This window comes from Frondihabitans sp. OV104 (assembly GCF_057787745.1).
This window is the reverse complement of record NZ_CM173541.1, coordinates 2,546,465-2,603,427: the sequence shown is the minus strand read 5'-3', so window position 1 is coordinate 2,603,427 and position 56,963 is coordinate 2,546,465. Positions and strand designations below refer to the sequence as shown.

48 protein-coding genes and 1 tRNA gene (2 of these 49 running past the window's edge) are annotated in these 56,963 nt (G+C 71.3%); 28 read left to right on the top strand and 21 right to left on the bottom strand.

Going from position 1 to position 56,963, the window contains the following annotated elements:
* On the bottom strand, window positions 1-775 hold the 5' portion of the coding sequence (locus tag AC3CBB_RS12210; protein WP_488624779.1) for an alpha/beta hydrolase. The gene continues 158 nt to the left of window position 1, outside the view; 775 of the gene's 933 nt are visible here — the first part of the coding sequence; the start codon lies at window positions 773-775; its stop codon lies beyond the left edge, outside the window.
* Between the two features lie 64 nt (window positions 776-839).
* Window positions 840-1,682 (bottom strand): class I SAM-dependent methyltransferase, encoded by an 843-nt coding sequence (locus tag AC3CBB_RS12205; protein ID WP_488624778.1) that lies wholly within the window; start codon window positions 1,680-1,682, stop codon window positions 840-842.
* 216 nt (window positions 1,683-1,898) lie between these two features.
* Between AC3CBB_RS12205 and AC3CBB_RS12200 the strand changes: the two genes are divergently transcribed.
* The 4 genes from AC3CBB_RS12200 to AC3CBB_RS12185 all read left to right on the top strand — a co-directional run bounded on the left by AC3CBB_RS12200 (window position 1,899) and on the right by AC3CBB_RS12185 (window position 6,903).
* On the top strand, window positions 1,899-2,549 hold the full coding sequence (locus AC3CBB_RS12200) for a TetR/AcrR family transcriptional regulator (protein WP_488624777.1): 651 nt from the start codon (window positions 1,899-1,901) through the stop codon (window positions 2,547-2,549).
* Window positions 2,550-2,726: 177 nt separating this feature from the next.
* A complete protein-coding gene (locus AC3CBB_RS12195; protein ID WP_488624776.1) occupies window positions 2,727-4,376 on the top strand; it encodes an ABC-F family ATP-binding cassette domain-containing protein in 1,650 nt (549 codons plus the stop codon).
* A gap of 50 nt (window positions 4,377-4,426) precedes the next feature.
* Window positions 4,427-5,890 carry a cardiolipin synthase gene (cls, locus tag AC3CBB_RS12190; protein ID WP_488624775.1) on the top strand — a complete coding sequence of 488 codons (1,464 nt, stop codon included), beginning with the start codon at window positions 4,427-4,429 and terminating at the stop codon, window positions 5,888-5,890.
* 35 nt (window positions 5,891-5,925) lie between these two features.
* Window positions 5,926-6,903 carry a hypothetical protein gene (locus AC3CBB_RS12185; protein ID WP_488624774.1) on the top strand — a complete coding sequence of 326 codons (978 nt, stop codon included), beginning with the start codon at window positions 5,926-5,928 and terminating at the stop codon, window positions 6,901-6,903.
* A gap of 97 nt (window positions 6,904-7,000) precedes the next feature.
* Here the strand turns inward: AC3CBB_RS12185 and AC3CBB_RS12180 are convergent, their stop codons facing one another.
* Window positions 7,001-7,555 (bottom strand): dihydrofolate reductase family protein, encoded by a 555-nt coding sequence (locus tag AC3CBB_RS12180; RefSeq protein WP_488624773.1) that lies wholly within the window; start codon window positions 7,553-7,555, stop codon window positions 7,001-7,003.
* A gap of 10 nt (window positions 7,556-7,565) precedes the next feature.
* Window positions 7,566-8,750: a glycosyltransferase gene (locus tag AC3CBB_RS12175; protein ID WP_488624772.1), complete on the bottom strand. Its 1,185-nt coding sequence runs from the start codon at window positions 8,748-8,750 to the stop codon at window positions 7,566-7,568.
* A gap of 74 nt (window positions 8,751-8,824) precedes the next feature.
* Here AC3CBB_RS12175 and glgX point away from each other — a divergent pair, with 74 nt between their 5' ends.
* Both glgX and AC3CBB_RS12165 read left to right on the top strand, forming a co-directional pair.
* The gene (glgX, locus tag AC3CBB_RS12170) at window positions 8,825-10,849 is read left to right on the top strand and encodes a glycogen debranching protein GlgX (protein ID WP_488624771.1); all 2,025 of its coding nucleotides are present in this window, start codon (window positions 8,825-8,827) and stop codon (window positions 10,847-10,849) included.
* 98 nt (window positions 10,850-10,947) lie between these two features.
* Window positions 10,948-11,454 (top strand): GNAT family N-acetyltransferase, encoded by a 507-nt coding sequence (locus tag AC3CBB_RS12165; RefSeq protein WP_488624770.1) that lies wholly within the window; start codon window positions 10,948-10,950, stop codon window positions 11,452-11,454.
* A gap of 4 nt (window positions 11,455-11,458) precedes the next feature.
* Here AC3CBB_RS12165 and AC3CBB_RS12160 read toward each other — a convergent pair whose 3' ends face one another.
* The gene (locus tag AC3CBB_RS12160) at window positions 11,459-12,310 is read right to left on the bottom strand and encodes a DUF429 domain-containing protein (RefSeq protein WP_488624769.1); all 852 of its coding nucleotides are present in this window, start codon (window positions 12,308-12,310) and stop codon (window positions 11,459-11,461) included.
* 55 nt (window positions 12,311-12,365) lie between these two features.
* On the opposite strand from AC3CBB_RS12160, the gene AC3CBB_RS12155 reads away from it, so the two are divergent.
* Window positions 12,366-13,451 (top strand): VIT1/CCC1 transporter family protein, encoded by a 1,086-nt coding sequence (locus AC3CBB_RS12155; protein WP_488624768.1) that lies wholly within the window; start codon window positions 12,366-12,368, stop codon window positions 13,449-13,451.
* A gap of 211 nt (window positions 13,452-13,662) precedes the next feature.
* On the opposite strand, the gene AC3CBB_RS12150 is transcribed toward AC3CBB_RS12155, so the two are convergent.
* Window positions 13,663-14,514 carry a phosphatase PAP2 family protein gene (locus AC3CBB_RS12150; RefSeq protein WP_158614183.1) on the bottom strand — a complete coding sequence of 284 codons (852 nt, stop codon included), beginning with the start codon at window positions 14,512-14,514 and terminating at the stop codon, window positions 13,663-13,665.
* 181 nt (window positions 14,515-14,695) lie between these two features.
* On the opposite strand from AC3CBB_RS12150, the gene AC3CBB_RS12145 reads away from it, so the two are divergent.
* Window positions 14,696-14,768, top strand: a tRNA-Arg gene (locus AC3CBB_RS12145).
* A 173-nt stretch (window positions 14,769-14,941) separates the two neighbouring features.
* Here AC3CBB_RS12145 and AC3CBB_RS12140 read toward each other — a convergent pair.
* A complete protein-coding gene (locus tag AC3CBB_RS12140) occupies window positions 14,942-15,967 on the bottom strand; it encodes a LacI family DNA-binding transcriptional regulator (RefSeq protein WP_488624767.1) in 1,026 nt (341 codons plus the stop codon).
* Between the two features lie 163 nt (window positions 15,968-16,130).
* Here AC3CBB_RS12140 and AC3CBB_RS12135 point away from each other — a divergent pair, with 163 nt between their 5' ends.
* The 5 genes from AC3CBB_RS12135 (at window position 16,131) to AC3CBB_RS12115 (ending at window position 22,995) form a co-directional block, all read left to right on the top strand.
* Window positions 16,131-17,384, top strand: coding sequence for a sugar ABC transporter substrate-binding protein (locus tag AC3CBB_RS12135; protein ID WP_233579918.1), 1,254 nt, complete (start codon window positions 16,131-16,133; stop codon window positions 17,382-17,384).
* A 38-nt stretch (window positions 17,385-17,422) separates the two neighbouring features.
* Window positions 17,423-18,400 (top strand): carbohydrate ABC transporter permease, encoded by a 978-nt coding sequence (locus AC3CBB_RS12130; RefSeq protein WP_488624766.1) that lies wholly within the window; start codon window positions 17,423-17,425, stop codon window positions 18,398-18,400.
* Window positions 18,400-19,266 carry a carbohydrate ABC transporter permease gene (locus AC3CBB_RS12125; RefSeq protein ID WP_123505556.1) on the top strand — a complete coding sequence of 289 codons (867 nt, stop codon included), beginning with the start codon at window positions 18,400-18,402 and terminating at the stop codon, window positions 19,264-19,266. The genes AC3CBB_RS12130 and AC3CBB_RS12125 overlap by 1 nt, the downstream gene beginning before the upstream one ends.
* 2 nt (window positions 19,267-19,268) lie before the next feature.
* Window positions 19,269-21,194, top strand: coding sequence for a glycoside hydrolase family 127 protein (locus tag AC3CBB_RS12120; protein ID WP_488624765.1), 1,926 nt, complete (start codon window positions 19,269-19,271; stop codon window positions 21,192-21,194).
* Between the two features lie 79 nt (window positions 21,195-21,273).
* A complete protein-coding gene (locus AC3CBB_RS12115) occupies window positions 21,274-22,995 on the top strand; it encodes a CBM35 domain-containing protein (protein WP_488624764.1) in 1,722 nt (573 codons plus the stop codon).
* 157 nt (window positions 22,996-23,152) lie between these two features.
* Here the strand turns inward: AC3CBB_RS12115 and AC3CBB_RS12110 are convergent, their stop codons facing one another.
* The 3 genes from AC3CBB_RS12110 to AC3CBB_RS12100 are packed head-to-tail and all read right to left on the bottom strand — an operon-like array spanning window position 23,153 to window position 26,183.
* Window positions 23,153-24,574 carry an MSMEG_0567/sll0787 family protein gene (locus AC3CBB_RS12110; RefSeq protein WP_488624763.1) on the bottom strand — a complete coding sequence of 474 codons (1,422 nt, stop codon included), beginning with the start codon at window positions 24,572-24,574 and terminating at the stop codon, window positions 23,153-23,155.
* Between the two features lie 2 nt (window positions 24,575-24,576).
* Window positions 24,577-25,650, bottom strand: coding sequence for an MSMEG_0568 family radical SAM protein (locus AC3CBB_RS12105; protein WP_488624762.1), 1,074 nt, complete (start codon window positions 25,648-25,650; stop codon window positions 24,577-24,579).
* 2 nt (window positions 25,651-25,652) lie between these two features.
* Entirely contained in the window at window positions 25,653-26,183 is a 531-nt protein-coding gene (locus AC3CBB_RS12100; protein WP_488624761.1) for an MSMEG_0572/Sll0783 family nitrogen starvation response protein, read from the bottom strand.
* A 221-nt stretch (window positions 26,184-26,404) separates the two neighbouring features.
* On the opposite strand from AC3CBB_RS12100, the gene AC3CBB_RS12095 reads away from it, so the two are divergent.
* The 9 genes from AC3CBB_RS12095 (at window position 26,405) to AC3CBB_RS12055 (ending at window position 34,948) form a co-directional block, all read left to right on the top strand.
* A complete protein-coding gene (locus tag AC3CBB_RS12095) occupies window positions 26,405-27,277 on the top strand; it encodes a carbon-nitrogen hydrolase family protein (RefSeq protein ID WP_488624760.1) in 873 nt (290 codons plus the stop codon).
* Window positions 27,270-27,560, top strand: a complete 291-nt coding sequence (locus AC3CBB_RS12090) for an MSMEG_0570 family nitrogen starvation response protein (protein WP_488624759.1) — start codon at window positions 27,270-27,272, stop codon at window positions 27,558-27,560. The genes AC3CBB_RS12095 and AC3CBB_RS12090 overlap by 8 nt, the downstream gene beginning before the upstream one ends.
* Complete coding sequence (locus AC3CBB_RS12085) at window positions 27,557-28,831, top strand: MSMEG_0569 family flavin-dependent oxidoreductase (RefSeq protein WP_488624758.1); 1,275 nt, start codon at window positions 27,557-27,559, stop codon at window positions 28,829-28,831. The genes AC3CBB_RS12090 and AC3CBB_RS12085 overlap by 4 nt, the downstream gene beginning before the upstream one ends.
* A 20-nt stretch (window positions 28,832-28,851) precedes the next feature.
* Window positions 28,852-29,712 carry a carbon-nitrogen hydrolase family protein gene (locus AC3CBB_RS12080; protein ID WP_488624757.1) on the top strand — a complete coding sequence of 287 codons (861 nt, stop codon included), beginning with the start codon at window positions 28,852-28,854 and terminating at the stop codon, window positions 29,710-29,712.
* Between the two features lie 27 nt (window positions 29,713-29,739).
* Window positions 29,740-30,882, top strand: coding sequence for an MSMEG_0565 family glycosyltransferase (locus AC3CBB_RS12075; protein ID WP_488624756.1), 1,143 nt, complete (start codon window positions 29,740-29,742; stop codon window positions 30,880-30,882).
* Entirely contained in the window at window positions 30,839-32,287 is a 1,449-nt protein-coding gene (locus tag AC3CBB_RS12070; RefSeq protein WP_488624755.1) for an AMP-binding protein, read from the top strand. Before AC3CBB_RS12075 ends, AC3CBB_RS12070 begins: the two co-directional genes overlap by 44 nt.
* 66 nt (window positions 32,288-32,353) lie before the next feature.
* Window positions 32,354-32,794: a MerR family transcriptional regulator gene (locus tag AC3CBB_RS12065; protein WP_488624754.1), complete on the top strand. Its 441-nt coding sequence runs from the start codon at window positions 32,354-32,356 to the stop codon at window positions 32,792-32,794.
* Window positions 32,791-33,777, top strand: coding sequence for an aldo/keto reductase (locus AC3CBB_RS12060; RefSeq protein ID WP_488624753.1), 987 nt, complete (start codon window positions 32,791-32,793; stop codon window positions 33,775-33,777). Before AC3CBB_RS12065 ends, AC3CBB_RS12060 begins: the two co-directional genes overlap by 4 nt.
* Before the next feature lie 127 nt (window positions 33,778-33,904).
* Entirely contained in the window at window positions 33,905-34,948 is a 1,044-nt protein-coding gene (locus AC3CBB_RS12055) for an NAD(P)-dependent alcohol dehydrogenase (RefSeq protein ID WP_488624752.1), read from the top strand.
* A 29-nt stretch (window positions 34,949-34,977) separates the two neighbouring features.
* Here AC3CBB_RS12055 and AC3CBB_RS12050 read toward each other — a convergent pair whose 3' ends face one another.
* From AC3CBB_RS12050 to AC3CBB_RS12030, 5 genes are all read right to left on the bottom strand, one after another.
* Window positions 34,978-35,670 carry an anti-sigma factor family protein gene (locus AC3CBB_RS12050; protein ID WP_123505547.1) on the bottom strand — a complete coding sequence of 231 codons (693 nt, stop codon included), beginning with the start codon at window positions 35,668-35,670 and terminating at the stop codon, window positions 34,978-34,980.
* Entirely contained in the window at window positions 35,667-36,173 is a 507-nt protein-coding gene (locus AC3CBB_RS12045; RefSeq protein ID WP_488624751.1) for a sigma-70 family RNA polymerase sigma factor, read from the bottom strand. Before AC3CBB_RS12045 ends, AC3CBB_RS12050 begins: the two co-directional genes overlap by 4 nt.
* A 94-nt stretch (window positions 36,174-36,267) precedes the next feature.
* On the bottom strand, window positions 36,268-37,827 hold the full coding sequence (locus AC3CBB_RS12040; protein ID WP_488624750.1) for an FAD-dependent oxidoreductase: 1,560 nt from the start codon (window positions 37,825-37,827) through the stop codon (window positions 36,268-36,270).
* On the bottom strand, window positions 37,824-38,717 hold the full coding sequence (locus AC3CBB_RS12035) for an FAD:protein FMN transferase (protein WP_488624749.1): 894 nt from the start codon (window positions 38,715-38,717) through the stop codon (window positions 37,824-37,826). Before AC3CBB_RS12035 ends, AC3CBB_RS12040 begins: the two co-directional genes overlap by 4 nt.
* The gene (locus tag AC3CBB_RS12030; RefSeq protein ID WP_488624748.1) at window positions 38,704-39,198 is read right to left on the bottom strand and encodes a hypothetical protein; all 495 of its coding nucleotides are present in this window, start codon (window positions 39,196-39,198) and stop codon (window positions 38,704-38,706) included. The genes AC3CBB_RS12035 and AC3CBB_RS12030 overlap by 14 nt, the downstream gene beginning before the upstream one ends.
* Before the next feature lie 171 nt (window positions 39,199-39,369).
* Between AC3CBB_RS12030 and AC3CBB_RS12025 the strand changes: the two genes are divergently transcribed.
* The 3 genes from AC3CBB_RS12025 (at window position 39,370) to AC3CBB_RS12015 (ending at window position 42,926) form a co-directional block, all read left to right on the top strand.
* On the top strand, window positions 39,370-40,017 hold the full coding sequence (locus tag AC3CBB_RS12025; RefSeq protein WP_488624747.1) for a dihydrofolate reductase family protein: 648 nt from the start codon (window positions 39,370-39,372) through the stop codon (window positions 40,015-40,017).
* A gap of 216 nt (window positions 40,018-40,233) precedes the next feature.
* The gene (locus tag AC3CBB_RS12020) at window positions 40,234-42,282 is read left to right on the top strand and encodes a GMC oxidoreductase (protein WP_488624746.1); all 2,049 of its coding nucleotides are present in this window, start codon (window positions 40,234-40,236) and stop codon (window positions 42,280-42,282) included.
* A gap of 77 nt (window positions 42,283-42,359) precedes the next feature.
* Entirely contained in the window at window positions 42,360-42,926 is a 567-nt protein-coding gene (locus AC3CBB_RS12015; protein ID WP_488624745.1) for a TetR/AcrR family transcriptional regulator, read from the top strand.
* A 326-nt stretch (window positions 42,927-43,252) separates the two neighbouring features.
* Here the strand turns inward: AC3CBB_RS12015 and coaBC are convergent, their stop codons facing one another.
* Window positions 43,253-44,530, bottom strand: coding sequence for a bifunctional phosphopantothenoylcysteine decarboxylase/phosphopantothenate--cysteine ligase CoaBC (gene coaBC / locus AC3CBB_RS12010; RefSeq protein WP_488624744.1), 1,278 nt, complete (start codon window positions 44,528-44,530; stop codon window positions 43,253-43,255).
* Between the two features lie 44 nt (window positions 44,531-44,574).
* On the opposite strand from coaBC, the gene AC3CBB_RS12005 reads away from it, so the two are divergent.
* The gene (locus tag AC3CBB_RS12005) at window positions 44,575-45,321 is read left to right on the top strand and encodes an NRDE family protein (protein ID WP_488624743.1); all 747 of its coding nucleotides are present in this window, start codon (window positions 44,575-44,577) and stop codon (window positions 45,319-45,321) included.
* 99 nt (window positions 45,322-45,420) lie between these two features.
* Here the strand turns inward: AC3CBB_RS12005 and AC3CBB_RS12000 are convergent, their stop codons facing one another.
* From AC3CBB_RS12000 to AC3CBB_RS11990, 3 genes are all read right to left on the bottom strand, one after another.
* Window positions 45,421-45,891, bottom strand: coding sequence for a hypothetical protein (locus tag AC3CBB_RS12000; protein WP_148061160.1), 471 nt, complete (start codon window positions 45,889-45,891; stop codon window positions 45,421-45,423).
* 79 nt (window positions 45,892-45,970) lie between these two features.
* Window positions 45,971-46,582, bottom strand: coding sequence for a nucleoside deaminase (locus AC3CBB_RS11995; RefSeq protein WP_488624742.1), 612 nt, complete (start codon window positions 46,580-46,582; stop codon window positions 45,971-45,973).
* Window positions 46,583-46,724: 142 nt separating this feature from the next.
* Window positions 46,725-47,603 carry a GAF domain-containing protein gene (locus AC3CBB_RS11990; protein WP_488624741.1) on the bottom strand — a complete coding sequence of 293 codons (879 nt, stop codon included), beginning with the start codon at window positions 47,601-47,603 and terminating at the stop codon, window positions 46,725-46,727.
* A 644-nt stretch (window positions 47,604-48,247) separates the two neighbouring features.
* Here AC3CBB_RS11990 and AC3CBB_RS11985 point away from each other — a divergent pair.
* Window positions 48,248-49,132: a helix-turn-helix transcriptional regulator gene (locus AC3CBB_RS11985; protein WP_488624740.1), complete on the top strand. Its 885-nt coding sequence runs from the start codon at window positions 48,248-48,250 to the stop codon at window positions 49,130-49,132.
* Window positions 49,133-49,188: 56 nt separating this feature from the next.
* Here the strand turns inward: AC3CBB_RS11985 and AC3CBB_RS11980 are convergent, their stop codons facing one another.
* Together AC3CBB_RS11980 and AC3CBB_RS11975 are read right to left on the bottom strand one after the other, a co-directional pair.
* Window positions 49,189-50,625 (bottom strand): DHA2 family efflux MFS transporter permease subunit, encoded by a 1,437-nt coding sequence (locus tag AC3CBB_RS11980; protein ID WP_488624739.1) that lies wholly within the window; start codon window positions 50,623-50,625, stop codon window positions 49,189-49,191.
* The gene (locus AC3CBB_RS11975; RefSeq protein WP_488624738.1) at window positions 50,622-51,653 is read right to left on the bottom strand and encodes a LacI family DNA-binding transcriptional regulator; all 1,032 of its coding nucleotides are present in this window, start codon (window positions 51,651-51,653) and stop codon (window positions 50,622-50,624) included. The genes AC3CBB_RS11980 and AC3CBB_RS11975 overlap by 4 nt, the downstream gene beginning before the upstream one ends.
* Before the next feature lie 231 nt (window positions 51,654-51,884).
* Here AC3CBB_RS11975 and AC3CBB_RS11970 point away from each other — a divergent pair, with 231 nt between their 5' ends.
* A protein-coding gene (locus tag AC3CBB_RS11970; RefSeq protein WP_488624737.1) for an Ig-like domain-containing protein crosses the window boundary here: on the top strand, window positions 51,885-56,963 show its 5' portion. The gene runs 663 nt beyond the window's last position; only the first 5,079 of its 5,742 coding nucleotides appear in the window; its start codon is at window positions 51,885-51,887; the stop codon falls past the right edge of the window.

Here is a 56,963-nt window from a genome sequence, read left to right as displayed (position 1 = left end):
AGTCGACCCTCACGGCGATCCCGTCGAGGGTCGACTGCCGCCCGAACACCGTGTGCGCGGCGAAGTCGGCGGGCGAGTCGAACGCGATCGACGCAGCCTCGGCGGCCGTGTGCCAGATGGCCGGGCTCTCCGCAGCGACCGCGGCCACGCGCGACGAGCCGAGCTGCGACGCGAGGGCCAGCGCGCCGAAGGCGCCCATCGACCAGCCCAGAAAGCCGATCCGCGCGACGTCGAGCCCCCTCTTCCGAAGCAGCGGCAGGAACTCGCCCACCACCATCGCACCGGCGTCCTCACCGGTCACCCGCCGGTGCCAGTAGGTGTTGCCTCCGTCGATCGAGGCGAGCGCGAACGGCGGCCCGCCGGCCTGGGCGTGCGCGGCGAGGAACCGGTCGAGGCCCAGGTGCGCGCCGCCGAAGGCGGAGGCGTGGGTGCCGCCGTAGCCGTGGAGCACGACGGCCACGGGGAGGGGATCGCCGGGCGCTGAGCCGGGCGGGTACGCGATCGACCAGCCCACGTCGGCCCCGAGGCGGGCCTTCGAGGCGAACGAGCCGCTCACGAGGCTGCCCCCGCCGGCGGAGGGCACGACGCCGGGTGCGCCGTCGAGGTGCAGCAGGCGGTGGAGGGTCGTGCGGCCCGGCAGGAGCCCCTGCTCGACGGCGGCGCCGCCTGCGGCGGTGAGGGCGGCTGCGGTGGCGGCAGTTCCTGCGCCCCAGAGCAGTGATCGTCGAGAGAGGAGTGATCGTCGGGAGAGCAGTGATCGTCGGGAGGTGGTCACGTCGCGAGGCTACTGAGCGGCACCGGCCCGCGGAGTCCGCCGCGGGGACGAGACCCCTGGGTCGCTAGGAGCGTTTGCGCGCGGCGATCGAGAACGCGAGCGGCAGCCGGTCGGCGTGCTCGGGGAGCACGTAGTCGCCGCCCTCCTCGACCATGTGCGGCAGGGCGGCCCAGGGGAGAGTGCGGTGCTCCTGCAGGTCGATCAGCTCGAGGCCCGCGCCGAGCAGCGCGCCGACGATCTCGGCGAGCGAATGGGGCCACTCGTACGTCGTGCGGTGCGCGATCGTGGCGGCAGGATCGCCGATGTAGGTCTGCTCGTCGTCGTACCGCAGCGGCTCAGGCCCCGGGAAGTAGCGGCGCCCGACGACCAGCAGCCCGTCGTCGCGCTCGTCGTCCATCGCGTTCAGGATCGGATGGGCGTCGCGCACGTAGAAGAGGCCGCCGGGCTTCAGCAGGGCGTCGATCGTGCGTGCCCAGGCGCCCAGGTCTTCGAGCCAGCAGAGCACGCCGATGCTGGTGTAGACGACGTCGAAGGTCTCGTGGACGTGCGCGGGAGCGTCGTCGACGGTCGACTCGACGAACGTCGCGCGGTCGTCGAGGCCCGACGCGGCGGCCAGGTCGCGCGCGGCCGCGATCGACGCAGGCGAGAAGTCGATGCCGGTGACCGTGGCGCCGAGCCGCGCCCAGCTGAGCGTGTCGGTGCCGATGTGGCACTGCAGGTGCGCGAGCGCGAGGCCGTCGACGGTGCCGCCGGGCAGGAACGGGGCCATCAGCGGCACGTCCTCCCGCACGACGTCGGAGAGGTAGTCGGGCGACGCCGCGAACCGGTCGACGCGGTACCCCTCCAGGTGCGGTTCGACGCGGTCGTCCCAGTTCGCGCGGTTGGTGTCGGTGTGCTCGGCAGGCATGGCTCCCCCTCGGTCGGTGCCGCCCGGGAGGGCAGCCGACCAGGATGCCAGGTGCGGCGGCGTGGCGCCACCCCCGAGGCGATGCGGGCGCAGGAACTGCCGCCCCGGCCCCCGACGCGACCATTGCGTCCGAGGCCGCTTGGCGTTGTCTGGGCGTTCACGCGCTCAGGAACGATCGGGGAGGCGGCCGAGTTCCTGCGGTCTAGGCTTTCGGGCGTGGACAGCCCCGGAACGCGCAAGGTCGGCCGACCCCGCGATCCGCTGGTCGAGGAGCGCCTCCTGCGCGTCACGCAGGAGCTGATCGCCGAGATCGGGCTCGACGCGCTGACGATGAACCGCGTCGCCGAGCGGGCCGGGGCGAGCAAGGCGACGCTCTTCCGGCGCTGGGACGACAAGCGGTCGCTCGTGCGCGACGCGGTCGCCGCCTTCGACGTCGACACCACGATCCCGAACACGGGGGCGCTCCGCACCGACCTGGAGACCCTGATCCGCACCTGGGTGAGCCCGATCGGCTATCCGCCCGCGGAGTTCCGCCACGTCATCGCGGCGATCTCTCGAGACCCCGACATCTGGCGCGCCTTCGACGCCGCCACCCACGCCGAGCGCACCCGCTCGCTGACCGTCATCGTGAGGCGCGCCGTGTCGCGCGGCGAGGCAGAGCCCCTGCGGTACGACGCCGCATTCGTCACCCGCGCCGTGCACTCGCTCGCCGTCGAGCACGCCGCCCAGCGCGAGCTGCCGCTCGACGAGGCCTTCGTCGCGCGCGCCATCGAGAGCATCGTCGAGCCGATCCTGGGCGTCGGGCGCGACCCCGAGGCCGACGCGCGCGACGTGGCCGCCGGCATCCCCCTGCACGTGCGGCGCTAGCGCGCCGGCGCCCCAGCGCCGCCGCCGGCAGGCCCGGCAGGCCGGTGAGGAGTCGCTCGTTGCTCTAAACCGCCCTGGCGGCGAGCAACCAGCGACTCCTCACCGGCCTGGGGCGGGGCGCGGGGCGCGGGGCGGGGGCGCGGGGCGGGGGGCGCGCCGGGATGGGACGATGGGGGCATGACCGCCACGCTCGTCGCCAAGGGGCTCGCCGGCGGATACGCCGCTCGCACGCTGTTCGACTCTCTCGACCTGACCGTCGCCCCCGGCGACATCATCGGCCTCGTCGGCGTCAACGGCGCGGGCAAGTCCACGCTGCTGCGCCTCCTCGCCGGCGTCGACCAGCCCCTCGCCGGGACGGTGTCGCTCTCGCCGAGGGACGCGTTCGTCGGGTGGCTGCCGCAGGAGCACGAGAGGATCGCCGGCGAGACCGTCGGCGCGTACATCGGCCGGCGGACGGGCTGCGCGACGGCGACGCTCGAGATGGACGCCGCCGCAGCTGCTCTCGCCGACCCCGACGGGGGCGACGCGGCGGCCGACGCCTACTCGACGGCGCTCGACCGATGGCTCGCCTCGGGCGCGGCCGACCTCGACGAGCGGGTGCCCGTCGTGCTGGCCGACCTCGGGCTCGACGACGCCGTCGGGATCGACAGCGAGATGACGGCGCTCTCGGGCGGGCAGGCCGCCCGGGTCGGGCTGGCCGCGCTGCTCCTCAGTCGCTTCGACATCGTGCTGCTCGACGAGCCGACGAACGACCTCGACCTCGACGGGCTCTCGAGGCTGGAGGAGTTCGTCAGCGGTCTGCGCGGCGGCGCGGTGCTCGTCAGTCACGACCGCGAGTTCCTGCGTCGATCGGTCACCGCCGTGCTCGAGCTCGACCTGCCCCAGGCGACGCACCGGCTCTTCGGCGGCGGGTACGACTCGTACCTCGACGAGCGCCAGATCGCCCGCCAGCAGAAGCGCGACGCCTACGACGAGTTCGCCGCGACCAAGGCCGACCTCGTCGGGCGGGCCCGCACGCAGCGCGAGTGGTCGAGCCAGGGCGTGCGCAACGCGATGAAGAAGTCGCCCGACAACGACAAGATCCGCCGCAAGGCCGCCGCCGAGTCGAGCGAGAAGCAGGCGCAGAAGGTCCGGCAGATGGAGTCGCGGATCAGCCGCCTCGACGAGGTCGACGAGCCGCGCAAGGAGTGGCAGCTCGAGTTCACCATCGGCCAGGCGCCGCGCTCGTCGTCGGTCGTGGCGACCCTCTCGGAGGCCGTCGTCGAGCAGGGCGACTTCGCCCTCGGGCCCGTGTCGCTGCAGGTGAACGGCGGCGACCGCATCGGCATCACCGGCCCGAACGGCGCTGGCAAGTCGACGCTGCTCCGCGCTCTTCTCGGGCGGCAGGAACTCGCTGCCGGCTCCGCCTCGCTCGGCGCCACGGTGGCCGTCGGCGAGGTCGACCAGGCCCGCAGCGTCTTCACCGGCCGCCGCGCGCTCGCCGACGTCTTCGAGGCCCTCGTGCCCGAGCTGACGCAGGCCGAGGTCCGCACGCTGCTCGCGAAGTTCGCGCTCAAGGCCGACCACACCGGCCGCGCCGTCGACGAGCTGTCGCCGGGTGAGCGCACCCGTGCCGGGCTCGCCCTGCTCCAGGCGCGCGGCGTGAACGTGCTCGTGCTCGACGAGCCCACCAACCACCTCGACCTCGCCGCCATCGAGCAGCTCGAGCAGGCCCTCGACTCGTACGACGGGACCCTGCTGCTCGTCACCCACGACCGGCGCATGCTCGAGACCGTGCGGCTCGACCGGCAGTGGCGCGTCGAGGCGGGGCGGGTGACCGAGCTCTGACCCGTGTGGCGGCGTTCACGAGGGCCGCAGGCAGGCGCTAGCCTCAGACCATGAGCTGGAAGTCCATCACGGCGACCGTGGCCAAGATCGTCGTCGGCATCAACTTCTTCCTCCGGGTGACATCGGTCATGGCGGTGCCCCGCAACCGGCGCCCGACCACCGCCCTGGCGTGGCTCCTCGCGATCTTCGCCGCGCCGATCCCCGGCGTGATGGCGTTGAACCTGTTCGGCTCGACCCTTCTCCCCAAGGGGCGCCGTGAGAAGCAGGCCGAGATCAACGGGTTCATCCTCGAGACGACGTCGGGCCTCGACCTCGTCACGAAAGAGGAGAGCTGGCCGCGCTGGTTCGGCTCGGTCGTCGACCTGAACCGCAAGCTCGGCGCAATGCCGCTCGTGGGTGGCAACGACGCGCACATCCTCGCCGACTTCGCGGGCACGATGCGCGCCATGACCGACGCGATCGCCAAGGCCGAGCGCTACGTGCACGTCGAGTTCTACCTCTTCGCCTACGACAGGGCGACGGTCGAGTTCTGCCGGGCCCTCGAAGACGCGCACCGGAGGGGCGTCACCGTCCGGGTGCTCTACGACCACTGGACGACCATGCGGAACCCCGCCTCCAGAGACACTCTGGCGTGGCTCGAGCGCACCGGGATCCCGAACCGCGCCATGCTGCCCGTGAACGCGCGAACGCTGCTGCGGCGCCGCCCTGACCTGCGCAATCACCGCAAGGTCGTCGTGATCGACGGCACCATCGGCTTCATGGGATCGCAGAACCTCGTCGACCCCGACTACAACAAGCGCAGCAACCAGCGGCGCCACCTGCGCTGGAAAGACCTGATGCTCCAGCTCGAGGGCCCGGTCGTCGCCGGTGTGAACGCCATCTTCATCACGGACTGGTTCGCCGAGACCGAGGAGCTCCTGCAGCGCGAGGCAGACCCCATCCACGACATCGTCGAGCCGGACACCCTCGATTGCCAGATCGTGCCATCCGGGCCGGGATTCGAGGGCGAGAACAACCTCCGCCTCTTCAACGCGCTCGTCTACGGCGCGCAGGAGAAGCTGATCATCGTCAGCCCCTACTTCGTTCCCGACGACTCGATGCTGTACGCGATCACGACCGCGGCCCAGCGCGGTGTCGAAGTGCAGCTGTTCGCCTGCGAGGTCGGCGACCAGTTCATGGTCTATCACGCTCAGCGCTCGTACTACGAGACGCTTCTGCGCGCCGGCGTGCGCATCTTCCTGTATCGCAAGCCGATCGTGCTGCACGCGAAGCACTTCACGGTCGACTCCGACGTCGCCGTCGTCGGGTCGAGCAACATGGACATGCGGTCGTTCAGCCTGGACTTCGAGGTCTCGGTCATGATCCGCGGCCGCAGGTTCGTCTCCGAGCTCGCGAAGGTGCAAGACGACTACCGGGCCGAGTCGCGCGAGCTGTCGCTGACCGAGTGGCTCGACCGGCCGCTGCTGTCGCGGATCCTCGACAACGTGTGCCGGCTGACGGCGGCGGTGCAGTAGAGCCGTCCCGTCGGGACCGACCAGGGGGAGCAGACATGACCATTCCACGCGCACTCATCGCCGCCATGACTGTCGGCGTGCTCGCCGTCGTTGCGATCCTGGTCTTCGGGCCCCGTCACGAGCCGACCGCCCTCGGAGGCTCGACGCCGCATCCCATCGCCGGCCCCGCCATCCCGAGCACCTGGCCCTATTCGCAGCTCGCGGTGCTGCGGCAGCAGCGCCTGTCGACCGACGTTCTCCCCGCCTCTTTCACCGCCGACGACGAGACGATCATCCGGGCTTCGGCGCGGCACCTCGCCACCGACGGACACCAGCAGCTCTGGCTCGTGGTCGACGGGGCGCAGGAACTCTGCCTCCTGTTTCTCGAAGACGGCGTCGGCGGCGCCACGACGGCGTGCGCCTCGCCCCCGGATCACGTCGTCGCGCCCGGGACGCTGACCCTCGGCGCCGGTGCCGGCGACTACGAGCTTCACATCTACGCCGACGGCGCCGTCAAGCGGACGGGCGAGGACGCCCCGACCGGCCGGCGGATCGCGATCAACGTCTGGCTCGACGGGGTGAAGCACCCGTCGCGCCTGACAGGGCTTCGGGCGCCGTCGGCAGGCGCCGACGCGCAGTCCTTCCCTCTCACCTACCCGTACTCGACGTACGCCATCCTCCGGCAGGAGCCCGTGCCCCTGGCGAAGCTCCCGGCGATCTTCACCAAGGACTCCGGCGGGTTCCTCGACTCGATCGACCAGACGACGGTCCACTACGCCGGCGAGTACAAAGGCGCCGAGGCCTGGGTCGCCGTCAACACCGTGGGCGAGGTGTGCTTGATCTCGAAGGGGCAGGATGACTCACTGGGGCTCGGGTGCGACGAAGACCGCAAGACGGGCCGGGGCGTCTTCGTGTCGGGCTTCGGCAACGGCGGCGTCACCACGCAGCTGGTCACCGACGGCAGGGTCTCCACCGACGATGTCGAGGGCGACACCCGGATCGCGCCCAACGTGTGGGCCGCCGCCCTCGACTAGGCGGCGCCCGGCGGAAGGCTAACCGTCTGACGCACGACTTGCCGACGCGACGGTCAGCGGTGCGTGAAACGGTTAGCTAAGGGACGCCGGCGGGGCGTCAGGGCGCCAGCGCACCGGGCGTGTACGTCAGGATCGCGACGCCGGTGGCCGTTGTGCGCGCCTCGGCGAGCGTGAGCGGCACGGGGCTCGCGCCCGGCGCCCAGAGCGGGCGGCCGGTGCCGACGACGACGGGAAACACCATGAGGCGGATCTCGTCGACCAGGCCCGCGGCGACCAGGGCGCCCAGCAGCTGCGCGCTGCCGTTGATCAGGAGCGTGCCGGTCGACTCGTCGTCTTTGAGGGCGCGCACGGCTTCGACGACGTCGGTCGCCAGCGGGGACGCATTCCATGTCAGCGCGTCGGGCGTCGACGTCGCGACGAACTTCGGCATCGAGTTCATCTTCACGCCGAACTCGCCGGTCTCGGCCTCCATCTGAGGCCACGCCTGCGAGAAGCCCTCGTAGGTGACGCGGCCGAGCAGCAGGGCGTCGGCCTCGATGAGGTTGTTGTACTGGAACGCCTGGAGCTCTTCGGCGAAGTAGGGCGCCGACCAGCCCGGCTCTTCGAAGACCCCGTCGAGGGTGACGTACTCGACTGCGACGATGCGACTCATAGGGCAGAAGCTAGCGCACCGAGGTGACCTGCCGGTAGGCGGCGACGAGCCCGTCGGCGGAGTGGGCCCAGCTCAACCCGGCGGCACGGACGCGCGCCGCGGTCGCGAGCGACGCAGCGAAGCCCCCGTCGCGGAGGATGCGCTCGATCGTCGACCCCCAGACCTCGGGGGCGCGCGACCGCAGCACGACGCCCGTCACGCCGTCCACGACGGCTTCGCGGAGGCCGCCCGCGGCCGCAGCGACGACGGGCGTGCCGCTGGCAGCAGCCTCGAGGGCCACGAGGCCGTAGGTCTCGGAGTGCGACGGGACGACGGCCACGGCGGCCTCGCGGAGCAGCGCGGCGAGGTCGGCGCGCGACTGCGGACCGACGAACCGCACCCGGTCGCCGATGCCGAGCCCGTCGGCCAGGGCGCGGAGCTCGCCGGGGTAGCTGCGGTAGTCGACCGACTCCTCGCCGGCGATGACGAGGTCGGGTCGCACATCGGCGGGGATCGCGGCGACGGCCTCGATCGCCAGGTCGAACCCCTTGAGCGGGTCCAGGCGGCCGGCCGCGACGACGAAACGCGTCTCCGAGCGCGCACCCGGCCGGAACATCACCGAGTCGACCCCCGGCGGCACGACGTGCACGCGGTCGGGGTCGCCGCCGAGGCGGTGCACGACGGTCTCCGCCTCGGCGGCCGAGATGGCGACCACGCCGTCGGACTCGACGGCCAGCCGGGCCTCGCCGGCGAGGCGCCCGGGCGACTCGGGCCTCTCACCGTCTGACAGCGGGCTCGCCGGGTCGGCGGCGATCGAGTGGAAGCTCTGCAGGTGCGGCAGCCCGCGCTCGCGGGCGTAGGGCATCGCCGCGATGCCCGAGAACCAGTGGTGGGAGTGCACGATGTCGTACGGCCCGAAGGCCTCCAGGGCGGCGCCGAAGTCGGCCATGTAGAGCTCGTGCATGCCCTTCGCCAGGGGCTCGGCGGGGCCCGCGTCGAGGAACCGCAGCACGACGCCGTCACCCAGCGACGTCGACTCCGGCTGGTCGGGCGACGATCGGCGGGTGAGCACCTCGACCTCGTGGCCGAGCGCCCCGAGGGCCACCGCCTGGTTCCGGACGACGACGTTCATGCCGCCCGCGTCGCCGATCCCGGGATCGGACGCGGGTGACGTGTGCAGGCACACCAGGGCGATCCGGAGAGGGGTCGAGGGCATCGTCCCAGCGTATCGGCCCGGCCGGGGTACGTCGCGGCCGGACGATCTCAGCCGCCGACCGGTATCACTGAGCCATGACCTCCTCCTACCCGTACCCGCTCGGTGTCTCCGTCGTCGACGGCGGCGTCCGTGTCGCCGTCTACTCCGAGACCGCCACGGCCGTCTACTTCTGCAGCTTCGACGCCGATGGCGCCGAGACCCGGCAGGAACTCGACACGCGAACCGGGTACGTCTTCCACGGCTTCGTTCCCGGCATCACTCCGGGCACGCACTACGGTCTGCGGGTCGACGGCGCATGGGACCCCGCCAACGGCCTCCGCCACGACGTCGCGAAGCTCCTCCTCGACCCGCACGCCCGCGCCATCGACGGCGGCTTCGAGTGGGGCCAGGCCCTGTTCTCGCACGAGTTCGACGACCCGTTCGCACGCAACGACGAGGACTCGGCGGCGTCCATGCCGAAGTGCGTCGTGACCGACGACTCGTTCGACTGGGGCGACGACGCACCGCCGCAGGTGCCGCTGGCCGAGACGGTGCTGTACGAGGTGCACGTCAAGGGGTTCACGAAGAGGCACCCGGGGGTCGCGGCGGACACGCAGGGCACGTACGCGGGTCTCGCAGTTCCTGCGGTCATCGAGCACTTCACGAAGCTCGGCGTGACCAGCGTGGAGCTGCTGCCCGTGCACCAGTTCGTGCAGGACGACACCCTCGCCGACAAGGGACTCCGCAACTACTGGGGCTACAACTCGATCGGGTTCTTCGCGCCGCACAACGAGTACTCGTCGTCGGGCCAGGCCGGCCAGCAGGTCGCCGAGTTCAAGTCGATGGTGAAGGCGTTCCACGCGGCGGGGCTCGAGGTGATCCTCGACGTGGTGTTCAACCACACCGCCGAGGGCAACCACCAGGGGCCGACGCTGTCGTTCAAGGGCATCGACAATGCGTCGTACTACCGGCTGGTCGACGACGACCGCCGCAGCTACTTCGACACCACCGGCACCGGCAACAGCCTCAACGTCGGGCACCCGGCCGCCCTGCGCCTCATCATGGACTCGCTGCGGTACTGGGTGACCGAGATGCACGTCGACGGCTTCCGCTTCGACCTCGCGACCACGCTCACCCGTCAGGACGGCGACGCCGAGAAGCACAGCGCGTTCCTCGACCTCTGCCACCAGGACCCGGTGCTCGCGCCGGTCAAGCTCATCGCGGAGCCGTGGGACACCGCGGGCTACCAGGTCGGCGGATTCCCGGCCGACTGGTCGGAGTGGAACGGCAAGTTCCGCGACGACACCCGCGAGTACTGGGGCTCGGGCGACGTGCTCGGCACCTTCACCCAGCGCGTGCTCGGCAGCCCCGACGTGTACGAGGGCGACCGCCGCGCGCCGGTCTCGAGCGTCAACTTCGTGACCGCGCACGACGGCTTCACCCTGCGCGACCTCACCTCGTACGCCGAGAAGCACAACGAGGCGAACGGCGAGGACAACAACGACGGCGAGAGCAACAACGCCTCGTTCAACGGCGGAGTCGAGGGCGACACCGACGACGCCGGGGTGCTCGAGTGGCGGGGCCGCCAGCAGCGGAACCTGCTGGGCACCCTCCTGCTGTCGGCCGGCGTGCCGATGCTGCTCGGCGGCGACGAGCTCGGGCGCACGCAGGGCGGCAACAACAACGCCTACTGCCAGGACAACGAGATCTCGTGGTTCGACTGGGAGAACGTCGACCAGGAGCTCCTCGACTTCACCACCGCGCTCGTCGCGCTCCGGAAGTCGTCGAAGGCCCTGCGCCCGGAGTGGTTCCGCACCGCCCCCGGCGACTCGGCCTCGACCGTCGAGATCCTCCGCGCCGATGCCCGTCCGTTCGAGGAGCACGACTGGCAGGATCCCGAGAACCGCGCCGTCATGTTCGTTCTCGCGCACGAGGGCGCCGACACCCTGGCCGTGCTGATGAACGCCGCCCACAACGGCGTCGAGTTCACACTGCCCGAGGCGCCCTTCGGGGAGTGGGAGCTGGCGATCTCCAGCGACAGCGAGCAGCAGGTGGCCGCGCCGGTCTCGACGCTGATCGTCCGCGACGCCTCCTTCACGGTGGTCCGCTCACGCGCCTGATTGTTCACATGCCCCGGCGTGAGGGGTCGCTGGTTGCTCGGCGGGCAGGCCCACCTGAGCAACCAGCGCCCCCTCACCGGGACGGATAGGGTCTCTCCATGCACTCCAGCTTCACCGTCCGCTCCGTCAGCGAGGACGACTGGCGCCAGGTGCGGTCGCTCCGCCTCGAGATGCTGGCCGACACCCCCATCGCGTACGGCGAGACGCTCGAGACGGCTCTGCGCCACCAGGAGCCCGAGTGGCGCCTGCGCGGACGCCGCGGCACCGACCGCAGCTCCGCCTCGTTCGCCGCCATCGAGGTCGCCTCCGGGCGCTGGATCGGCACGATGGGCGGCTACCTTCCGACGGGCGGCGAGCCGCTGCTCGTCGGCGTCTACGTGGCGCCCGACTTCCGCGGGGCGGCGGCGGGCGTCGCCGACCTCCTGCTCGACGCCGTCGAGGCCTGGGCGGACGGGTACGGCGAGGAGCTGTTCCTGCACGTCCACGAGGACAACCGGCGTGCCATCCGGTTCTACGAGAAGCGCGGGTTCGTCGACACCGGCCGCCGCCTCGCCTACGAGCTCGAGCCCGGCGGGCACGAGGTCGAGATGCGCAAGCAGCTCTAGCGGGTCAGAGCAGGCGCTGCGTCGGCCGGCACGGCGTGACGATCGTCGCAGGGCGCCCCGCCTCGTCGAGCGGCTCGTCGCGCCCCAGCACCTGCGTGCGGTCGAGCCCGTGCCGCAGCCACACCGACGCCGTCCAGGCGCAGAGCACGGCGTCGATCAGGTCTTCGCGATGCTTGTGCCCCGGGCCGTCGAGCGGCGTGGGCGAGTCCAGCAGGTCGGCTGTGAGCGGGTGCGACCGGAGGCCGACGGGAGGGTCGGCGGCGTCGAGCCGGGCCAGCCGCCCGATCAGGTCGTCGGTCGCCGCGCGCCGGGCCAGCCGAGCCTCGGCGGGTGGGAGCGCCCGGTCGAGCCGCTTGTACCGCGGCCGCTCGACGTCGTAGCCCAGCTCGGACATCCCGACGAGGGTGGTGAACGGGTAGCACTCGAAGGCGACTCGGGCCCCGGCGGCGGGTGGCGATGTTCCTGCGACCACGGTCACGCCGTGCTCGTCGAGGAGATCGCGCAGACGGAGGCCGGCGAGCCAGGGGAGGGCCTGGTTGGTGGCATTGCACGAGACCTTCCAGCGGCCGTAGGCGCGCCCGACCTGCTTCTCGGACTCGCGCATGCCCGTCGCGTTCGGCACGACGAGGGGCGCGTCGACGGCGATGACTGCTCCTTCGCCGGTGTGGCGCAGGATCCACTCGGCGGTCCCGTCGACCCCGCGGGTCCAGCCCGCGTCGACGATCGTGCCGTCGGGCTGCATCGCGCAGACGCCGGTCTCGTTCGCCAGCCTCGCCCGGGTCGCCGGCCCGGTCGCCGACGCCGGCCTGGCGGGAGACCCCTCGCCCCACGCGAGGTCGACGCCGATCAGGAGCACGAGCCCACGGTAGTCGAGGCGGCTCCGAGTCCGGCGCGCGGACTACCCTTGCGGCATGAGCGACCTGGCGCCCACCCGCACGCCCACCCCGGCCGACCTGAGACGGTGGCGCCGCTACCTCGCCGACGAGCGAGCGGAGGCGGCCGTCTACCGCGACCTGGCCGCGCGGCGCGCGGGGGAGGAGCGCGACATCCTGCTCGCCCTCGCCGACGCCGAGGGGCGCCACGCGCAGCACTGGCTCGATCTGCTGGGCGACCGCGTGGGCAAGCCCGCCGGCACCGACCTCCGTACCCGGATCCTCGGCCTGCTCGCCCGCCGCTTCGGCTCGATCTTCGTGCTGGCCCTCGTTCAGAGCGCCGAGGGCCGCTCGCCGTACGACGCCGACGCCGACGCGACGGACGCCATGGCGGCCGATGAGCGGATCCACGGCGAGGTCGTGCGCGGGCTCGCCGAACGCGGGCGGTCGCGGCTGTCGGGGACGTTCCGGGCGGCGGTGTTCGGCGCGAACGACGGTCTGGTGTCGAACCTCGCGCTGATCCTGGGCGTGAGTGCGACAGGGGCCTCGCACGCGGTGGTGCTCGTGACGGGCCTCTCGGGGCTGCTCGCCGGTGCGCTCTCGATGGGCGCCGGGGAGTACGTCTCCGTCTCGTCGCAGCGCGAGCTCCTCGCGGCGTCGACGCCCGATCCCGACGCGCAGAACGCGCTCCGCCACCTCGACGTCGACGCCAACGAGCTGTCGCTCGTCTACCGCGCCCGGGGCATGTCGCAGGAACTCGCGGACACCCGCGCCCGCGATGCCCTCGCCGCGCTCCCCGCGCCCGCCTTCCCCGCCGGGGGTGCCGACTCGGCCTCCGCCGACGCGCACGAGGCCATCGGGTCGGGCCTCGGTGCCGCCGTCTCGAGCTTCCTGTTCTTCGCGTCGGGCGCCGTCATCCCCCTGATCCCGCTGTTCTTCAGAGCCACCGGGCTGACGGCCGTCGTGGTCGCCGCCGTGCTCGTCGGGCTCGCCCTGCTCGGCACGGGGGCCGTCGTCGGCCTCCTGTCGGGTACCTCGCCTCTGCGCCGGGCCCTGCGCCAGCTCGCCATCGGGTACGGGGCCGCCGCCGTCACCTACGCACTGGGGCTGGCTTTCGGGGCGTGACCCGGCCGTCTGGGTCCGCTCGCCGCGCCGCGCCCCGCTCCTGCCTCGGGCGTCCCGGTCTCCTCGAAATTCAAGGAGAAAAGCGCGGACGCAGCCGACCTCATGCCGATAGGCGGTCGTCGCGGCAAAAATTTCCTTGAATTTTCGGCGACGAGCGGGGGCGGGGGCGGGGCAGGGGCAGGCGGCGGGGAGAAGACGGGAGCGGTGCCGGTCAGATCGAGCGGTCGAGCTTCCACGCCAGCCACGCCGTCGCGATGACCACGCCCGACGACAGCAGCCGCGCGCCGACCAGCACACCCGGACCTGTCGACATGGTCAGAGTCATGTCCTCGCCGACGCCGATCGCGAAGATCGCCCCGGCGGCCGCGAGCGTCGCCACCATCGCGAGGCCCAGCAGCCCCGACGTGAAGCCGTGCGCCTTGCGTCCCACCGTGTCGCGGGCGTCGTTCGACCAGACGGCCGCGGCGCTCCGCACGATCGCGAGCCACAGCATGCTGACCGCGCAGGCCCCGACGACGTCGCTGACGCGGTGCCAGCCGAAGGCCACCGTCTGCTCGGCGACCCAGGCGGCGAAGAGCGTGCCGACGATCATGATGAGCGGCCGGAGGTGGCGCCCGAACGCGGTGCCGAGCGCCAGCACGCCCGCGACCGCGATGGTCACGTGCCCGCTCGGGAAGCTGTTGCTGAGGGTCAGCGAGGTGAGCTCAGGTCGCGGCGCGATCGCCTTCACGACCTGCGCCGTCGCGATCGCGCCCACGATCAGGGCCGCTCCCTGCAGCGCCGCACCCGGCCGCCGCCGCACGAACGCGATCACCACGACCACGCCGACCGCGGCCAGCACCGCCGGGATCGTGATCGCGTCGAGGGCCCGCCCCGACTTCAGCAGGGTCTCGCCGTCGACCGATCGCAGGATCGAGTCCTCGATCATCTGGCCCTGCTTGGTCAGCACCGCCGCCGTGTACACGCCGCCCAGAGTGATCACCGAGCCGACGCTCGTCAGCATCCACCGGGCCGGCACATGACGACGCACGGCCGTCCGGGTCGGGAGAGTGGTGGCGTTCACCCCGTAATCCAACCGCACGGCGCCTGACAGGAGCCTCTGTCCCGACCGCCAAACAGCGGTGAGGCGGCGCACACCCCGCCCTCGGATCAGGGCGCAGGAACTCGAGACGGAGACCTCGATTCGCGCCCACCCCCGCCCTCGTGTAATGTTTCCTCTGGCCATTCGGCCAGAAACAACCTGCGCGCTCGTAGCTCAACGGATAGAGCATCTGACTACGGATCAGAAGGTTGGGGGTTCGAGTCCCTTCGAGCGCACGTGCTTGCTACACGACACTGAAGAAGTCACACGACAGCGAAGATGTCACACGACACCGAAGATGTCACACGACAGCGAAGAAGTCGTGGAGCAGAGCAAGAGAACTGAGTTGAGACAGCAGTAAGGCGAGGCCCCGCACTTCAAGGAGTGCGGGGCTTTGCTTTACCCTGCGTCAGGCCGACTCGCGTCCGACGACGTGCACGGCTTCATACGACCGGCCGGGATGGCCGACGCCGGCTATGGCGTCGACGAGCCGCTGGGCCGCGACACGGCCGAGATGCTGCAGGTTCATGTCGACGCTCGTCAGGGGCGGTCGTGACTCCGTGACGAGCAGATCCCAGTTGTCGAACCCGACGACTGCGATGTCGTGCGGCACTCGCCTGCCGAGGTCATGGAGGGTGTCGAGCACCCCGCGAGCGATGTGGTCGCTGCCGGCGATGATCGCATCGATGCTCGGATCGCCGTTCACGAGCAGTCGAGCGCAGTCACGCCCCCAGGCTTCTCCCCACTGGCCGAACAGCGCCCGCCCGCCGGCCAGCTCCAGTCCGTGGTCGGCGAGCTCGGCGATCACGCCCGCCGCGCGATCCTGGGCGGCCGCATACGAGGCCTCGCCGTTCACGAGAGCGATGCCGCGCCGGCCCGCCTCGACGAGGTGGCGGACGGCCAGTCGACCAGCCAGATGGTTGTCCGGCGTGACCGACGAGTCGGCGTCATCGGTCGACGGCGCGTAGACGTAGACCACGGGGATGTCCGAGGCGAAGGTCGCGGGCGGTCGCGGGTTCGTCGTGCGTCCCACGATCAGCAGGCCGTCGACCTTCCGTGCCATGAGGGTCTGGATGTGCAGCTGCTCTCGCAGGACATCGTCGCGGGCGTCGGCCAGCAGGACCGAGAGGGAGCCCGACCCGAACGCGTCCTCCGCGCCGAGCAGGATCGGCAGGACGAAGCGGTTGTCGAGGTCGCTCGTGATCATGCCGATGGTGTTCGTGCGCGACGAGTTGAGGGCTTGGGCGAAGTAGTTCGGCGTGAAGTCCAGCGATGCGGCGGCGGCCTCGACCCGGAGCCGGGTGGCCTCCTTGACGTGGGTGCGCTTGTTGAGCGCCTTCGAGGCTGTCGCGACAGAGACGCCCGCGGCGCGTGCGACATCCGTCAGGGTGACCTTGCCGGAGGCTTCGCGGGGCGGGCCGCCGGTGATGGACATGATCCGAAATTAGTTCAGGACTGGGTTGACAAGCAAGCGGTCGACAAAATATGGTCCTTCCGAAACCGGTTTCGGTTTTGGTTTCAACGGAGAGATCGAGTCCCCACAGCGGACCTCTCCGTCCCGCATCCTGCAGACACGCTGCATTCAGAGAGGAATCACTGTGATCTCGTTCTTCCGCCGCAAGCGCGCATTGACCGCGCTCGCCGGTCTCGCCGTCGCCACCGTCGCGCTCACCGGCTGCTCCACCGGATCCGGTGGCGGCAGCTCCGCCGCCAAGGGCACCTACACGTTCTGGGACCCGTATCCGCAGTTCGACGCGTCGTCCGCCTGGACGAAACTGGTTGAGAAGTGCGGCACGGAAGCCGGCGTCACGATCAAGCGCACCGGCTACGACACGTCGGATCTCACCAGCAAGGCGCTTCTCGCCGGCCAGCAGGGCAACTCGCCCGATCTCCTGCTCGTCGACAACCCCGTCGTCTCCACTCTCGCCGATGCGGGCCTGCTGACGGACACCTCGGAGACCAAGACCAGCACCTCCGACATCGAGGCGAACATCCTCGCGGCCGGCCAGGTCGACGGCAAGACGTATGGAGTTCCGATCGGTGCTAACACGCTCGCGCTCTACTACAACAAGAAGATCCTGAGCGCGGCCGGCGTCGACGCCTCGAAGATCACGACGTGGGACTCCCTGACCGCGGCCCTCGCAAAGGTGAAGGCGGACGGGAAGAAGGGCATCACCTTCTCGGCCATCGGCACCGAAGAGGGAAGCTTCCAGTTCCTGCCCTGGTACTGGGGGTCGGGAGCCGACCTGACGAAGCTCGACTCGTCGGACGCGGCATCGGCTCTCTCGCTCTGGACCGACTGGGTCGACAAGGGCTACGCCCCCAACTCGGTCATCAACAACACGCAGACGACCTCCTGGCAGGAGTTCCTCACCGGCGACTTCGCCTTCAGTGAGAACGGCACCTGGCAGCTCGCCGGCGTCAAGGCGTCGAAGATCGACTACGGCATCATCTCGATCCCGGCGAAAGCCGGCGGAGCGGCTCCCGCGCCGACGGGCGGCGAGTTCCTGACCATCCCGGTCCAGAAGGACTCTGCTCGCTACGCAGTCTCGAAGAAGATCCAGTCGTGCCTGACCTCGACGGCCAACTACGTCTCGACCGACACCACCCTCTCGTACGTCGCCCCCACCAAGGCCGCGCAGGAGAAGCAGGTCGCGGCCGACCCGGACCTCGAGCCCTGGGTCACCGCGGTCGGCGACGCCAAGGGTCGCACCAGCGACAACCTCGGCACGAAGTACCCCAAGATCTCCGAGCAGCTGTGGAAGGCCGTGCAGAACAGCCTCAGCGGCTCGCAGACGCCCGACGCCGCCCTGAAGCAGGCGCAGACCGCCGCCGCCGCGGCAATCAAGTAATTCCCACCCCCGACACGGCAGCCCGCAGGAGCATCCCCATGAGCAGCACCATCATCGAACGCCCTGAGGCCGCCGTGCCCGACGGGAGGCCGGCGAAGAACGCCGGCCTCCCGCCCCGATCCTCTCTGAAGAAGCGATTCCGCGCCGACCAGCTCACCGCCTGGGGGTTCATCGCCCCGGTCATCGCCTACCTCGTCATCTTCTACGCGTACCCGCTCTTCAAGAACGTCGACCTCTCCGTGCGCGACTACACGGTCCGGTCGTTCATCGACGGCAACGCCCCGTTCGTCGGATTCGCCAACTTCACCGCGATCTTCCAGAACCCGACGTTCGGACCGGCACTCGTTCACACGCTGCTGTTCACCGGCATCTCGATCGCTTTCCAGTTCACGATCGGCATGGCCCTGGCCGTGTTCTTCTTCCAGAACTTCCGGCTCTCCTCGACCCTGCGGGCCCTGTTCCTGGTGCCCTGGCTCCTGCCGCTCATCGTCAGCGCCTCGACCTGGTCGTGGATGATGAACAGCGACTCTGGCGTCATCAACTCCGTTATCCAGAGCTTCGGCGGCACCGGCATCAACTGGCTGACCTCCCCGCACTGGGCACTCGTCGCAGTGATCATCGCGAACATCTGGATCGGCATCCCGTTCAACCTGGTGATCCTCTACAGCGGCCTGCAGAACATCTCGACGGACATCTACGAGGCGGCTTCGCTCGACGGCGCCAACGCGTGGCAGAAGTTCTGGCGGATCACGTTCCCTCTGCTCAAGCCGGTGTCGGCGATCACGATTCTTCTCGGCCTCGTCTACACGCTGAAGGTCTTCGACATCATCTGGATCATGACCAAGGGCGGCCCGGGCGATTCGTCCACCACCTTCGCCATCTGGTCGTATCAGCTCGGCTTCGGCAGCACTCTGCCGGACTTCAGCCCGGCCGCCGCCGTCGGCAACCTCCTCATCGTCATCGCCCTCATCTTCGGGTTCCTCTACCTCCGCGTGCAGAAAAGGCAGGACGCCTGATGTCCAGCATCACCACTCGACTCTCGAACGTCGCTCCCGGAAGCAGGCGGCGCGGCCGCCGCACCTGGCACAAGACCCTCCTCGGCCTCGTCTTCACGGCGATCATGCTGTTCCCCATCTACTGGATGGTGAACGTCTCGCTGACGCCGGCCGACCGGATGCGGAGCTCGCCGCCATCCTGGTTCCCGTTCGCACCGACCTTCGACGGCTACATCGCCGTGATCCAGCAGCAGCTCCCCTACCTCGGCACCAGCCTCGTGATCGGCCTCGGCACCGTCCTGCTCACGGTCGTCGTCGCCGCTCCCGCGGCCTACTCGCTGGCCAAGCTGCGGCCGAAGGGCGGGGGCGCGCTCTCGTTCGTCCTGCTGGTCGCGCAGATGATCCCGCAGGTGATCGTGGCCATGGGCTTCTACGCCATCTACCTCAACCTCGGCATCCTCAACCAGCCCGCTGGCCTCATCATCGCCGACTCCACCCTCGCCGTGCCCTTCGGCGTGCTGATCTTCACCGCCTTCATGAGCGGGATTCCCGACGAGCTGATGTCCGCCGCGAAACTCGACGGCGCCGGCACCATGCGCACGTTCCTGAGCGTCGTCCTGCCCGTGAGCCGCAACTCGATCGTGACCGTGAGCCTCTTCGCGTTCCTGTGGGCGTGGTCCGACTTCGTCTTCTCCTCGACTCTCAACTCCGGCGGGGACGCCCAGACGATCACCCTCGGCATCTACCGCTACATCGGCAACAACAACCAGGACTGGAACTCCATCATGGCGACCGCCGTCGTCGCCTCCATCCCCGCGACCATCCTGCTGATCGTCGCCCAGCGCTACGTCGCCGCCGGTGTCACCGCGGGCGCCGTGAAGGACTGACCATGACCGACACCATCTCCCTCGCGGCCCCCGGCACAGAAGGTCGCTCGACCAATCGACGCGGCGGTCCCGTGTCGCCGTCGACCTCGCTCCTCACCCCGCTCGACTCCAGCGAGATCCATCTGACCAAGGGGTACTGGCGCGATTGGCAGCGGACCAACGCCGAGGTCGTCCTGCTTCACTGCGAGACCTGGATGGAGCGCATCGGCTGGACCTCGAACTTCGACCGTGCCGCCTCCGGCGAGACCGGCTGGCAGCACTCGGGCATCGAGTTCGTCGACTCCGAGATCTACAAGCTCCTCGAGGGCATGGCCTGGGAGCTCGGCCGCGGTGGCGACCCCGAGCTGAACGCCCGCTACGACTCGCTGGTCTCGCGCGTGGCAGCGGCGCAGGACCCCGACGGCTATCTCCACACGTCCTTCGGCCGTTCGTGGCAGCGCCCGCGCTACTCGGACCTCGAGTGGGGTCACGAGCTGTACTCGTTCGGCCACCTGATCCAGGCCGCCGTCGCCCGCATCCGCACTGTCGGCCACGGCGAGCTCGTCGATGTCGCCGTCCGCCTCGCCGACCACCTCTACGAGACCTTCGGGCCCGACGGGCGGGTCGCCGTCTGCGGCCACCCCGAGATAGAGCCCGCACTGGTCGAGCTCGGACGAGCCCTCGACGAGCCCCGCTACATCGAGCTCGCCGGCCTGTTCGTCGAGCGCCGCGGGCACGGGCTCCTGAAGCCGATCGAGTACGGCCAGGAGTACTTCCAGGACGACGTGGCCGTCCGCGAGGCGACGACCCTCCGAGGCCACGCGGTACGCGCCCTGTACCTGGCCTCAGGCGCGCTCGACGTCGCAGTGGAGACAGGGGATCAGGAACTCGCCCACGCCGTCGAGCAGCAGTGGCGGCACACGGTGGCCACCCGCACCTACGTCACCGGCGGCATGGGATCGCACCACCAGGATGAGGCGTTCGGAGCCGACCACGAGCTCCCGCCGGACCGCGCCTACTCGGAGACCTGCGCCGGCATCGCCTCCACGATGCTGTCGTGGCGCCTGCTCCTGCAGAACGGCGACTCGGCGTATGCAGACCTCATCGAGCGCACGCTGCTGAACAACGTCATGGCGTCCCCGCGGGAAGACGGCCGAGCCTTCTTCTACACCAACACTCTCCACCAGCGTGTTCCCGGCACGGTGCCGTCCGAGGTCGACATCAACGCCCGGGCTCTGTCGAGCCTCCGAGCGCCGTGGTTCGAGGTGTCGTGCTGCCCGACCAACGTCGCGCGCACGCTCGCCAGCGTCGAGCTGTACTTCGCCACCAAGACCGACGACGGCATCCAGCTGCACCAGTACGGCGACTACGACGTGCACACGACACTCGCCGACGGCACGCCGATCGAGTTCTCCGTCACGAGCGGCTACCCGTTCGACGGCCGCGTCACGGTCACCTGGCGCCGGAGCACCGGCCGCTCGGTCGACCTGCGGCTCCGAATCCCGGCCTGGGGTGCCGGCGCCGTCCTGAGCCTCGTCGGCGAGCAGCCACGCAGCGTCGACGCCGACCACGCCATCGTCTCGCGGGCTTTCGAAGCGGGCGACACCGTCCAGCTCGACCTGCCCATGGAGGCGCGGTGGACCACCCCGGACCCTCGGATCGACGCGATCCGCGGCACCGTGGCCGTCGAGCGAGGTCCCCTCGTCCTCTGCCTCGAAGAGACCGGGGGCTCGGTCAACGACGTCGTCGTGGACACGGACGAGCCACTGTGGACGACAGACCGCGGCGCCGGGGTGACCGTCCGCGACATCTCCACTGTCGATCCGGCGTGGCCGTACGGCGACGCCGTCCCGGCCGACGGGCCAGGGCGCCACGCGATGCTCGTCCCCTACGCCACCTGGGCGAACGACGGGCCCTCGACGATGCGGGTGTGGCTCCCGAGGGGGTAGCGCGCCGACAGGCTTCGCCGGGGCAGCCTGTCCGGGCGGACGGAAAGAAACATCAGCAGACCACGCAAAGGAGCATGGAATGAAGAAGAGAACCATCACGTCAGCGATAGCGGCGTCGGCCCTGGTGGCCACCAGCGTCTTCGCCTTCGCCGGCGCCGCGCAGGCGGAGACGAACACCCTCGTCGTCAATGCCGGCGCGACGCTGCGGCCGGTCACCCACGCCGCCTCGGGGGGCCTCTACGCGCTGGCGACGACGACCACCCCGGATCCTGCGCTCCTCCCGGCCCTCCACCTGAGCCAGCTCACGCAGCCGGCGCCCGGTGTCACTCAGCTCGGCAACGGTGCGACGACGCCGACCGGCGACGCACTCAAGGTCGCCCCTAGCGCGATCGGCGCCGGCGTCCAGACGACGGTCCGCATGCCCGACATCTACCCGGACTTCCCGTACAAGTGGGTCTCGATGTCGGACTACCTGAGCAAGGTCGACACCATGGTCAAGGCCCGCCTCGCCGCGACGTCGACCACGAACATCAACGGCTGGGAGCTCTGGAACGAGCCCGACGGCAACTGGGACACCGCCAAGGCCGGCCCGTTCAACGACGCCTGGGTCCAGATCTACCGCGAGGTCCGATCGCTCGACACGGTCACCCCCATCGTCGGGCCCAGCTACAGCCAGTACAACCACGCCACCATGGTCGCGTTCCTGACCAACGCCAAGAACACCGGCACCATCCCCGACGTGACCAGCTGGCACGAACTCGACAGCGGTCAGAACGGCTGGGCGCGGATCACATCCGACGTCGCCGACTACCGCGCCGTCGAGACCTCCCTGGGCATCTCGCCCCGCCCCATCTCGATCAACGAGTACGCGGCGCCCGACCAGGTCGACGTGCCCAGCGCCGCCCTCCACTACGTCGCCCAGTTCGAGCGGGCCGGCGTCCGCGACGCAGAGCGCGCGTACTGGTTCGAGTCCGGGACCGTCAACGGACTCCTCTACAACGGGGCTCCGACCGCGAGCTACTGGATGTACAAGTGGTACGGCGACATGGCAGGAAACATGCTGCCCGTCACCGCGTCCAACTACCTCGACGGCATCGCCTCCCTCGACTCGACGCGCAAGAAGGTCGACGTCGTCTTCGGCGGCCAGGCCGGCACCACCACGGTGCGCGTCGACGGGCTCTCCGGTTTCGGCACGCAGGTGAAGGCGACGCTGTCGTACACGCCGGGATCGGGACGGCAGACCAACGTCGCCGCGCCGACGTCCCTCGGCTCGCAGACGCTCCCCGTCGCCAACGGCTCGGTCAGCGTCCCTGTCTCGGCCAACGCCGACTACAACGGCGCCTACCAGCTCACCGTCACTCCGGTCGCCGGCCCCACCACGGCATACCAGCAGACCTACGAGGCTGAGAACGCCACGGTCGTCAATGCGTCGAGGCTCAATTCGTCGACCGCCTCCAACGGCGGCTACGTCGGTCGCATCGACGGGTCGTCCGACATGCGCAGCGACAGCTTCGTGGACTTCCTCGTCACCGTTCCCACGGCCGGCAGCTACAACCTCGCTGTCCGCTACGCCAACGGGGGCACGGCCACATCGACCCAGGGCCTGGCCTACAACGGAGGCGCGTTCTCGACGGTCTCCTACCCGGTGACGGGCAGCTGGGGTTCGTTCGCGAACTCCGTCACGACGCCGGTCACGCTCAAGGCCGGGTCGAATGTCATCCGGCTGGCGAAGGGATCGCCGAACTACGCCGGGGGCTCGGGCTATGCGGAGCTCGACTCCATCACGGTCACTCCTCGCTAGGAGCGCCCGCTGAAGGCGAGGCCCCGCGCCGAGAGGTGCGGGGCCTCGGTCTGCTCGCGGGTAGCCTGCCGGGATGAACGCCGAGATCGCCGGCGTCCGCGAGATCCGACCCGAGACGACGCGCTGACGCGGTCGGAGCGCGCGAACGCGGCCGCGCTCAGGCGGGGCCGAGGCCGGTCACCCCGCCGGTGACCGCTCGCGTGATCTCGCCGTCGGGCCACCGCAGGACGACGCCGCGCTCCAGCGTCAGCGAGCCGACCTCGGCCGTCGATGCGAACGGAGAGTCCATGTGCGATTCGCCCGGGCGGTCGGCCGTGATCATCCCGAAGCCCGGGAAGCACCCGAGCCAGTCGCCCAGCGCGACGTCTGCCGAGGCATGCGGCGTCGGGACCGCCTCGACGTCGAGCACCGCGCCGTAGCCGCTGGCCTCGGCGAGCATGCCCGCCGTGCCGACGATCCCGGCCATGCTGACGTCCTTCGCGGCGGCCGGCCGCGCGCGGGCCACGGCGGCGGCGAGGTCGCGCAGCTCGTCGGAGCGGCGTCCCTCGGTCGAGTTCCACTGCGCTCCGCGGTGTCCTTCGCGCCAGGAGCCGCTGACGTCGATGGTGAGGCTGAGCGCGTCGCCGTAGCGGCCGCCCCCGCCCGGAACCGGGTGGCCCGTGCGTCCGAGAGCCGTGACGGAGAGCGCTGCTGGCACGCCGACCTGCGTGTGCCCGCCCAAGATGGGGATGCCCCAGGCCGCAGCGCCGCGACGGATGCCTGTCATCACGCGGCGGACGAACTCCGTGTCGCGCCCGGCCACGGCGTCGAGAAGCCCGACCGGCGCGGCGCCCATCGCGCTCAGGTCGTTGACGTTGACGAGCACGCCGCACCAGCCGGCCCACTCCGGATCCCGCTCGACCATCGAGGGCAGGATCGCGTCGCACGCGGCGATCACGTCGCTTCCGGGCACGGGAGCGCCGTCGTCGCCGACCCAGCCGGGGCCGCCGAGCGAGGTCGCCGGGGCGTCGGCCCACGCCGAGTGGGGCTCGAGCAGGGCGGCGAGGTGCGACTTCGTGACGTCGACGAGTCGCTGGTACCGGTCGATCGGCCAGCGCATGGCGAGATGGTCGACGCCGCCGATGACGGTGCTGCCCGTCGTCTGCCAGCCGAGGCGACGGAAGAGGACCGAGCTCCGGGTCTGCACGGTCGCGTCGAAGCGGATCACCCCGAGCTGCTCCGCCAGGGCGCTCGCCGCCCGCACGAGCGCGGAGCCGATTCCGAGCGCACTGCGGGCCTCGGGGGCCACGACCAGGCGCGAGCCCGTCCACCAGCCGATGTCGCGGGTGCCGACGGGCGAGATCCGCACGCCGCCGACGACCGTCGTGCCGGCCCGCGCCACGAGCACGACGGTGCGCGGGTCGTCGTCCAGGTCGTCGCGGTCGGTGCCCGCGAAGAGCCCCTGCTCATCGACGAAGGCCGAATGCCGGAGCCTGCGGTAGGCGTCGACCTCCGTGCCTTCGGCGATGGCGACCAGGAACTCGGCGGGACGCGCGACGACACTCGGCCCCATGAGGGCCGGCACATCCAGCAGGGCCACCCCTAGCCCCCCGCCGTCTGCAAAGCGGAGCACGCGCCGCACGCCGCGCAGCCCGCCTTCTGGTCGGAGCCGCGCATCCCGGCAGCGATCAGCGCCTGCGACACCCGGGACGTGATGTCGTGGAGGACGCCGCGGTGGGGTGCAGGCACCTTGTCGACGTCGGTCGCGAGGGTGCCGCGGAGCGGGCGGAACGGGACGACGAACGGGTAGACGCCCATGTCGATCAGCTCCTGCGCTCCGGCGACCATCTCGTCGGGGTCCTCGCCCATTCCGACGAGGAGGTAGGTCGAGACCTGGTTGCGGCCGAAGACCCGCACGGCCTCCCTCCAGGCGGCCCGGTACTCGTCCAGCGAGACGCGCGACTTGCCCGGCATCCACCGGCGCCGGACCGCGTCGTCCATCGACTCGACGTGGATGCCGATCGAGCGGGCGCCGGCTTCGTACAGGTCGGTGATCGTCGTCAGGTCGGCGGGTGGCTCGCACTGGACCTGGATCATCAGGTCGGGGACGGCCTTCTTGATCGCGCGGACGCAGCGGGCCAGGTGGGTGGCCCCGCGGTCGCGCCCGTTCGAGGTGCCGGTCGTCATGACCATCTGCTCGACCCCGTCGAGTCGCCAGGCCGCCTCCGCCACCTCGGCGATCATCGCCGGCGTCTTGACGGCCACGGTGCTCCCCGACTTCAGCGACTCCTCGATGGAGCAGAAGCGGCAGCGCTCCGCCGGGTCGTAGCGGATGCAGGTCTGCACGACCGTCGTGGCGAGCACCTTCGCGCCGTGCAGGCGCGCGATCTGCTCGTACGGGACGCCGTCGGCGGTGGCGAGGTCGTAGAACCTCGGCCGATCGACGGGGGACACCTCGATTCCGGTGTCCTCCCCGTCGAGCAGGAGCCGGCCGTCGTCGACGAGGTAGGGGCTGTCCTGGTTGACCGGGATGGCCGACTGCATCCCCTGGAACAGCACGTGCCCGTCGTCGCTCGGCCCGGCGCCGCCCTCTCGATGCACGGGGGCCGCGACGCGGATGCCGCGGATCGCGACGTCGACCCGGGTCGACAGCGCCCCGCCGTTGGTGATGGTCACGGTCAGACCATGTAGGTGCTGTTGATGATCGCGCCCTTGCGGGCGTAGTGGATGACGGCGTCCTGGACGTCGAGCGGGTGGCAGGGGATGACGCCCTCGATGAGGTCCTCCTCGCGGTTGCCGTGGAGTGCCAGGCCGAAGCGGCAGCAGAACACGGTGCCGCCCTCCTTGATGAAGGTCTCCAGGGCGTTGTTGATGTTGTTCTCGCCCGGGAACCCGTCGGCCCCGGTCGTCGGGAAGCCGCGGTTGGCGATGCAGTTCATCGAGCCCGGGCCGTAGAAGTACAGGACGCTCGAGAATCCCTTGCGGAGGGCGCGGATCGCCTGCAGCGTCGCGACGAAGCTGACGGAGGACTCGTGGGCGATGCCGTGGACGAGCTGGAAGTAGTACTCGTCTTTCGTGGCCGTGTAGTCGGGGAAGATCTTCGTCGATCCGTAGATGTTCGAGCCCTTGGGGATCGAGGGGTGAGGGATCTCGGTGCGAGAGGTCTCGATGTTGTCGAGGATCTGCTGGTCGTAGTCGATGTCGCTCATGTGTGTCTCCTAGCGGGTCGAGATGCATGCGTGTCTGGATCGGGAGCCGTACGGGATCGAGTCTTTGCCGTGTTTGTTGCGGACTGGTTTCGGCGAGATTGCATGTTTCCGCCGAAACGAGCTCTTATTCCTGCCGTAACCATTCAGAAACACGTGCCGTCGTTGACTAGGTGCACCGCAGGATCCTGCGCGTCCCGCTCCACTCACCGCAAGGAGACCCGATGGCCACCACCGTCGCAGCCGTCTCGGCGAATTTCACACGAGACCTCGAGCAGAACTACGCGCTCATCGAATCCCTGGTCGCCGAGGCACGGGAGAAAGACGTGCGGCTCCTCGTCCTGCCGGAGGCCGCGATCGGCGGGTACCTCTCGTCGCTCGGCAACCACGGCGACACCCTGAAGAACACGACGCGCTCCCTGCCGCCGGCGATCTCCCTCGACGGCCCCGAGATCCGCCGGGTCCAGAGCATCGTGGGCGACCTGGTCGTCTGCATCGGCTTCTGCGAGCTGGCCGACGACGGCGAGACCCGGTACAACGCGGCCGTGTGCCTCGACGGGACGACGATCTACGGCTCTTACCGCAAGGTGCATCAGCCGCTCGGCGAGAACATGTCGTACTCGGCCGGAGACGTCTACGAGGCGTTCGACACCCCCGTGGGTCGCGTCGGGATGCAGATCTGCTACGACAAGGCGTTCCCGGAGGCGGCCCGTTCGCTCGCGATGGACGGCGCCGAGATCATCGTGAGCATGTCCGCCTGGCCGGCTGCGCGCACCGCGACCGCCGAGAACCTGCAGGAGGACCGCTGGACCTACCGGTTCAACCTGTTCGACATGTCGAGGGCCCTCGACAACCAGGTGTTCTGGATCGCCTCGAACCAGGCCGGCACCTTCGGCTCGCTCCGCTACGTGGGCAACGCGAAGGTCGTCGACCCGGGTGGCAACATCCTCGCGACGACTCTGCTCGACTCGGGCATGGCGATCGCCGAGATCGACGTCGAGGGCACCTTCGCAGCCATGCGCGGCGGCATGTTCCACCTGCGAGACCGTCGCCCCGACGTGTACCGGACCGGCGAGGGGGCGTTGATCGATGCCTGAGATGACCTTCGAGGTGCGCTGGCCGGACGGCTCCGAGGTGTCCTGCTACTCGCCCAGCCTCGTGATGCACGACTACCTCGACCGCGGAGCGACGTACTCGGTGGACGAGTTCGTGAGGCGGTCGTCGGCGGCGCTCGACCTCGCCAGCGAGCGGGTGCTCGCCGCGTACGGCTTCAGCTGCACGTCGGCGATCCAGCAGAAGAGCGAGATCGTCGCGACCGCAGCCGGTTTCGATACCGGCACCGTCGAGATCCTGCGCATGGAACCGGGGCTGCCCGCGTGAGCGCGCGGATCACCGACGGCTCGCACGTCGAGGTCGCCGTCGTCGGGGGCGGCCAGGCCGGGCTGTCCATGAGCTGGCAGCTCACGCAGCAGGGCATCGGCCACCTCGTGCTCGAGCGAGACACGGTCGCCCACGACTGGGCCGACCGCCGCTGGGACAACTTCACCCTGGTCACGCCGAACTGGCAGTGCGCTCTGCCCGGGTATCCGTACGACGGCGCCGATCCGGACGGCTTCATGAAGCGCGACGAGGTGCTCGCCTGGATCCGCCGCTACGCCGAGTCGTTCGGTGCGCCGGTCGTGGAGGGCGTGCTCGTCACTCGAGTGCGTGAGGGGGCGGCGGGCGGCTTCGAGGTCGTCACCGACCAGGGCACCATCACGGCCGACCAGGTGGTCGTCGCGACCGGCGGCTACCACCGGCCCGTCCTGCCGGCAGCGGCCGGCCGGATCAGCAGCTCGATCGTGCAGGTGCACTCCGCCGACTACCGGTCCGCCGACGTGCTGCCCCAGGGGGGAGTGCTCGTCGTCGGCTCCGGCCAGTCGGGCGCGCAGATCGCCGAAGACCTGTTCCTCGCCGGGCGCGAGGTCCACCTGGCTCTCGGGTCGGCTCCTCGCTGCGCTCGCTTCTACCGCGGCCGCGACTGCATCGCCTGGCTCGACGACATGGGCGTCTACGACATCCCCGTCCAGGCCCAGGTCGGCGGACTCACCAAGCGCGAGTCGACGAATCACTACATGACCGGACGCGACGGCGGCCGTGACATCGACCTGCGGTCGTTCGCCCTCGACGGCATGCGCCTCTACGGTCGTCTGATCGGCGGCGAGGGCACGTCGCTCGCCTTCAGCCCGACGGCCGAGGCGTCGCTCGACCACGCCGACTCGGTGATGGAGTCGATCAAGACCGACATCGACCGGTACATCGACCGTGCCGGGATCCACGCTCCCCGCGAAGACCGCTACGTGCCGGTGTGGCGGCCCGACGAGGAGGTGACGTCCCTCGACCTCGACGAGGCCGGGATCACCAGCATCATCTGGTCGGCGGGGTTCCGATCCGACTACTCCTGGGTGCAGGTCGGCGTCTTCGACGGCGCCGGGCACCCCACGCACCAGCGCGGTGTCACGGCCGCTCCGGGGCTGTACTTCCTGGGCCTGCCGTGGCTCCACACCTGGGGGTCGGGGCGCTTCGCGGCGATCGCCCGCGATTCGGAGCACCTCTCGTCGGCCATCGGCGACCGCGCGCGACACCCCGCGGAGGCCGCTGTGCCGGGGTAGCGGGCATTAGCCTGTCCGACATGGCCGAGATCACGATGGGCGCGGTCGCCGCCCACTTCGGGCGCGACATCGAGCGGACCCTCGCCAAGCTGCCGGGCATGATCGACCAGGCGCGCGAGCGCGGCATCGACCTGCTCGTCCTGCCCGACGCCACTGTCGGGGGCTACCTGCTCGACATGGTGCACCCCGGCCCGGAGGCGCTGCCGCCGGCCGTCGAGCTCGACGGACCGGAGGTCCAGGCCATCGCCGACATGGCAGGCGACCTCACGCTGTGCTTCGGCGTGGCCGAGAGGGCGCTCGAGGGCGGCGAGGACGTCCGGTACAACAGCGCCGTCTGCGTCCAGGGCGGCAGGGTCCTCGGCACGCACCGCAAGGTGCACCTGCCGCTGGGCGAGTCCGAGGCCTATCGCGCAGGATCCGGCTTCCGCTCGTTCGACACCCCCGTGGGGCGCCTGGGCATGCTGATCGACTTCGACAAGACCTTCCCGGAGTCGTCGCGGACGCTGGCTCTCGACGGCGCCGAGATCCTCGCCTGCCTCAGCGCCTGGCCCGCCAGCGTCACCGACCGCTCGGACCGACTCCGCAACGACCGTCAGGCCCACCTGTTCGACCTCTACGACTGCGCTCGCGCCGCCGAGAACCAGGTCTACCTCGTGTCGTCCAATCAGACCGGCGTCCTCGGCGGGCTGCGCTTCCTGGGGCAGGCCAAGGTGGTCGACCCGGCCGGCGAGATCATCGCCAAGACCTGGGCCAAGGGGGGCCTCGCCGTCGCCACGGCCGATGTCGCTACCGATGTCGCCCGGGCCCGGCGCACCATGTTCCATCTCCGCGACCGCGCCCCCAAGGCCTACGGCCCCACGGTGGCCGCGGCCCTCGACTGACCGATCTCGACTGACCTTGGAGGTCGCGTGCGTATCGCCCAGGTGACCTACTCGACCAAGCCGCGCGGCGGCGTGGTCCACACGCTCGCCCTCTCGGAGGCGCTGGCCCGTCGCGGCCACGACGTCACGGTCTGGACCCTCGGGCGCGGCGGCGACCAGGCCTTCTTCCGCTCGGTCGACCCCGCCGTGACCATCCGGGTGGTCCCGTTCGAGCCGATCGACGGAGAAGACGTGGGGCACCGGATCCAGAGGTCGATCGAGATGATGCGGAGGGCGTTCGCCGAGTCGTCGTCCGAGTTCGACGCCGTCCACGCGCAGGACTGCATCTCGGCCAACGCGGTCGGCCCCTGCATCCGCACGATCCACCACCTCGACGAGTTCACGACCCCGCAGCTGATCGCCTGCCACGACGCGGCCATCCGGGAGCCGATCGCCCGGCTGTGCGTGTCGGCGGCGGTCGCCTCCGACGTCGCAGACGGCTGGGGGCTCGCGCCGACGGTGATCCCGAACGGCGTGGACGCGGAGCGATTCGCGGCCGCCGCCGGCCCGGCCGGGAAGGCGGGCCGCGATCGCTGGCGCACGGAGCTCGGGCCCTACGTGCTCGCACTCGGCGGGATCGAGCCGCGCAAGGGGAGCATCGACCTCCTCGATGCGTTCGCCCTCCTGCGCTCTCAGCGCCCCGACCTGCGGCTGGTATTCGGCGGCGGCGAGACGCTCTTCGACTACCGCCCGTACCGCGATGCGTTCAATGCGCGGGCCGCCGTGCTCGGGATCGCGCCGACGATCCTCGGCGTGATCGACGAGCCCGAGCTGGCCCCTCTGGTCGCCGGCGCCGCGGCCCTGGCGTTCGTGTCGACCAAGGAGGGCTTCGGCCTGGCGGCGATGGAGGCCCTCGCCGCCGGAGTCCCCGTCGTCGCGCGCGACCTCCCTGTCCTGCGCGAGGTGTTCGGCTCGACCGTGTCGTACGCCACCGAGGCGACGTCGATCGCCGCGGCGCTCTCGTCGGCGATCGGCGGCGACGGGCCGACGGCCGACGGCGGTCGCGCGCTGGCGGCCGCCCACGACTGGGACGACGTCGCACGCCTCCACGAGTCGTTCTACGAAGCGGTCGGTCAGGAGGGCGACCATGGCCAGGCAGTCGATCTCCCGGATCTTCACGGCGCTCGCTGAGCAGGATCCCCACCGCGTCGTCGCGACCGACGACGCGGGGACGCTGACGGCCGTCGAGCTCGACCAGGCCTCCAACCGCCTCGCGCGGGCCTACCTCGCCCTCGGTGTGACGACAGACTCGCTGGTGACGGTCTCGCTGCCGAACACCGTCGAGATCGTGATCGTCTGCGTCGCGATCTGGAAGTGCGGCGCCACGCCCCAGCCGATCTCGACGGGGCTCTCGCTGGCGGAGCGCGACGAGCTCGTCGAGCTGGTGTCGCCGGCCCTGGTCGTCGGCTTTGAGGCTGAACGCGACGTGCCGTGGGTGCCCGTCGGCTGGACTCCCGGCGCCTCGGTCTCGGACGCCCCGCTGCCGGACGCCTGGGCCGCGAGCTGGAAGGCGCCCACGTCGTCGGGCTCGACCGGGCGCCCCAAGGTCGTCCTGGCGGCCGGGCCGGCCCTCATGGATCCCGACCTCGCCGTGGCGCCCTACCTGCCGCGCGAGCAGGTTCAGCTCGTCACCGGGCCGCTGACCCACTCCGCCACGTTCACCTACGCGTTCCGCGGCCTGATGACCGGCCACGCCCTCGTCATCCTCCCGCGCTTCGACGAGACTCGGGCGCTCGCCGCGATCGAGACCCACCGGGTCACGTGGGCGCTGCTCGTACCGACGATGATGCACCGGCTCCTCCGCCTACCGGAGTCCGAGCGCGCAGCCGCGGACCTCTCGAGCCTCCTCACGGTCCTGCACCTGGGGGCGCCGTGCCCGCCCGACCTCAAGCGCCGCTTCCTCGACTGGGTCGGTCCGGAGCGCGTCGTCGAGGTCTACGCGGGCAGCGAGTCGAACGGGCTCGTCATGATCCGCGGCGACGAGTGGCTGGCCCACCCCGGCAGCGTCGGCCGCGCGATCGGCGGCACTACGGTCGCGATCCGCTCCGCCGATGGCGCGGAGCTCCCGGCGAACGAGGTCGGCCGGATCTGGCTGCACCGGGAGGGCGAGCCGACCTACCGCTACCTCGGCGGCTCCTCGTCGCGGACCCCGGACGGGTGGGACACCATCGGCGACCTCGGGCGGGTGGACGACGACGGGTACCTCTACGTCGTCGACCGTGCGGACGACCTGATCCTGCGAGGAGGGGTCAACGTGCACCCCGCCGAGATCGAGCGCGTGCTCGAGACTCATCTCGCCGTGCGGAGCGCCGTGGCCTTTGGCGTGCCGGACGACGACCTCGGGCAGCGCATCGAGGCCGTCGTCGACGTCGCGGGCGCCGCGGTCGAGGCCGGCGACGTGCTCGCCTGGGCGGCCGGTCGACTCGATGGCGCTCGCCGCCCCGCGCGGATCCACGTCGTGGACGACCCCGTCCGCAACGACGCGGGCAAGACGAGCCGCCGGGCCTACGCGCGCCGGTTCGGCCCCGCCGGCTGAGCCGTCGCGCGCGCGACGGACACCCGCACTTGACCTGGAGCGCGCTCCAGGTGTGACGATGGGCACATGAGCGAACTCCTTCTCCCCGAGGTCGAGGTCGACGTGCCCGACGGCGGGCTGCCGATCGGCGAGGCGGCGCGGGTCACGGGGCTCGGCGTCGAGACCCTGAGGTACTACGAGCGCGCCGGGCTGCTGCTCGATCCTGCGCCCCGGAACTCCGGCGGGAAGCGCCGCTACGGCCGGCGCGACCTCAACTGGATCGCCGGTCTCGTCATGCTGCGCGAGACCGGGATGTCGATCGCGGACATGCACCGCATCGCGGAGATCAGCCGGCGCCCCGGGACCGAGCGCGAGCGGCTCGTCGCCTTCGAGGAGCACCGCACCCGGGTCGTCGCCGACCTCGAGCGCACCCGGCGGCACCTCGCCGCCATCGATCGCAAGATCGCCGCCTACCGGGAGGCCGCGTCCGCGGTCGCCGACGACAGACACGCAGGAGACAGCGAATGAGCATCAGCACCACTCGGATCGGCGACGGCCTCGACGTCTCGGGCATCGGCCTGGGCGCCATGGGCATGAGCGCCTTCTACGGGGCGAGCGACGAGAAGGAGTCGATCGCCACGCTCCGGCACGCGATCGACATCGGGGTCACCTTCATCGACACGGCCGAGGCCTATGGGCCGTTCGAGAACGAGAAGCTCATCGCGCGGGCCCTCGGCGACCGGCGAGACGAGGTGACCCTGGCCACGAAGGCGTCGACCGAGACCGACGACGACGGGACGGTGCACGGCCGCAACGGCACGCCCGCCTACATCAGGCACGCTGCCGAGCGGTCGCTGAAGCACCTCGGCACCGACGTGATCGACCTCTACTACCTGCACCGAGTCGACCCGGCCGTCCCGATCGAGGAGAGCGTCGGCGCGATGGCCGAGCTGGTCGCCGAGGGCAAGGTGCGCCACATCGGCCTCTCGGAAGCCGCGGCATCCACGATCCGCCGGGCCCACGCCGTGCACCCGCTGGCCGCGGTCCAGTCGGAGTTCTCGCTGTTCGCGCGCGACGTCCTGCACAACGACGAGAAGGCGGTCATGGACGAGCTCGGCATCGGGCTCGTCGCGTTCTCACCGCTGGGCCGGGGCATCCTGACCAGCGGCATCCGCAGTCTCGACGAGCTCGCCTCCGACGACGCCCGACGCCACCTGCCGCGGTTCCAGCCCGACGCCTTCGCAGCCAACCTCCGGCTGGTCGAGCGCGTCGAGGCGATTGCCCGGACCCATGAGGCCACCGTGGCGCAGGTCGCCCTGGCCTGGCTGATCGGCCAGGGCGTCGTTCCGATCCCGGGCACCCGCCACCGCGAGCGGCTCGACGAGAACGCGGGAGCCGCCGCCGTCTCGCTCACCGAGGCCGAGCGGCAGGAACTGGCCGACGCCGTCCCCCGGGACGCCGTGGCCGGCTCGCGCTCGGCCGCCCCCGTCCACCCCGGCGAGGATCGCTAGCTCCTCGCGTCGGGCCGGTCTCTGCGACGTGCTCTGGGTCTTCGGGCGCATAATGAAGGGACACTAGCGCGACACCTGTCGTCGAAACGAGTTCCCCGGACAGCGCTGCCGCACGAGAGGAACAGCAATGAAGGCACTCCGCTACGTCACGGTCGGCGCGGCCCCCGAGGTCGTCGAGATCCCGATCCCGAAGCCGGGCCCAGGGCAGGTTCTGCTCCAGGTGACCGCCGGCGGCGTCTGCCACTCCGACGACTACGTGATGGGGCTGTCGGCGGAGGAGTACGCCGCCGCCGGCTACCCGCTCCCGATGACGCTCGGCCACGAGGGCGCGGGAATCGTCCACGAGCTCGGCGAGGGCGTGTCGACGGTGAAGGTCGGCGACGCCGTCGCCGTCTACGGCCCCTGGGGCTGCGGCTACTGCCGCAACTGCTCGATGGGCCACGAGAACTACTGCACGAACGCGGCAGAGCTCGGCATCACGCCTCCCGGTCTCGGCACCGACGGCTCGATGGCCGAGTACATGATCGTCGACGACCCGCGCCACCTGGTGCCGCTGGGCGACCTCGACCCGGTCAAGAACGTCTCGCTCACTGACGCCGGCCTCACGCCCTACCACGCGATCAAGCGCTCCCTGCCGAAGCTCGGCGCCGGCACCCACGCCGTCGTCATCGGCTCGGGCGGCCTCGGCCACGTGGGCATCCAGATCCTCAAGGCGCTCTCGGGTGCGACGGTCATCGTGCTCGACGTCAACGACGAGAAGCTCGAGCTCGCGAAGCACGTCGGCGCCGACATCACGATGATCAGCGACGGCGACGCCGCGGCGAAGATCCTCGAGCTGACCGACGGCAAGGGAGTCGACGCGGTGTTCGACTTCGTCGGCGCCAAGCCCACCATCCCGCTCGCCATCGCCGTCGCCGCGTCGGAGGCCGACGTCACGATCGTCGGGATCGGCGGCGGCGCCGTCGAGTTCGGCTTCGGCACGATCCAGTACGACGTCGCCGTGCGGATTCCGTACTGGGGCTACCGCAACGAGCTGATCGAGGTGCTCGATCTGGCCCGTGCCGGCAAGATCGACGTCGAGGTCCAGCAGTACTCGCTCGACGACGGCCCGAAGGCCTACGCCGACCTGGCGAGCAGCTCCATCCGCGGCCGCGCGGTCATCGTCCCGTAGGGAGTCCGAGCGGCGCGCGGCGGGCGCGGTCAGTAGTGCCGCGTCGCGAGCGCCACGTCGGAGCCGGCGGGGGTGATGGAGACGGCGCGGATCGACCCGGCGGCGATGTCGGTGGCGGCGGAGAGGTCGGACGCCGTGCCGCCGATGGCCTTCCAGGTGGCGACGGTCGTGCGAGTTCCGGCGTCGTCGATCACGACCAGGTCGTACGAGCCGCTGTCGGTCGCCCAGTCGGTGCCGTACGAGCAGTGCCAGTCGACGCGGGTTCCCCAGTCTTTGGCGGTCAGGCCGATGTCGGCCTCGACGGGGCTTCCGGCGGCGGGGGTCATGGCCGCGAGCGGGGCGGACGGGTCGGGACGCAGGGCGCCGACGGTGAAGCCCCCGGCGATCAGGAGCACGGCCGAGACGGCGGCGACGAGCACCAGGCCGACGCGGCGGCGCCGACGGCGGGATGCGATCCGGCCGGCGATCGACTGCACCGTGCTCGACGGCACGGGCGTCGTCGCCTCGTCGTCGAGCAGCTCGAGGGCCTCCTGGGCGCTCAGCGAGCGGAGCAGCGCGGGCAGCCCGGCGATCTCGGCCATCTCGGCGCGCGCGTCGGGACGGTCGCGCAGGTAGGCCTCGTACTCGAGGCGCTCCTCGGGCGTGAGCGAGCCGAGCACGTAGGCGGCGTCCCAGTCGCGGGGCTCGTCTCCCGAGGTCGGCGGCGGGGTGTCGTGGGTCACTGGGTGACCCCCCTCTCTTGAAGCGCGAGCCGCAGGGCCCGCAGCGCGTAGTGCAGTCGCGACTTGATGGTGCCGGGCGGGACCCCGGCCTGGTCGGCCAGGTCGGCGATGGACATGCCGAGGTGGTAGGCGCCGACGATCACCTGGCGGTGCTCGCGGGTCAGCGACTTCATGGCGTCCTGCAGCAGCCACTTGCTCAGGCTGGCGTCGGTCTCGTCGGCGGTCGCGCGCTCGGGCAGCAGGTCGGTCGGGAACTCGTGGCGGTGATGGGCGCTCCGGGCGTCGTCGACGACCAGGTTGCGCGCCACGGTGAACAGCCAGCGCCGCGCCGAGAGGTCGTCGCCCTCGAGCAGGCGGGTGTGCTTCCAGAGCCGCAGCAGCGACTCCTGCACGATGTCCTCCGCGAGGGCGGGGTCGTTCGTCAGCCGCGACACGTACCGCTGGAGCGCGGGCGCGTGCGTGTCGTGGATCGCCGACAGCAGCTCGCTGTGGTCACCGCGCATGGCGTCCCTCCTCGGGGCAAGTCTCCATCAGATGTCGCCGAGGGTCACGGGACAGGGTTCGCGGGCCAGCCGTGCGTGGGCCAGCGTGCACCGGTCAGTACCCCGTGAACGCATCGGTGGTGGCACGGCGCACGCCGGCCCGCTTCAGGACGGCCTTCACCCCGGCGACCAGACGCGGGGAGCCCGAGACGTAGGCTCGCCGGCGGTGCGCGTCGGGCACGAGGTCGCGGAGGTGCTCGACGGTGAGAGGCCCGCGGCCGGCGTACGTCCAGCCCGGCGGGAGGTGGGCCGGGAGTTCCTGCGTCAGGACGATGCCGCGGCCCCCGCCGAGCCGCAGCTCGCCCAGGTACGCGAGCTCGTCGGGGGTGGATGCCGAGAGCACGACCACGACGTCGCGGAGCTCGTCGCGGGCGGCGGCCTCGGCCAGCTGGCTGACGAACGGGGTGACGCCGATGCCGCCGGCCACCAGCAGCAGCGGCACCGAGGCATCGGCGGGCAGCGTGAAGTCGCCCCCGACCACGGTCGCGCTCACGGTCTCGCCGTCGCCCAGCGCCAGCAGTCGGCTCTTGAACGTCGACGACGGGTCGGCGGCCTTGATGCCGATGCGGATCACGTCGGGCTCGGACGGCGCCGACACGATGCTGAAGACGCGCCGTTGCCCGCGCACGTCGGCCCCCGCGTGCGGAATGCTCAGCTCCAGGAACTGCCCCGCCCTGAACGCGACCGGCCGCCGCGGGCGGAACGCCACCTCCCACGCGGTCGGCGTCAGCCTCCGGCGCTCGACGAACTCGAGGGCGACGCGTCGGCGCTGCCCGACCGCGAACGCGAGCACGTTGCCGATGACGAGCGCCAGCTCGTAGGTGCCGTAGAGGGGCCCGACGTGGAACGGCAGGGCGAACAGCACGCCGACGATCACGGCCAGGGCCAGCTGCTGCCAGCGCCGCGGCGGGAGGGTGAGCGGCTCGCTCAGCATGAACCCCGCGAAGAAGACGACCGGCGACGACAGCACGGCGTTCGAGAGCGCGGCGGGCAATGCGGTGCCGAACGACATCGACGCGAGGGTCACGCCGGCGACCGCCACGACCGCGAAGACGAGGCCCATCGTGAGGTTTCGCGTGCGCCGCAGGATCGCGAGGGAGGCGACCAGGACGACCGGGAGCATCGCCGGAGACCCGATCCACCAGCCCGGGAAAGCCGCGGGGATCGCGACGCTCATGACGACGGCCGCGATGGCGGCGGGGTTCGCGACGTGGCGTCCGCGGATCGCGAGGAGGTACTTCGAGGCCGAGGCGACGGCACCCGCGATCGCGAGGGCGGCGATGCCGGTGCCCGTGAGGCTCGGCTGGAAGAGGAAGACGAGGATCAGCGCCGTCACGAACGACGACTCCGTGTGGGCCTTCGCTCGGAACGCCAGGGCGAGCAGCCGCGTGCTGACGACGGTGGCGACGCAGGCCACGAGGGCGCCGACGACGATGGCCAGGGGGCTGTAGGCGATGAGCCCCAGCGCCGCGGCGATCAGCGACCAGACGAGCAGGGCCAGAAGCGCCAGGAGCACGAGCCGGTACATGGTGACGCGGCCGGTGACCCCGTCGAACCAGGCCGAGACCGAGCGCGGTCGGGTGGTGCGGCCGTGGGCGGCAGCCGGAGCGCTCATCGGAAGAGCACCTCGTCGAAGGCGGCGGTCGCCTCGACCGAGCCGTCGCGCAGGAGGCGGAGCGACTCGAACGCGATGCCGACACCCCGCTCGGCGAGCTCGGCGTGCGTGGTGAAGAACAGCGCGCTCGCCAGGCCGTCGGCCTCGAGGGCGGTGGGGGCGAGGGCCCAGGTCGCGAGGACCTCCCGCGTGGGCGCACCCGACCGCCCGTCGAGCACGTGGTGGAGGTCGTCGCCCCAGGCGCGGCGGTTCACCGCCGACGCGCACAGGGCCGAGTCGCGCAGCTCGACGACGCCGATGGCGAGCGTCGGATCGAGCGGGTGCTCGAGGGCGACCCGGGCAGGGACCTCGCCCGCCTGGCGGATGTCGCCGCCGGCGTCGATGGTGAAGTCGTCGATGCCGGCGTCGGCGAGGACGTGGGCTACCAGGTCGACCAGGTAGCCCTTGCCCGCCGCGCCCACGTCGATCAGCACCGGCTCGCGCGTGACGAGGTGCGTGCCGTTCCAGGTGGCGGCGTCGCCCCACCGCGGCACGGCCGCGGGGTCGGGCGTCGCGTGGAACGCGTAGTCGGCGCCGTAGCCGAGGTGCTCGAGGCGCCGGCCCACGAGCGGGTTGACGGCGCCATCGGTCGCGGCGGCGAGCACCGAGTAGAGGTCGAGCAGCGGCCCCGCCTCGCCGGGCAGCTCGTAGCGCCCCGCCTTCCGCGCGATGCGGCTGACCAGAGAGTCGGGGCGGAACCGCGACCAGGCGAGGTCGAACGCCTCGATCCGGGCGTCGACGGCTCGGCACGCGTCAGCAGGCAGGGCCTCGAGTGTGGTGATGCTCCAGCGCGTGCCGATCGCGTCGAACTCGATCCGGGCCGGCGCGAGCGCTGCGTCAGGCCTTGGCATCGGACTTGATCTTCGACAGCGCGTCGTCGAAGCCCTGGCTGGTCAGCGACGAGCCGGCGACGTTGGTCACATGGAGGTCGTCGATCTTCGTGCCGACGATGGCGTCCGAGATGCCGCCGATGAACTTCGCCTCGTACTGCGTCGCCGTCGGGTCGGCCTTGACCGTCTTGACGCTGACCGCCTTCACCGCGTCGCTCGCGATCGTCAGGGTGACGCTGATGACCTCCTGGCCGCCGGGCGACGAGTAGGTTCCCTGCTCGGTGTAGGCGCCGTCCTCGTAGGTGCCGGAGCCGGCATCGGCGGGTGCCGAGCTGCCGGAGGTCGAGCCGCTGTCGGAGCTCGCAGGCGCCTTCGTCGCGCCGGCGTCGGCGGACGACCCGCCGCCGGTCGAGGCGGCGCCGGCCGAGCAGCCGGTCAGGACGCCGAGGGCGGACAGGCCGGTGAAGGCCAGGAGGGCGGTGCGGGAGCGGGGGAGGGACATCGCTATCTCTTCTCGTCGAACGGGCGTCGCGGTGACGCGGCCGGGCTGGCCTATCCCGACAACGAGACAGAGTGCGAGAAGGTTCAGTCCGCTCGACGGATCGGCGCGACGGAGTCGGCGGCGGCGCGGGCGGCGGAGCTACGCTGGCACCGAACCGACCGAGGGAGCCCCATGAGCGCCGTCCGCATCCACAATTTCGCCGTCTCGCTCGACGGGTTCGGCGCTGGAGCCGACCAGAGCCTCGAGGCCCCGTTCGGCCACGCCGACGGGCGGCTGATGGGCTGGTTCACGGGCACCCGGACGTTCCGGGCCATGCAGGGCGCCGAAGGCGGGACCGCCGGCGTCGACGACGCGTTCGCCTCGGCGTGGGGCACCGGGATCGGCGTCGAGATCATGGGCCGCAACAAGTTCGGCCCCCAGCGCGGACCCTGGACCGACGACGAGTGGACGGGCTGGTGGGGCGACGAGCCGCCGTTCCACACGCCGGTCTACGTGCTGACGCATTACCCGCGCGAGCCGCTGGTCATGGAGGGCGGCACGACGTTCCACTTCGTCGACGCGACACCGGCCGAGGCGCTGGCCCAGGCGACGGCGGCGGCGGACGGCCTGGACGTGCGCATCGGCGGCGGCGTGGAGACGGTCCGCGAGTTCCTGCGCGCGGATCTCGTCGACTACCTGCATCTCGTGATCGTGCCCATCGTGCTGGGCCGGGGCGAGCGCGTCTGGGACGACCTGGAGGGGCTCGAGGGGCGCTTCGACGTCGAGAGCGTCAGCTCGCCGAGCGGCGTGACGCACGTCGTGTTCACGCGCCGGGTCTGACTGGCGCGGCTGACCCCGCCGGATCGGCTCGTCCCCGCCGTTCTGCCAGCGGAATCGTGCCGATTCGGCGGGGGCCGGCGCGCACCCGCTGAATCGGCGCCAGCCCGCCGGACGACGGCCGCCGAGAGCAGCGCAGCTCGGGCGGCGGAGACCCCTTGCGCTAATTTTTAATGGTGATAAATTAACGGCACGCAGGAACTCGACGGAGAGGCTCCCATGACCGACATCACCGCATTCGCAGAGGCCCACGCCGCCCGGCTCGACGAGCTGATCGACGCGGTGGTGCCCTCCGACGACTTTCCGTCCGGAGCCGAGGCCGGAGGCCGAGAGTTCCTGCGCCGGGTGCTCGCCGAGAGGCCGGAGTGGGTCGCGCGCGTCGAGGGGGTGCTCGCCGAGGGCGAGGCCTCTGCCGACTGGGACTGGTTCGCCGAGCTCGTGTCGGGCGGCTACTACGCCGATCCTGACAACGGCGGCAACGACGGCGCGCGCTCGTGGCAGATGGTCGGCTGGAGCCCCGACCCGATCGGCGGCTGGAGCACGGCGGTGCCGGTGGCCGAGGCGCCGAAGACGGTGGTGCACGCCCGCGATCTCGACGACCGCTACGACGCGATCGTGATCGGCTCGGGCGCCGGGGGAGGCGTCGCCGCGTGCGGGCTGGCCGAGGCCGGCCGGCGCGTGCTGGTCGTCGAGGCGGGGGCGTGGCCCGGGATCGCCGAGCTCGCCGCGGACCACATCCGCAACCCGCGCTCCGACTGGGGCCTCGCGCCGCTGTCGGGTCCGTCCGACTCCGGCAACCCCCGGATCGGCAACCGCGGCGACCTCCTGCGCCCGTCGAATCCCGCCTGGGGCAACAACGCGTTCACCGCGGGCGGCGGCACCCGCGTCTACGGGGCTCAGGCCTGGCGGTTCGGGCCCCGCGACTTCACGATGGCCTCGACGTACGGCGTGCCGGAGGGCAGCTCGCTCGCGGACTGGCCGATCGGCTACGACGACCTCGAGCCGTACTACGGGCGCGCCGAGCGCGAGGTCGGCGTCTCGGGCGGCGACTTCGACGGACCCTGGGCGGGGCCGCGCAGCACCCCGCTGCCGATGGGCCCGGTCGGGTCGGGGCCCGCCCGCGCACGCCTCGCGGAGACCGCCCAGACGCTCGGCTTCTCGACCGTCCACGTGCCCCTCCTGATCAACACGCGCGAGTACCTCGGCCGCCGCGCCTGCGAGCAGTGCGGCCTCTGCGTCGGCTTCTCGTGCCCGGTCGATGCCAAGAACGGCAGTCAGAACACGATGCTCACCCGCGCCTTCGCGACCGGCAACGCCGCGATCGTGCTCGAGACACGGGCGAGCAGGATCCGCACCGACGCGGCCGGCCACGTCGTAGGAGTCACCCTCGTCGGCACCTCCGACGGCGTGGACTGGACGCGCGACGTCGACGCCGCCGAGATCGTCGTCTCGGCCGGCGCCACGGAGTCGGCCCGCCTCCTGCTGAACAGCGCGCACGAGCACGAGCCGAACGGGATCGGCAACAACCGCGACCAGGTCGGCCGCCACCTGCAGGGCCACGTCTACGGCGGCGCGTTCGGCATCTTCGACGAGCCGGTCGAGGACGCTCTCGGGCCCGGTCCGTCGATCGCGACGACCGACTTCCGGCACGACACCGGCGACGGCCGAATCGGCGGCGGCATCATCGCCAACGAGTTCGTCGCGACGCCCTCGAACACGTACCGGTACCTCACCGGAGCGGGTCTGCTCGCCCGCGCCGGAATCGAGAGCAAGCGCGGCATGCGCGACCTCTACCGGCGCACCATGCGGCTGATGGGTCCGATCCAGGAGGTCACGTCGGCGGAGGCGCGCGTGCGCGTCGACCCGTCGGTCGTCGACCGCCACGGCGTCCCGGTGGCGCGGATCAGCGGCAGCGTGCACGCCGAAGACGTCCGGGCCCGCGACTTCACGAGCGGCATTAGCGGCGAGTGGCTGCGCGGAGCGGGCGCGACGTCGGTGGTCGAGCTCAGGTCGCCGATCGACGGGCCGAGCGTCGGCCAGCACCAGGCCGGTACCGCCCGCATGGGAGACGACCCGGCGACGAGCGTCGTCGATCCGTTCGGGCGCGTGTGGGGCCACGACAACCTCCGCGTCGTCGACGGCTCGGTTCACGTGACGAACGGCGGCGTGAACCCCGTGCTCACCATCTTCGCGACGTCGCTGCGGAGCATCGAGCAGATGGCGGGCGGCTGGGTCTCGCCCCGGGAGCCCGAGCTCGCGGTCTCGTGAGGGGGCTCGAGCTGTGAGTCGGACTGCCGTGCGCCGGATCGCTGTGAGTCGGGTGGCCGCGTGAGCCGGGTGGCCGCGTGAGCCGGCCGGGCACGTACGCCAAGGGGGCGGCGAAGCGGCTGGAGATCCTGGAGGCTGCACACGCGGTGCTCGCCCGGGAGGGGTACCGCAACTCGTCGCTGCGGTCGATCGCGCGAAGCCTCGGGATGGAGCCCGCGCACATCCTGTACTACTTCGGCAGCCGCGAGGAGCTGCTGCGCGAGGTGATCGAGCGGTGGGACGCCGACTCCCGACGCGCCCATGAGTCGCTCGACGCGCTCGACGGGTTCGCGGAGGCCGTGCGGCGCAATGTCGGGATCCCGGGGATCGTGCACACCTACCTCACGTTCGCCGCGGAGGCCGTCGACCCGGCCCACCCCGCCCACCAGTACTTCATCGACCGGTTCGAGAGGACGCGGGCGGAGCTCAGCGCCGCGATCGCCGCCGGACAGGTCGCCGGCACCCTCCGGGCCGCGCTCGACCCCGACCGCACGGCGCGGACGCTGATCGCCGTCTCGGACGGCCTGCAGCTCCAGGCGCTCGTCGACCCGGGCGTCGACGCGGTCGCCGACATGGCGGCGGCTATGGCCGACCTGCGGGTCTAGGCGGCGCCGCGCTGCGTCTGCCGCGGCGCGCCGGGCCGGCGTGTGCCCGCGGTGTCGGGGTGGTGGCCCCGCCGGATCGGGTCGTGCCCGCCGTTGTGTCGGCGGGGTTGTGCCGAATCGGCGGGGCGTGGGAAGCGCCCGCAGGATCGGCCTGGCCCCGCGGGGCCGGCGTGTGCCCGCAGTGTCGGGGTGGTGGGCCCGCCGGATCGGGTCGTGCCCGCCGAAGGTCTGGCGGGGTTGGGCCGAATCGGCGGGGTTGAGCCAACGCCCGCCGGAACGGCTCGGGCCCGCCGAAACGGCACGGGCGCCACGCCGCGAGCCGGCGTCTAGGCCGACGGCGAGGGCTCCCCGGCCCCGCCGACCCCGGCCCCGCCGCCACCCCGCACCCGCACCACCTCGTCGAGCACCGCGTCCGCGACCGCGCGCTTCGACCCCGCCGACTCGGCCACGACCGAGCCCGCGCCGTCGAGCACGACGACGGTGTTGTCGTCCGACCCGAAGCCGGCCGCCCATCCGACGAGGTTGACCACCAGCAGGTCCGCGCCCTTGCGGGTCGCCTTCGTGCGGCCGAGCTCGAGCAGCTCGTCGCGGGTGGGGGCGGTCTCGGCCGCGAATCCGACGACGGTCTGCCCCGGACGGCGTGCCGCGGCGAGCCCGGCCAGGATGTCGGGGTTCTTCACGAGGCGGAGGGTGAGCTCGTCGCCCTCGGCGTCCTTCTTGATCTTCGTCTCCGACACGCTTGCTGGGCGGTAGTCGGCGACGGCCGCGGCCATCACGACGACGTCGGCGATCTCGGCCGCGCTCTCGACGGCGAGAGCCATCTCGGAGGCGGTGGTCACGTCGATAACAGCAAGGCCCGCGACGTCGACCTCGCCCGCCAGGTGCGCGGCGACGAGCGTCACCTGGGCGCCGCGCGCGAGGGCGGCCCGGGCGAAGGCCACGCCCTGCTTGCCGCTCGACCGGTTGCCGAGAAACCGCACCGGGTCGAGCGGCTCGCGCGTGCCCCCGGCCGAGACGACGACGCGCAGGCCGTCGAGGTCGCGGGCCGGCACCGCCGGCGCAGCGGATGCCTCGAGCACCCCCAGCGCCGCCGCGACGATCTCGTCCAGCTCGCTCATGCGGCCCTCGCCGACGTCGGTGCCGGTCAGAGCGCCGCTCCCGGGCCCCACCACGACGACGCCCCGCTCGCGCAGTGTCGCCACGTTGGCCCTGGTCGCCGGATTCGACCACATCTCGGTGTGCATGGCCGGCGCCACGACGAGCGGCGCCCGCGAGGCCAGCACGGTCGTGCCGAGGAGGTCGTCGGCGAGGCCGGCGGCGAGCTTGGCCAGGGAGTTCGCGGTCGCAGGGGCGACGACGATCAGGTCGGCGGCCTGGCCGAGCGCGACGTGGCGGACAGCGGCGACGTCGTCGTAGAGCGAGGCGGTGACCGAGTTCCTGCTGATCGCCTCCCAGGTCGGAAGCCCGACGAAGCGCAGCGCCGCCTCGGTCGGGACGACGTGCACGTCGTGGCCGGCCGTGACGAGCAGGCGCACGACGCCGACGGCCTTGTAGGCGGCGATGCCTCCGGTGATCCCCACCACGATGGTCTTGCTGTCGGTCATGACCGTCTCACCTTCGTCGAAGCGCACACCTCTATCCTGTCCGAGTGTGCACCGTCGTCATCGGGTTCGATCCCGCGGCCGCCTGGCCGGTCGTGCTGCTGGGGCTTCGCGATGAAGAGGCGTCTCGCGCGTGGGATCCTCCCGGCCCCTGGTGGCCGCACCTCGGCGACGGGATCGTCGGCGTCCACGACCGCGAGGCGGGCGGCGCCTGGCTTGCCGTCAACGAGTCGACCTCGCGCGCATCCGTGGTGCTGAACCGGCACGAGCCGGTGCCCGTCCCGTTCGGCGGCTACGTCTCGCGCGGCGTGCTGCCGCTCGAGTCGGTGACCACGGGGGCGCAGGAACTCCGCGACCCCGACGCCGACCTCCCCACGACGCGCGCCTTCAACCTCGTCGATCTCGCCCCCGACTCCGTCTCCTTCACCCGGTGGGACGGCGCCCGCGTCGAACGGCACGACCTCGGGCCCGGCGTGGACATGATCACGCACGAGGGCCCGGATGTGCCGTCGGTGGCCCGCGAGCACCGGTGGCTGCCGGAGTTCCGCGCCGCTGCCCGCCCCGACGGACCCGCCGCCGAGCCGACGTGGGAGCCGTGGCTCGACGTGCTGCGGGCCAGCGCCGTGCTCGCGCCGACCGACGACGAGGCGCTCTTCCGCCGCGACGAGGCCGAAGGGCACGTCTACGAGTCGCTGTCGGTCACGGCGCTCGCCGTGCGTCCGGGGGAGGCGTCGCTGCGTCACGCGCGCCTTGCCAGCCCCGGCCATCTCGCCGAGACGCTCGCCTGGCGCTAGACCGTCGCGAGTTGCCCACATCTGGGCGAACGCGCCGCCGGTCTCCCCCGATCGGGGACTCTCGCGCGTGCGAGATCGAGGCCGACGGCGCCAGCCGGTCTACGCGCAGCGCACGGCGGCGAGGCCGGCCAGCGAGAGCACGTTGACGGTGACGGCGGCGCTGGTGGCGGTCCAGTTCGACGACAGGTTCGTGCGCACGCGGATCGGCTGGTTCAGACCGAGGGCGAGGAGGCCGCCGCCGGCGAGGACGACCGTGCGGGTGGCTCCGGGGACGGTGGTGGTTCCTGCGCCCACGAGCACGTCGAAGCCCGTCGGCGTCGCGCCGCTGTACGTCCACGAGATGGTGACCGTGCTGCCGTCGGCGTTGTTCGTGCAGGTGACACCCGTGGCGGCAGTCGCGGTGGCGGTGCTGAAGGTGCCGGTCGCGGCCCCGGAGTCGCTGAAGGCGGCCTGCGTGTCGACCAGGCCGTGGCCCGTCACGCCGAGCGTCACCGCGACTCCGAGGGCGAGCGCGACGATGGCCAGGCGCACGCCCGCTGGGCGCCCCCGGTGTCGCGTGCTTTCGGACATCGCCGACTCCTGATCCGTGGCCGTGCGCTGGTGAGGCGCGGGCCGTGACCTCCATTGTCACCGGATCGGGCGGAAACCTCTAGCCTTCGTCGCTTTGACCCCGGGCGTTGTAGACGAGCACGCCGCCCGCGTCGACAGCCTCCCGGTACGCCCGGAACACCGCCAGCGCCTCGTCGCGGAGCACGTTCTGCGTCACCGTGATGCCGCGCGACTCGAACTCCTCGGCCCAGTCGGCGGTCAGGGGGCCCTCGTCGAACGTCGAGATCTCCTCGAGCTCGGGGCCGGATCCGGCGACGAACAGCGACGTGATGCCCGACCACATGGCCGAGCCGTAGCACTGGATGCACGGGCGCCAGTTGACGACCAGCTCGTGCTCGGGGAGGCCGGAGCCGCCGAGATCCCACGACCCGAGCGCCTTCTGCGCGAGGCCGAGCGCCATTCCCTCCGCGTGCGCCGAGCTGATGCCGCTCGCCAGCACGACGTTGACGCCCACCGACACCAGCCGACCCGATTCGCGCTCCACCACGATCGCTGCGAACGGCCCGCCGTTGCCGCGCCTCCAGTTCTCGTCCGCGAGCGCGTTGACGAGGCCCATCCGCTCCTCGGGCGACGGCAGGAACTCGGGTACGTCGGCCACGGCGTCGTCGATCCAGTGCGGCAGGGCGAGGGTGAACTCGGATTCGATGGGCATGGCGCGAGCGTAGCCACCGCATGTTTCGGGGTCGTGTCAGGCCGACCTCGGCGGCGACGCGATCCCGCGCCAGCTCGGCGCGAGCGTGTTCCGCTGACGCCGGTCAGGGCCTCGGTCTCGGGTCAGCTTTCTCCGTGCTGGGCTAGAGGTGGCGTCCGGTGCGGGACTCCTTCAGCGTCGCGTTCAACTGCGTGGTCAAGATGTCGGCCAGGCCTTGCAAGATCTCGACCTCCTGGTCGCTCCAGTGGCGGGGTTCGTGATCGATGGCGCAGAGCGCTCCCACCGCGTGCCCTTCCGTGGTGATGAGAGGTATCCCGGCGTAGGCCGCCCAGTTGCTCTCCGAGACCGAGGGGCTGCTCTGAACGAGAGGGTGTCTTGCGGCGTCGTCGATGACGAGGGGCTGCCGGGAGGTGATGGCGTACTGGCAGTAGGAGTGCTGCAGGGGTGCGTGTCCTTGCGCGGCCCAGGGCTCGGGGACGCCGATCTGACTGGCGTAGACCTGCCTGTCGTTCTCGATCAGGGTCACCATGGACACCGGGGCGCCGAGCATGTCCGAGGTCAGCTTCGTGAATCGGTCCAGGTCGACGTTGCCGGCCGTGTCCCGGCGGAGCGATGCGACCGCGGCGAGCCGCTCGCTGTCGCCCAGCACCGAATTGGGGGCTCCGGTCAGAGAACCCCTCGTCAACCCCAGCTGAGTACTGACGGCGTTTCGCAACATGACGTCCGTCACCGGACCGGTGACGACCCGGGTTGCGCCGGCCCGGTCGGCGGCGACTGCGGCCTCGGGAGTGTTGGCGATGACGAAGACAGGGATGTCGGCGGTGTCGGGCAAGGAGAACAGCCGTCCGACCAGTGCGAGCCCGAACGGGTGGGTCATGGAGTGGCCCAGGACGACGAGGTCCGGTTGCGCCTTCACGATGGCAGTGGTGGCTTCGAAGGGGCCGTCTCCCACCATCACCTCGAACCCGTACGGCAGCAGCGCCTGGATGGCGTCCCGCCGGGTACTCGCGTCGCTGTCCACGAGGAACACCCGGCCGCGTGACTTGTCCAGAGGCGGGAGGCCTGGCGCGGATGCTGAGGTCAGCGTTGACGACATCACGAACAACTTTCTCTGGGTGAGGCGTCGAGGCGTCGAAGCGTCGAAGCGTCGGGGCTCCGGGGCGGACCGGGTGTGACCCGGTAAGCCAGCATCTCCTGGCAGGCTCCGAACGGTCACACCCCGAATAGGGGCCGTGATCATTCGAACCCCGCTCCAGCTAGATGATCTAAGGGAATCGGAATACCGGCCCCCCTCGGTTTGGGGATAACCACCAGAGGCATCTCTGCGAGAACTGGCTGAGAGCACACCGGACGGTAGCGAGCTCGACCATCACTCACGGCCCTCCGTTGAGGCAGGGCAGCGGGTCAGGCGGACCCCGAACGTGTCTTTGGCCAGGGCGGCGAGGTGGGCGATGGGGGCGGGGTGGCTTTGACCCGAATCAATGCCGCCCCGCCTGGAGTCGGACCGTGGGGTACAACTCCCGCCGGGAGAGACCCTCAACCAGCGTGGCTGAGACGGTAACCGGACTCTCGCGCGGGTGCCCGATATCTCTGTCGTCGCCGAGACAACGCAGAGGGTACCGCCAGAGCCTCCCATCGGAGCGCAAAGCGCCGTACCGTCGATGCATGGACATCACGACGGAGATCCGCGAGTTCCTGGTCACCCGCCGGGCGCGCATCACACCCGAGCAGGCGGGGCTGCCCGTGTTCCAGGGCCACCGCCGAGTGCCGGGCCTGCGCCGCGAAGAGGTCGCGATGCTCGCGGGCGTCAGCGTCGACTACTACGTGCGGCTGGAGCGCGGCCACCTCAGCGGCGTCTCGGAGGGCGTGCTCGAGGCGCTCTCGCGCGCCCTGCAGCTCGACGACGTCGAGCGCATGCACCTGTTCGACCTCGCCCGCACGGCGAACGCCTCCGTCGGAACCCGGCGACCTGCGACGTCGAACCGCATCCGGCCGAGCGTGCAGCGGCTGCTCGACGCGATCGGCGCGCCGGCCTGGGTGCGCAACAACCGCACCGACTTCCTCGCGTCGAACGTGATGGGCCGGGCGCTCTACTCGCAGATCTTCTTCGACCCCGCGCGGCAGGCCAACTCGACCCGCTTCGCCTTCCTCGACCCGCGCGCCGTCGACTTCTGGCCCGACTGGGACCGCATCGCGAGCGACAGCGTCGCCACGCTGCGTCAGGAGGCCGGGCGCAACCCGTTCGACAAGGGGCTCACCGACCTCATCGGCGAGCTGTCGACGCGCAGCGAGGCGTTTCGCGTGCGCTGGGCGGCCCACGACGTGCACCAGCACCGAGCCGGCATCAAGCGGATGAACCACCCCGTCGTCGGCGAGATGGAGCTGACGTACGAGGCGATGGAGCTGCGGCAGGATCCCGGCCTCACCCTCCTCACCTACACGGCCGAGCCCGACACCGTGTCGGCCGACCGCCTCCGGCTCCTCGAGTCGTGGGCCGCGTCCGAAGACGTCGCAGCCCGCGCCGTCGCGGCCGTCGAGCCTGCCTCCTGACACCGGTTTCGCCGGCGGACTCCGGCGATCGTCGGTGTCCGCGCGCCAAAGCGGTGTCACGGAGCGCGGTGTACCCAGCGAGCGGCGGGCGCTCGGCGCAGCCGCCAGAACGCCAGCACGGCCGCGAGCCCGGCCCCGATGACGGCGACCCAGAGCACGCCGCTCGACGCCGACGCCTGATCGGCGAGCGACGTGGCGCCGGTCAGCACCAGCGCCATGCTCACCGCCCCGGCGCCCGCCGACTGCGCGATCGTGCGATTGATGTTGAGCATCCCCGCGGCCGGGCCCGACATCCGGGGCGTGGCGGCGTCCATCATGTCGCGGTTGTTCGGCGCCTGGAACACGGCGAACCCGAAGCCGGTGAAGGCCGTGCAGAGCAGCACCTGCCAGATCGGCGGGTGGTCGCCGAGCAGCGCCAGCGAGAGCAGCCCGAGGGTGAAGAGCGCGAGCCCGATGGTGGCCATCAGCGTGGGCGAGAAGGAGTCGGCCACGCGGCCGGCGATGGGCGCGACGATCACGATCACGAGCGGCCACGGCGTGAACAGCAGCGCCGATTCGAGCGGGGTCGCGTGGTACGCCGTCTGGAAGAGGAACGGCAGGGCCACGAACGCGACGCCCTGGCCGAAGAACGACCAGAAGGCGGCGAGGACCGCGAGCACGAAGCGGCCCGAGAACATCGAGGGCGGCAGCACCGGGGCGACGGCGCGCTTCTCGTGCCGCAGGAAGAGCGTCGCGAAACCAGCGCATCCGGCGAGCAGGACGCCGGCGAGCCAGACGGTGGAGTCGTCGGCGAGCTGGTGGACGCCGAGCAGGAAGCACGCGATGGCGGAGCCGCCGGTCAGGGCGCCGACGAGGTCGAACGCGCTGCGGGCAGGCGGCGTGTGCGGCAGGGCCACGAGCACGAGCACGCTCGCCAGGGCGCCGATGGGCACGTTGATCAAGAACAGCCACGGCCACGACAGGTTGGCCAGGATCACGCCGCCGAGCGCGGGGCCCGCCGAGATGCCGAGCGCGACGATCATCGCGTTCAGGCCCAGGATCGACCCCAGCCGCGCCGGCGGAAAGAGCTGGCGGTAGGTGGGGATCACCACGGCGAACAGGAGCGACGCGGCCGCGCCCTGCAGCACGCGGCTCGCCACGAGCGCCTCCAGCGACGGCGACAGCGCGCAGAAGAGCGACGCCAGGGTGAAGACCGGCGTGCCGATCAGGAACAGGCGCTTGCGGCCGAGCTGGTCGGCGAGGCCGATCGCGAGCGGCAGGCAGCACGCGACGGCGAGCAGGAACGCCGTGGCCACCCACACGGCGTCGCCGGCGGTGACGTGCAGATCGCCGGCGAGCTGCGGCAGGGCGACGTTCACGATCGACGCGTCGATGTTGGCCATCAGCATCGAGAGCAGAAGGCCGACGAGTGCGACGGTGCGCCGGGCGGCGCCGATCTCGAACGTGCCCGAGACGCCGCCGGCGACGGGGATCGGCGTGGTCGAGGTGCTCACAGCGCGGCCTCCGCGGAGACGAGGGCGCGGCAGCTGCCGCGGTCGATGAACTCGGCGGGCAGGTCGACGACGCGCGGGGCCGTGGGAGCCGTGCCGCGGAGGCGGCCGACGACGAGCTCGACCGAGTGGAACGCGAGCTGGTCGAGCGGCTGGCGCACGGTGGACAGCGGGGGGTCGAGCAGTTCCAGCCACGGATTGTCGTCGAACGCGATGACAGAGAGGTCGGCAGGAACTCGGGTGCGCAGCTGCCTCAGCCGCAGCAGCGCACTCTGCACCTGCGCGGTGTTCGCCACGATGAGGGCTGTGGGTGGGGCGTCCAGGCCGAGCAGATCGCCGACGGCATCCGCTCCTCCCGTGCCGCGGTAGGGCACATGCCGCAGCAGCTCGGCGCCGACCGGGACGCCGGCGGCGCGGAGTGCGTCGACGTGGCCGTCCTGCCGCTGGCGGCCGGCGGACGTGTGCCCGGGGCCCGAGATCATGCCGATGCGCCGGTGACCGAGGTCGAGGAGCCGGCGGGTGGCGGTCGCCGCGGCCTCGGCGTTGCGGATGCTGACGCTGTCGGCGCCGTCGACCTCGTCGACGGTGCGACTGACGAAGACGAGCTCGATGCCGCGGTCGGCGAGCTTGCGCCACTGCTCGGGGTTCTCGCCGGTGGGGGCCGCGATGACGCCGCCGACGGAGCGGTCGAGGAGGGAGGTCAGCAGATCGGCCTCGAGGTAGGGGTCTTCCTGGGTCGTCATCAGGACGACCTGTATGTCATGCGCGCGGGCCTCGGTGGCGATGCGGTCGGCGAGCCGGGCGAAGAACGGGTTCGTCACGTCGGGCACGAGGAGCGCGACCGACAAGGCGAGGGAGCGGTTCAGGTCGCGGGCGGCGGCCCGCGGGCGGTACGACAGCGCCTCCATTGCGTCTACGACCCGCTGCCGGGTCTCGAAGGCGACGGGCCCGTCGTTCAGGACGCGGGAGACGACCGAGACGGAGACGCCGGCGTCGCGGGCGACGTCGCGGATGGTGGCGGGCTTGATCACCTGTCGATGGTACAAAAATGGAACCGGTACCACAATGCGGCAGGTGTCGAACAGGGGGTGGCCGACGGGTGGCACCCCCGCCGGGGGCACCCGCTTTAGGGGATATGCACTGGGGTACAGGCACCGGAGGATCGTCACAGCCCCGCTCGCGTCGAGGATCAGCCGCCGCGATCGGAGAAGCGGTCCCCACCACCGCGAACGATCTGCCATCCCACGTCTCGAGGACTCCGAATGCCCGAACACGCCGCCCGCCTCCCCCTCTCGAAGCGGCTGCTGAAGCCCGCCGCGATCGCCGCTGTCATCCTGCTCGGCGCTCTCGGCATGACCGAGGGGCAGACCAGCGCCGCCAAGGCCGCCGCCCTGCTCTCCTGCGATCAGAACACCGTCTACGCGATCACGGGCTCGAACGGCACCGTGCAGGGGATCAACGTGTCGAACGGCTCGACGACCGCCCTGCCGAGCTTCGGCACGGCGAACAACGCCCTCGCTATCGCCCCGAACGGCACGGCCGCCTATGCGACCGTCAATCAGGCCGCCGCTAATACCGCCGGGGCCATCACCAAGTACGACGCGGCCACGGGGAACGTCACGACAGAATCGCCCGTCAGCATCCCCGGCAACACCTTCCGCGGAGCGATCAACCCGCTGAACAGCTACTACTACTACGCGCAGGGCGGCGTCTCGGACCCTGCCGTCTACGCCTACGACACCATCAACAAGACCCCCATCGGGCTCGTGGGCCACCTGCCCGCGGTGACCGCAGGCAACGGCGACTTCGCGTTCTCGACCACCGGACAGCTGTACCTCGCGGCTGGAGCGCAGGTGCTCCGGGTCGACACGGCCATCCCCACGACCGCCGGCAACGTCTCCCTCGCCACCAGCCAGGTCACCGCGCTCCCGTCGGGCACGAACAGCCCGGGCATCGCCTTCTCGACCAGCGGGTACCTGTACGTCGCGAGCGGTACGAGCCTCCTCAAGATCGACCCGAGCTCCGGCGCCAACATGGGCACCGTCGCCATCGCGGGCAACATCCAGCCCAGCGACCTCGCGTCGTGCAACTACGCCGACAGCGTCTCGGCGAAGGCGTCCGTGAACGAGCGCTGGCAGTCGACCGACCAGTTCGGCCTCGAGGTCGACGGCGACGGCCTGCTCTACGGCAACACCGCGACGACCTCCGGCACCGCCACCGGCCTCCAGAAGGCCATCGCCGGCGCCTCGCTCGTCGTCGCCGGCCAGACCTACACGGCGAAGGAGACGGCCAAGGCCACGACCGATCTCGCGAACTACGACACGAGCTACGTCTGCACGACCAAGACCGTCGACGGCACCACCACGCAGACCCAGCCCACCCAGGGCACCTCCGCGTCGATCACCCTCGCCGCGAACTCGGCCGACGCCGACGTCTCGTGCGTCTTCACCAACACGCTCAAGGCCGTCCACTCCGTGGCCGTCGCCGACAGCTTCCACACGCCCACCGGCACGACCCTGACCGTCCCGGCCGCCGGCGTGCTCGCCAACGACACCGTCGGCACCGGCAACACCGTCGCGGTCTCGTCGCAGCCCTCGAACGGCAGCCTGACCTTCGACACGGCGACCGGCGCCTTCACGTACGTGCCCGCCGACGGCTTCGCGGGTACCGACACGTTCACCTACACCGACACGGACTCCTCGGGCACGGCCTCGACGGCCACTGTCACGATCGTCGTCGGACCCACCGCGGTCGACGACTCGGCCACGATCGGGGCTGACGACACCCTCGCCGTCGACTCCGACCACGGCGTGCTCGCGAACGACAAGGGCACCGGCCTCACCGCGGTCAAGGCCTCGGATCCGAGCCACGGCTCCGTCACCGTGAACCCCGACGGCTCGTACACGTACGAGCCGACCGCGAACTTCTCGGGTCAGGACTCCTTCACCTACACGGTCACCGACTCCGGCACCGACTCGGCGACCGGCACGGTCACCATCACCGTCACCCCGAAGGCCGTTGCCGACACCCTCCCCTCGACGACGATCAACCAGACCGCCGAGATCCCGGCCTCGACCCTCACGGGCAACGACCGCGGTACCGGACTGACGATCACCGCCGTCGGCCCGGCCGCGACCGGAACCGTCTCGCTCTCGTCGGACGGCTCCAGCATCACCTACGTGCCGAAGCCCCGCACCTCCGGAACCGACACCTTCACCTACACGGTCACCGACGCCTCGGGCACGACCAGCACGGCGACCGAGACCATCCGCATCGCCCCGACCGCGGCCGACGACACGCTGCCGTCGACCCCGGCCGGCGCACCCGAGACCATCACGAGCGCCACCCTGCTCGGCAACGACCGCGGCACCGGCCTCAGCGTCACCGGCGTGAGCTCGGCCTCCAACGGCACCGTCGCCCTGTCGACGGACGGCACCGAGGTCGTCTTCACCCCCGCCGACGGGTTCTCGGGCCCGGCCCAGTTCACCTACGAGGTCACCGACTCCTCCGGCGGAACGGCGACCGCTGTCGGCCGCCTGACCATCGAGCCCGAGGTCGGCGCGAACGCCATGACCGCCGTCTCGGGCCAGGAGCTCAGCGTCTCCAAAGAAGACGGGGTGCTCTCCGACTCGTCCGGCAGCGGTCTCCAGGCGTCCCTCGAGACCGGGCCGCAGCACGGCGACCTGACCCTGAACACGGACGGGTCGTACACGTACACGTCCGATCCTGCGTTCTCGGGCACCGACACCTTCACCTACACGGTGACGGACAGCTCGAACGGCACCACGACGGGCACCGTGACCATCACGGTCGTGCCGTCGGCGAAGGACGACACTGTCACGCCGACTGACGCGGGCGTCACGGAGAGGATCGCGGCCGCCGACCTGACCGGCAACGACTCCGGCTCGACCCTGACGGTCGCCGGGATCACGCAGGGCCAGCACGGCCGCGTGACGCTGAACAGCGACGGCACCGTCTCGTACCGCCCCCACACCGGCTGGTCGGGCACCGACACGTTCACCTACACGGTCACCGACGGCTCCACCGTCTCGGAACCCGCCACCGTGACCATCGTCACGACGCCGGTCGCCGTCGACGACACGGTGCCGAACGCCACGGTCGGCACCGACTCGGTGATCCCCGCGGCCCACCTCACCACGAACGACAAGGGCACCGGCCTCACCATCACCAGCGTCCAGAACCCGTCGCTCGGCTCCGTCTCGCTGGACTCCGACGGCGACGTCGTCTACTCGCCGACCCCCGGGTTCTCCGGCATCTACACGTTCGACTACACGGTGACCGACGGCTCCGGCCAGAAGTCGACCGCGACGGCGACCATCACCGTCGCCCCGTCGGCCGGGCCGCTGACGGCGACCCCGACGGCCGGGACCACCGACACGGTCGCAGCCGACGACGGCCTCCTGTCGCAGGCCGACGGCTCCGGACTCTCGGTGGCGATCGCCAGCCAGCCCGACAACGGCACGGTCACGCTCGTCGGCACCGACGGCGGCTACACGTACGTGCCGGCCCCCGGCTACTCGGGCCCCGACTCGTTCACCTACACGGTGACCGACGGAAGCGGCACGTCGACCACCGGAACGGTGACCGTCACGGTGCTCCCCAAGGCCGTCGACGACACGGCGACCGCTCTCTCGGGCGTCGACACCACCATCACGACCGCGTCGCTCACCGGCAACGACAAGGGCACCGATCTGAAGGTCACCGGCGTCACGCAGCCGACCGGAGGCGCCGTCGTCGACACTGGCGACGGCACGCTCACCTTCACGGCCGACCCGACCTTCTCGGGCACGACCACCTTCACCTACACCGTCTCCGACCCCACCGGCGGAACCGCGACGGCCACCGTCACGGTCCAGGTCGCCCCCGTGGCCAAGGCCGACTCGGGCACCACGCCGGCCGGCACGAAGCTGACGGTCGCCAAGGCCGACGGCCTCCTCGCGAACGACTCCGGCGCGGGTCTCACCGCCGCGCTGGCCACGTCCGCCGCGCACGGCACGGCCGCCGTCGCCTCCGACGGCAGCTGGACCTACCAGCCGACCGGCTCGTTCTCGGGTACCGACTCCTTCACCTACTCGGCGACGGACTCCTCGGGCACGATCCGCACGGCGACCGTCAAGGTCACGGTCACCCCGAAGGCGGTCGCCGACGCCTACACGACCGCTGCCGGAATACCGGTCCACCGCGACGCGAAGGGCGTCCTCGCCAACGACATCGGATCGACCCTGACCGTCACCGGCGTCGCCACGACGACCTCCGCCGGCTCGGTCGTGACCACCCCCGCGGGCGGCACCGTCACCATCAAGGCCGACGGCACGTTCGACTACACGCCGGCCGCCGGGTTCTCGGGAGCCGACACCTTCCCCTACGCGATCACCGACGGCTCGCACCAGACCGTCGCCGCGAACGTGGTGGTCACGGTGACTCCGGTCGCCGTCGACGACGCATTCGAGACGGGCGCAGGAACTCCGCTGGCCATCGGCGCGACCGACCTCACCGGCGACGACCTCGGCACCCACCTGGCCGTCACCGCCACCGGGACTCCGAAGCACGGCACCCTGGTTCCGGCGACGAGCGGCTTCACCTACACGCCTGCCGACGGCTTCTCAGGCACCGACTCCTTCACCTACACGGTGACCGACTCGTCGGGCCAGGCGGCGACGGCGACGGCTCGCATCCTCGTGGGCGTCCGCGCAGCCGACTACGCCGCGGGCACAGACGCCGGCACCTCGGTGAAGAAGAGCGCCCAGAACGGCCTGCTGAAGGACGACTCGGGCACGAAGCTCGTCGCCACGCTCGACCAGGCGCCGACGCACGGCACCGTCACGGTCGACCCCGACGGCGCGTACGTCTACATCCCCGCCCGGGGCTTCTCGGGCACCGACTCCTTCACCTACACGGTGACGGACGACTCCGGCCAGGTCCGGACGGGCGTCGTGACCATCACCGTCACGCCCCTCGCCGCCCCGAACTCCGAGAAGACGAAGGCCGGCAGGCAGCTGGTCGTCGGCGGCAGCAGGGGAATCCTCGGCAACGACTCGGGCTCCGGCCTGGTCGTGACCGGAGTCACCACCCCGTCGCACGGCGGAACCGCCGTCATCAGCGGCGCGGGCGTCCTGACCTACACGCCGGCCACCGGGTTCTCGGGCACCGAGACGTTCGACTACACGGTCACCGACACGTCCGGCCAGACGGCCACGACGACCGTCACGGTCACCGTCCTGCCGAACGCCGCCGCCGACTCGGGTGCGACGACGATGGGCCGCAGGCTCGCCGTCACCGCGGCCGAGGGGCTGCTGTCGGACGACCTCGGGACCGGCCTC

What these genes read in the sequence shown, in the direction of transcription:
- AC3CBB_RS12205 (WP_488624778.1), bottom strand. Translation starts at nt 1,682, where the DNA reads ATGCCTGCCGAGCACACCGACACCAACCGCGCGAACTGGGACGACCGC.
- AC3CBB_RS12195 (WP_488624776.1), top strand. Translation starts at nt 2,727, where the DNA reads ATGACCGCCACGCTCGTCGCCAAGGGGCTCGCCGGCGGATACGCCGCT.
- cls (WP_488624775.1), top strand. Translation starts at nt 4,427, where the DNA reads ATGAGCTGGAAGTCCATCACGGCGACCGTGGCCAAGATCGTCGTCGGC.
- AC3CBB_RS12185 (WP_488624774.1), top strand. Translation starts at nt 5,926, where the DNA reads ATGACCATTCCACGCGCACTCATCGCCGCCATGACTGTCGGCGTGCTC.
- AC3CBB_RS12180 (WP_488624773.1), bottom strand. Translation starts at nt 7,555, where the DNA reads ATGAGTCGCATCGTCGCAGTCGAGTACGTCACCCTCGACGGGGTCTTC.
- AC3CBB_RS12175 (WP_488624772.1), bottom strand. Translation starts at nt 8,750, where the DNA reads ATGCCCTCGACCCCTCTCCGGATCGCCCTGGTGTGCCTGCACACGTCA.
- glgX (WP_488624771.1), top strand. Translation starts at nt 8,825, where the DNA reads ATGACCTCCTCCTACCCGTACCCGCTCGGTGTCTCCGTCGTCGACGGC.
- AC3CBB_RS12165 (WP_488624770.1), top strand. Translation starts at nt 10,948, where the DNA reads ATGCACTCCAGCTTCACCGTCCGCTCCGTCAGCGAGGACGACTGGCGC.
- AC3CBB_RS12155 (WP_488624768.1), top strand. Translation starts at nt 12,366, where the DNA reads ATGAGCGACCTGGCGCCCACCCGCACGCCCACCCCGGCCGACCTGAGA.
- AC3CBB_RS12140 (WP_488624767.1), bottom strand. Translation starts at nt 15,967, where the DNA reads ATGTCCATCACCGGCGGCCCGCCCCGCGAAGCCTCCGGCAAGGTCACC.
- AC3CBB_RS12130 (WP_488624766.1), top strand. Translation starts at nt 17,423, where the DNA reads ATGAGCAGCACCATCATCGAACGCCCTGAGGCCGCCGTGCCCGACGGG.
- AC3CBB_RS12125 (WP_123505556.1), top strand. Translation starts at nt 18,400, where the DNA reads ATGTCCAGCATCACCACTCGACTCTCGAACGTCGCTCCCGGAAGCAGG.
- AC3CBB_RS12120 (WP_488624765.1), top strand. Translation starts at nt 19,269, where the DNA reads ATGACCGACACCATCTCCCTCGCGGCCCCCGGCACAGAAGGTCGCTCG.
- AC3CBB_RS12115 (WP_488624764.1), top strand. Translation starts at nt 21,274, where the DNA reads ATGAAGAAGAGAACCATCACGTCAGCGATAGCGGCGTCGGCCCTGGTG.
- AC3CBB_RS12100 (WP_488624761.1), bottom strand. Translation starts at nt 26,183, where the DNA reads ATGAGCGACATCGACTACGACCAGCAGATCCTCGACAACATCGAGACC.
- AC3CBB_RS12095 (WP_488624760.1), top strand. Translation starts at nt 26,405, where the DNA reads ATGGCCACCACCGTCGCAGCCGTCTCGGCGAATTTCACACGAGACCTC.
- AC3CBB_RS12090 (WP_488624759.1), top strand. Translation starts at nt 27,270, where the DNA reads ATGCCTGAGATGACCTTCGAGGTGCGCTGGCCGGACGGCTCCGAGGTG.
- AC3CBB_RS12080 (WP_488624757.1), top strand. Translation starts at nt 28,852, where the DNA reads ATGGCCGAGATCACGATGGGCGCGGTCGCCGCCCACTTCGGGCGCGAC.
- AC3CBB_RS12070 (WP_488624755.1), top strand. Translation starts at nt 30,839, where the DNA reads ATGGCCAGGCAGTCGATCTCCCGGATCTTCACGGCGCTCGCTGAGCAG.
- AC3CBB_RS12065 (WP_488624754.1), top strand. Translation starts at nt 32,354, where the DNA reads ATGAGCGAACTCCTTCTCCCCGAGGTCGAGGTCGACGTGCCCGACGGC.
- AC3CBB_RS12060 (WP_488624753.1), top strand. Translation starts at nt 32,791, where the DNA reads ATGAGCATCAGCACCACTCGGATCGGCGACGGCCTCGACGTCTCGGGC.
- AC3CBB_RS12055 (WP_488624752.1), top strand. Translation starts at nt 33,905, where the DNA reads ATGAAGGCACTCCGCTACGTCACGGTCGGCGCGGCCCCCGAGGTCGTC.
- AC3CBB_RS12045 (WP_488624751.1), bottom strand. Translation starts at nt 36,173, where the DNA reads ATGCGCGGTGACCACAGCGAGCTGCTGTCGGCGATCCACGACACGCAC.
- AC3CBB_RS12040 (WP_488624750.1), bottom strand. Translation starts at nt 37,827, where the DNA reads ATGAGCGCTCCGGCTGCCGCCCACGGCCGCACCACCCGACCGCGCTCG.
- AC3CBB_RS12035 (WP_488624749.1), bottom strand. Translation starts at nt 38,717, where the DNA reads ATGCCAAGGCCTGACGCAGCGCTCGCGCCGGCCCGGATCGAGTTCGAC.
- AC3CBB_RS12030 (WP_488624748.1), bottom strand. Translation starts at nt 39,198, where the DNA reads ATGTCCCTCCCCCGCTCCCGCACCGCCCTCCTGGCCTTCACCGGCCTG.
- AC3CBB_RS12025 (WP_488624747.1), top strand. Translation starts at nt 39,370, where the DNA reads ATGAGCGCCGTCCGCATCCACAATTTCGCCGTCTCGCTCGACGGGTTC.
- AC3CBB_RS12020 (WP_488624746.1), top strand. Translation starts at nt 40,234, where the DNA reads ATGACCGACATCACCGCATTCGCAGAGGCCCACGCCGCCCGGCTCGAC.
- coaBC (WP_488624744.1), bottom strand. Translation starts at nt 44,530, where the DNA reads ATGACCGACAGCAAGACCATCGTGGTGGGGATCACCGGAGGCATCGCC.
- AC3CBB_RS12000 (WP_148061160.1), bottom strand. Translation starts at nt 45,891, where the DNA reads ATGTCCGAAAGCACGCGACACCGGGGGCGCCCAGCGGGCGTGCGCCTG.
- AC3CBB_RS11995 (WP_488624742.1), bottom strand. Translation starts at nt 46,582, where the DNA reads ATGCCCATCGAATCCGAGTTCACCCTCGCCCTGCCGCACTGGATCGAC.
- AC3CBB_RS11985 (WP_488624740.1), top strand. Translation starts at nt 48,248, where the DNA reads ATGGACATCACGACGGAGATCCGCGAGTTCCTGGTCACCCGCCGGGCG.